General features: G+C 62.3%; 62 protein-coding genes and 3 pseudogenes (2 of these 65 cut by a window edge). 26 read left to right on the forward strand and 39 right to left on the reverse strand.

What is annotated here, in order from left to right; all coding sequences use genetic code 11:
• From ACRHIG_RS27365 to ACRHIG_RS27395, 7 genes and pseudogenes are all read left to right on the forward strand, one after another.
• Positions 1-86: the end of a hypothetical protein gene (locus tag ACRHIG_RS27365; protein WP_489628550.1), read on the forward strand. 316 nt of this gene lie to the left of the window's left edge; the window shows 86 of its 402 coding nt (coding positions 317-402); its start codon lies off the left edge, out of view; its stop codon occupies positions 84-86.
• Positions 87-187: 101 nt separating this feature from the next.
• On the forward strand, positions 188-541 hold the full coding sequence (locus ACRHIG_RS27370; RefSeq protein WP_035820917.1) for a hypothetical protein: 354 nt from the start codon (positions 188-190) through the stop codon (positions 539-541).
• Positions 531-2,424: pseudogene (locus ACRHIG_RS27375) on the forward strand (replication endonuclease); the annotation flags it as partial. The gene ACRHIG_RS27370 and the pseudogene ACRHIG_RS27375, both read left to right, overlap by 11 nt.
• Before the next feature lie 11 nt (positions 2,425-2,435).
• A complete protein-coding gene (locus ACRHIG_RS27380) occupies positions 2,436-2,588 on the forward strand; it encodes a hypothetical protein (protein ID WP_170932979.1) in 153 nt (50 codons plus the stop codon).
• Complete coding sequence (locus tag ACRHIG_RS27385) at positions 2,582-2,821, forward strand: hypothetical protein (protein WP_489628551.1); 240 nt, start codon at positions 2,582-2,584, stop codon at positions 2,819-2,821. The genes ACRHIG_RS27380 and ACRHIG_RS27385 overlap by 7 nt, the downstream gene beginning before the upstream one ends.
• Entirely contained in the window at positions 2,818-2,985 is a 168-nt protein-coding gene (locus ACRHIG_RS27390) for a hypothetical protein (protein WP_489628552.1), read from the forward strand. The genes ACRHIG_RS27385 and ACRHIG_RS27390 overlap by 4 nt, the downstream gene beginning before the upstream one ends.
• Before the next feature lie 142 nt (positions 2,986-3,127).
• A complete protein-coding gene (locus tag ACRHIG_RS27395) occupies positions 3,128-4,279 on the forward strand; it encodes an Arm DNA-binding domain-containing protein (RefSeq protein WP_489628553.1) in 1,152 nt (383 codons plus the stop codon).
• Positions 4,280-4,425: 146 nt separating this feature from the next.
• Here ACRHIG_RS27395 and ACRHIG_RS27400 read toward each other — a convergent pair whose 3' ends face one another.
• Positions 4,426-6,285, reverse strand: a complete 1,860-nt coding sequence (locus ACRHIG_RS27400) for an ATP-dependent nuclease (protein ID WP_489628554.1) — start codon at positions 6,283-6,285, stop codon at positions 4,426-4,428.
• Positions 6,286-6,847: 562 nt separating this feature from the next.
• Here ACRHIG_RS27400 and ACRHIG_RS27405 point away from each other — a divergent pair.
• Positions 6,848-7,150, forward strand: a complete 303-nt coding sequence (locus ACRHIG_RS27405; RefSeq protein ID WP_326458039.1) for an HNH endonuclease — start codon at positions 6,848-6,850, stop codon at positions 7,148-7,150.
• Positions 7,151-7,379: 229 nt separating this feature from the next.
• Here the strand turns inward: ACRHIG_RS27405 and ACRHIG_RS27410 are convergent, their stop codons facing one another.
• The 3 genes from ACRHIG_RS27410 to ACRHIG_RS27420 all read right to left on the reverse strand — a co-directional run bounded on the left by ACRHIG_RS27410 (position 7,380) and on the right by ACRHIG_RS27420 (position 8,711).
• Positions 7,380-7,892, reverse strand: coding sequence for a hypothetical protein (locus tag ACRHIG_RS27410; protein WP_489628555.1), 513 nt, complete (start codon positions 7,890-7,892; stop codon positions 7,380-7,382).
• 75 nt (positions 7,893-7,967) lie between these two features.
• A complete protein-coding gene (locus tag ACRHIG_RS27415; protein ID WP_475415719.1) occupies positions 7,968-8,267 on the reverse strand; it encodes a hypothetical protein in 300 nt (99 codons plus the stop codon).
• A 210-nt stretch (positions 8,268-8,477) separates the two neighbouring features.
• Positions 8,478-8,711: a hypothetical protein gene (locus tag ACRHIG_RS27420; RefSeq protein ID WP_489628556.1), complete on the reverse strand. Its 234-nt coding sequence runs from the start codon at positions 8,709-8,711 to the stop codon at positions 8,478-8,480.
• A 156-nt stretch (positions 8,712-8,867) separates the two neighbouring features.
• Here ACRHIG_RS27420 and ACRHIG_RS27425 point away from each other — a divergent pair.
• From ACRHIG_RS27425 to ACRHIG_RS27435, 3 genes and pseudogenes are all read left to right on the forward strand, one after another.
• Positions 8,868-9,407, forward strand: a pseudogene (locus ACRHIG_RS27425) (PAAR domain-containing protein); the annotation flags it as partial.
• Positions 9,404-9,859, forward strand: a complete 456-nt coding sequence (locus ACRHIG_RS27430; protein ID WP_489628557.1) for a hypothetical protein — start codon at positions 9,404-9,406, stop codon at positions 9,857-9,859. The pseudogene ACRHIG_RS27425 and the gene ACRHIG_RS27430, both read left to right, overlap by 4 nt.
• Positions 9,856-10,275, forward strand: coding sequence for a hypothetical protein (locus ACRHIG_RS27435; RefSeq protein WP_489628558.1), 420 nt, complete (start codon positions 9,856-9,858; stop codon positions 10,273-10,275). Before ACRHIG_RS27430 ends, ACRHIG_RS27435 begins: the two co-directional genes overlap by 4 nt.
• Before the next feature lie 51 nt (positions 10,276-10,326).
• Here the strand turns inward: ACRHIG_RS27435 and ACRHIG_RS27440 are convergent, their stop codons facing one another.
• The 4 genes from ACRHIG_RS27440 to ACRHIG_RS27455 all read right to left on the reverse strand — a co-directional run bounded on the left by ACRHIG_RS27440 (position 10,327) and on the right by ACRHIG_RS27455 (position 13,353).
• A complete protein-coding gene (locus ACRHIG_RS27440; RefSeq protein ID WP_489628559.1) occupies positions 10,327-10,515 on the reverse strand; it encodes a hypothetical protein in 189 nt (62 codons plus the stop codon).
• Entirely contained in the window at positions 10,512-10,769 is a 258-nt protein-coding gene (locus ACRHIG_RS27445) for a hypothetical protein (protein WP_489628560.1), read from the reverse strand. The genes ACRHIG_RS27440 and ACRHIG_RS27445 overlap by 4 nt, the downstream gene beginning before the upstream one ends.
• Before the next feature lie 13 nt (positions 10,770-10,782).
• A complete protein-coding gene (locus ACRHIG_RS27450; protein WP_489628561.1) occupies positions 10,783-11,622 on the reverse strand; it encodes a hypothetical protein in 840 nt (279 codons plus the stop codon).
• A 129-nt stretch (positions 11,623-11,751) separates the two neighbouring features.
• Positions 11,752-13,353 carry a diguanylate cyclase gene (locus ACRHIG_RS27455; protein WP_489628562.1) on the reverse strand — a complete coding sequence of 534 codons (1,602 nt, stop codon included), beginning with the start codon at positions 13,351-13,353 and terminating at the stop codon, positions 11,752-11,754.
• A gap of 77 nt (positions 13,354-13,430) precedes the next feature.
• Between ACRHIG_RS27455 and ACRHIG_RS27460 the strand changes: the two genes are divergently transcribed.
• Complete coding sequence (locus ACRHIG_RS27460; protein ID WP_475417480.1) at positions 13,431-13,670, forward strand: hypothetical protein; 240 nt, start codon at positions 13,431-13,433, stop codon at positions 13,668-13,670.
• 441 nt (positions 13,671-14,111) lie between these two features.
• On the opposite strand, the gene ACRHIG_RS27465 is transcribed toward ACRHIG_RS27460, so the two are convergent.
• Positions 14,112-14,354 carry a hypothetical protein gene (locus ACRHIG_RS27465; protein WP_034781982.1) on the reverse strand — a complete coding sequence of 81 codons (243 nt, stop codon included), beginning with the start codon at positions 14,352-14,354 and terminating at the stop codon, positions 14,112-14,114.
• Between the two features lie 247 nt (positions 14,355-14,601).
• Here ACRHIG_RS27465 and ACRHIG_RS27470 point away from each other — a divergent pair, with 247 nt between their 5' ends.
• From ACRHIG_RS27470 to ACRHIG_RS27480, 3 genes are all read left to right on the forward strand, one after another.
• On the forward strand, positions 14,602-15,360 hold the full coding sequence (locus tag ACRHIG_RS27470; RefSeq protein WP_489628563.1) for a hypothetical protein: 759 nt from the start codon (positions 14,602-14,604) through the stop codon (positions 15,358-15,360).
• Positions 15,357-15,599, forward strand: coding sequence for an Imm32 family immunity protein (locus tag ACRHIG_RS27475; protein WP_489628564.1), 243 nt, complete (start codon positions 15,357-15,359; stop codon positions 15,597-15,599). Before ACRHIG_RS27470 ends, ACRHIG_RS27475 begins: the two co-directional genes overlap by 4 nt.
• A 75-nt stretch (positions 15,600-15,674) precedes the next feature.
• Positions 15,675-16,619, forward strand: coding sequence for an SMP-30/gluconolactonase/LRE family protein (locus ACRHIG_RS27480; protein ID WP_489628565.1), 945 nt, complete (start codon positions 15,675-15,677; stop codon positions 16,617-16,619).
• Positions 16,620-16,841: 222 nt separating this feature from the next.
• On the opposite strand, the gene ACRHIG_RS27485 is transcribed toward ACRHIG_RS27480, so the two are convergent.
• The 13 genes from ACRHIG_RS27485 to ACRHIG_RS27545 all read right to left on the reverse strand — a co-directional run bounded on the left by ACRHIG_RS27485 (position 16,842) and on the right by ACRHIG_RS27545 (position 29,251).
• The gene (locus ACRHIG_RS27485; RefSeq protein ID WP_489628566.1) at positions 16,842-17,804 is read right to left on the reverse strand and encodes an ABC transporter substrate-binding protein; all 963 of its coding nucleotides are present in this window, start codon (positions 17,802-17,804) and stop codon (positions 16,842-16,844) included.
• A 60-nt stretch (positions 17,805-17,864) separates the two neighbouring features.
• Complete coding sequence (locus tag ACRHIG_RS27490; protein ID WP_034759656.1) at positions 17,865-18,839, reverse strand: ABC transporter permease; 975 nt, start codon at positions 18,837-18,839, stop codon at positions 17,865-17,867.
• A 4-nt stretch (positions 18,840-18,843) separates the two neighbouring features.
• Positions 18,844-20,391 carry a sugar ABC transporter ATP-binding protein gene (locus ACRHIG_RS27495; protein ID WP_489628567.1) on the reverse strand — a complete coding sequence of 516 codons (1,548 nt, stop codon included), beginning with the start codon at positions 20,389-20,391 and terminating at the stop codon, positions 18,844-18,846.
• 81 nt (positions 20,392-20,472) lie between these two features.
• Positions 20,473-21,339: a fumarylacetoacetate hydrolase family protein gene (locus ACRHIG_RS27500; RefSeq protein ID WP_489628568.1), complete on the reverse strand. Its 867-nt coding sequence runs from the start codon at positions 21,337-21,339 to the stop codon at positions 20,473-20,475.
• A 21-nt stretch (positions 21,340-21,360) separates the two neighbouring features.
• Positions 21,361-22,116, reverse strand: a complete 756-nt coding sequence (locus ACRHIG_RS27505) for an SDR family oxidoreductase (RefSeq protein WP_489628569.1) — start codon at positions 22,114-22,116, stop codon at positions 21,361-21,363.
• A 75-nt stretch (positions 22,117-22,191) separates the two neighbouring features.
• Complete coding sequence (locus tag ACRHIG_RS27510) at positions 22,192-22,521, reverse strand: L-rhamnose mutarotase (protein ID WP_475417473.1); 330 nt, start codon at positions 22,519-22,521, stop codon at positions 22,192-22,194.
• A gap of 114 nt (positions 22,522-22,635) precedes the next feature.
• The gene (locus ACRHIG_RS27515; protein WP_489628570.1) at positions 22,636-23,466 is read right to left on the reverse strand and encodes an amidohydrolase family protein; all 831 of its coding nucleotides are present in this window, start codon (positions 23,464-23,466) and stop codon (positions 22,636-22,638) included.
• A complete protein-coding gene (locus ACRHIG_RS27520) occupies positions 23,463-24,479 on the reverse strand; it encodes an aldo/keto reductase (protein WP_489628571.1) in 1,017 nt (338 codons plus the stop codon). Before ACRHIG_RS27520 ends, ACRHIG_RS27515 begins: the two co-directional genes overlap by 4 nt.
• Positions 24,480-24,490: 11 nt before the next feature.
• The gene (locus tag ACRHIG_RS27525) at positions 24,491-25,714 is read right to left on the reverse strand and encodes a UxaA family hydrolase (protein WP_489628572.1); all 1,224 of its coding nucleotides are present in this window, start codon (positions 25,712-25,714) and stop codon (positions 24,491-24,493) included.
• The gene (locus tag ACRHIG_RS27530) at positions 25,711-26,046 is read right to left on the reverse strand and encodes a UxaA family hydrolase (protein ID WP_489628573.1); all 336 of its coding nucleotides are present in this window, start codon (positions 26,044-26,046) and stop codon (positions 25,711-25,713) included. Before ACRHIG_RS27530 ends, ACRHIG_RS27525 begins: the two co-directional genes overlap by 4 nt.
• 25 nt (positions 26,047-26,071) lie before the next feature.
• Positions 26,072-26,989 carry a GntR family transcriptional regulator gene (locus tag ACRHIG_RS27535; protein ID WP_489628574.1) on the reverse strand — a complete coding sequence of 306 codons (918 nt, stop codon included), beginning with the start codon at positions 26,987-26,989 and terminating at the stop codon, positions 26,072-26,074.
• Positions 26,990-27,102: 113 nt separating this feature from the next.
• Positions 27,103-28,239: a mannitol dehydrogenase family protein gene (locus ACRHIG_RS27540; protein WP_489628575.1), complete on the reverse strand. Its 1,137-nt coding sequence runs from the start codon at positions 28,237-28,239 to the stop codon at positions 27,103-27,105.
• Between the two features lies 1 nt (position 28,240).
• Entirely contained in the window at positions 28,241-29,251 is a 1,011-nt protein-coding gene (locus ACRHIG_RS27545; RefSeq protein ID WP_489630881.1) for a zinc-binding alcohol dehydrogenase family protein, read from the reverse strand.
• A gap of 338 nt (positions 29,252-29,589) precedes the next feature.
• Between ACRHIG_RS27545 and ACRHIG_RS27550 the strand changes: the two genes are divergently transcribed.
• The gene (locus ACRHIG_RS27550; RefSeq protein WP_489630882.1) at positions 29,590-30,624 is read left to right on the forward strand and encodes a MerR family transcriptional regulator; all 1,035 of its coding nucleotides are present in this window, start codon (positions 29,590-29,592) and stop codon (positions 30,622-30,624) included.
• A 66-nt stretch (positions 30,625-30,690) separates the two neighbouring features.
• The gene (locus ACRHIG_RS27555) at positions 30,691-31,770 is read left to right on the forward strand and encodes a hypothetical protein (protein ID WP_489628576.1); all 1,080 of its coding nucleotides are present in this window, start codon (positions 30,691-30,693) and stop codon (positions 31,768-31,770) included.
• On the opposite strand, the gene ACRHIG_RS27560 is transcribed toward ACRHIG_RS27555, so the two are convergent.
• Both ACRHIG_RS27560 and ACRHIG_RS27565 read right to left on the reverse strand, forming a co-directional pair.
• Entirely contained in the window at positions 31,745-32,965 is a 1,221-nt protein-coding gene (locus ACRHIG_RS27560) for a D-amino acid dehydrogenase (RefSeq protein WP_489628577.1), read from the reverse strand. The genes ACRHIG_RS27555 and ACRHIG_RS27560 overlap by 26 nt on opposite strands.
• A complete protein-coding gene (locus ACRHIG_RS27565) occupies positions 32,962-33,414 on the reverse strand; it encodes a winged helix-turn-helix transcriptional regulator (RefSeq protein WP_436498863.1) in 453 nt (150 codons plus the stop codon). Before ACRHIG_RS27565 ends, ACRHIG_RS27560 begins: the two co-directional genes overlap by 4 nt.
• A 91-nt stretch (positions 33,415-33,505) precedes the next feature.
• On the opposite strand from ACRHIG_RS27565, the gene ACRHIG_RS27570 reads away from it, so the two are divergent.
• Positions 33,506-34,699 (forward strand): MFS transporter, encoded by a 1,194-nt coding sequence (locus ACRHIG_RS27570; RefSeq protein WP_489628578.1) that lies wholly within the window; start codon positions 33,506-33,508, stop codon positions 34,697-34,699.
• Here the strand turns inward: ACRHIG_RS27570 and ACRHIG_RS27575 are convergent.
• The 4 genes from ACRHIG_RS27575 to ACRHIG_RS27590 all read right to left on the reverse strand — a co-directional run bounded on the left by ACRHIG_RS27575 (position 34,692) and on the right by ACRHIG_RS27590 (position 38,113).
• Complete coding sequence (locus ACRHIG_RS27575; protein ID WP_070221800.1) at positions 34,692-35,387, reverse strand: Crp/Fnr family transcriptional regulator; 696 nt, start codon at positions 35,385-35,387, stop codon at positions 34,692-34,694. The two genes, ACRHIG_RS27570 and ACRHIG_RS27575, sit on opposite strands and share 8 nt — an antisense overlap.
• Before the next feature lie 166 nt (positions 35,388-35,553).
• Positions 35,554-36,231, reverse strand: coding sequence for a response regulator (locus ACRHIG_RS27580; RefSeq protein ID WP_475417462.1), 678 nt, complete (start codon positions 36,229-36,231; stop codon positions 35,554-35,556).
• Positions 36,232-36,234: 3 nt separating this feature from the next.
• On the reverse strand, positions 36,235-37,467 hold the full coding sequence (locus tag ACRHIG_RS27585) for a GAF domain-containing sensor histidine kinase (protein WP_489628580.1): 1,233 nt from the start codon (positions 37,465-37,467) through the stop codon (positions 36,235-36,237).
• A gap of 64 nt (positions 37,468-37,531) precedes the next feature.
• Positions 37,532-38,113, reverse strand: coding sequence for a DJ-1/PfpI family protein (locus ACRHIG_RS27590; protein WP_287777691.1), 582 nt, complete (start codon positions 38,111-38,113; stop codon positions 37,532-37,534).
• Between the two features lie 195 nt (positions 38,114-38,308).
• Between ACRHIG_RS27590 and ACRHIG_RS27595 the strand changes: the two genes are divergently transcribed.
• Together ACRHIG_RS27595 and ACRHIG_RS27600 are read left to right on the forward strand one after the other, a co-directional pair.
• Positions 38,309-38,656, forward strand: a complete 348-nt coding sequence (locus tag ACRHIG_RS27595; RefSeq protein ID WP_475417460.1) for a hypothetical protein — start codon at positions 38,309-38,311, stop codon at positions 38,654-38,656.
• 65 nt (positions 38,657-38,721) lie between these two features.
• A complete protein-coding gene (locus ACRHIG_RS27600) occupies positions 38,722-39,021 on the forward strand; it encodes an antibiotic biosynthesis monooxygenase family protein (protein WP_070221804.1) in 300 nt (99 codons plus the stop codon).
• A 179-nt stretch (positions 39,022-39,200) separates the two neighbouring features.
• Here the strand turns inward: ACRHIG_RS27600 and pncB are convergent, their stop codons facing one another.
• Positions 39,201-40,391 (reverse strand): nicotinate phosphoribosyltransferase, encoded by a 1,191-nt coding sequence (gene pncB, locus ACRHIG_RS27605; RefSeq protein ID WP_070221805.1) that lies wholly within the window; start codon positions 40,389-40,391, stop codon positions 39,201-39,203.
• 79 nt (positions 40,392-40,470) lie between these two features.
• Positions 40,471-41,334 carry a cysteine hydrolase family protein gene (locus ACRHIG_RS27610; RefSeq protein WP_489628581.1) on the reverse strand — a complete coding sequence of 288 codons (864 nt, stop codon included), beginning with the start codon at positions 41,332-41,334 and terminating at the stop codon, positions 40,471-40,473.
• Between the two features lie 72 nt (positions 41,335-41,406).
• On the opposite strand from ACRHIG_RS27610, the gene ACRHIG_RS27615 reads away from it, so the two are divergent.
• A complete protein-coding gene (locus ACRHIG_RS27615) occupies positions 41,407-41,646 on the forward strand; it encodes a TIGR02450 family Trp-rich protein (protein ID WP_489628582.1) in 240 nt (79 codons plus the stop codon).
• Here ACRHIG_RS27615 and ACRHIG_RS27620 read toward each other — a convergent pair.
• The 3 genes from ACRHIG_RS27620 to ACRHIG_RS27630 form a co-directional block, all read right to left on the reverse strand.
• Positions 41,628-41,882 carry a hypothetical protein gene (locus ACRHIG_RS27620; protein WP_489628583.1) on the reverse strand — a complete coding sequence of 85 codons (255 nt, stop codon included), beginning with the start codon at positions 41,880-41,882 and terminating at the stop codon, positions 41,628-41,630. The genes ACRHIG_RS27615 and ACRHIG_RS27620 overlap by 19 nt on opposite strands.
• A gap of 286 nt (positions 41,883-42,168) precedes the next feature.
• A complete protein-coding gene (locus ACRHIG_RS27625; protein ID WP_489628584.1) occupies positions 42,169-42,723 on the reverse strand; it encodes a nuclear transport factor 2 family protein in 555 nt (184 codons plus the stop codon).
• Between the two features lie 114 nt (positions 42,724-42,837).
• A complete protein-coding gene (locus ACRHIG_RS27630) occupies positions 42,838-43,443 on the reverse strand; it encodes an FMN-dependent NADH-azoreductase (RefSeq protein ID WP_475417455.1) in 606 nt (201 codons plus the stop codon).
• 134 nt (positions 43,444-43,577) lie between these two features.
• On the opposite strand from ACRHIG_RS27630, the gene ACRHIG_RS27635 reads away from it, so the two are divergent.
• The gene (locus ACRHIG_RS27635; protein WP_099410583.1) at positions 43,578-44,495 is read left to right on the forward strand and encodes a LysR family transcriptional regulator; all 918 of its coding nucleotides are present in this window, start codon (positions 43,578-43,580) and stop codon (positions 44,493-44,495) included.
• A 169-nt stretch (positions 44,496-44,664) separates the two neighbouring features.
• Positions 44,665-44,892, forward strand: a complete 228-nt coding sequence (locus ACRHIG_RS27640) for a hypothetical protein (RefSeq protein WP_475417454.1) — start codon at positions 44,665-44,667, stop codon at positions 44,890-44,892.
• A 3-nt stretch (positions 44,893-44,895) separates the two neighbouring features.
• Here ACRHIG_RS27640 and ACRHIG_RS27645 read toward each other — a convergent pair whose 3' ends face one another.
• From ACRHIG_RS27645 to ACRHIG_RS27670, 6 genes are all read right to left on the reverse strand, one after another.
• Positions 44,896-45,207 carry a chaperone modulator CbpM gene (locus tag ACRHIG_RS27645; RefSeq protein ID WP_034759737.1) on the reverse strand — a complete coding sequence of 104 codons (312 nt, stop codon included), beginning with the start codon at positions 45,205-45,207 and terminating at the stop codon, positions 44,896-44,898.
• Positions 45,208-45,210: 3 nt separating this feature from the next.
• Positions 45,211-46,131 carry a DnaJ C-terminal domain-containing protein gene (locus tag ACRHIG_RS27650; protein WP_489628585.1) on the reverse strand — a complete coding sequence of 307 codons (921 nt, stop codon included), beginning with the start codon at positions 46,129-46,131 and terminating at the stop codon, positions 45,211-45,213.
• A gap of 96 nt (positions 46,132-46,227) precedes the next feature.
• On the reverse strand, positions 46,228-46,878 hold the full coding sequence (locus ACRHIG_RS27655) for a beta/gamma crystallin family protein (protein ID WP_489628586.1): 651 nt from the start codon (positions 46,876-46,878) through the stop codon (positions 46,228-46,230).
• A 188-nt stretch (positions 46,879-47,066) separates the two neighbouring features.
• The gene (locus tag ACRHIG_RS27660) at positions 47,067-48,059 is read right to left on the reverse strand and encodes a beta/gamma crystallin family protein (protein ID WP_475417451.1); all 993 of its coding nucleotides are present in this window, start codon (positions 48,057-48,059) and stop codon (positions 47,067-47,069) included.
• A gap of 102 nt (positions 48,060-48,161) precedes the next feature.
• A complete protein-coding gene (locus ACRHIG_RS27665; RefSeq protein WP_475417450.1) occupies positions 48,162-49,037 on the reverse strand; it encodes a beta/gamma crystallin family protein in 876 nt (291 codons plus the stop codon).
• Between the two features lie 178 nt (positions 49,038-49,215).
• On the reverse strand, positions 49,216-49,893 hold the full coding sequence (locus tag ACRHIG_RS27670) for a beta/gamma-crystallin (protein WP_489628587.1): 678 nt from the start codon (positions 49,891-49,893) through the stop codon (positions 49,216-49,218).
• Positions 49,894-50,085: 192 nt separating this feature from the next.
• On the opposite strand from ACRHIG_RS27670, the gene ACRHIG_RS27675 reads away from it, so the two are divergent.
• The 3 genes and pseudogenes from ACRHIG_RS27675 to ACRHIG_RS27685 all read left to right on the forward strand — a co-directional run.
• The gene (locus tag ACRHIG_RS27675; RefSeq protein ID WP_489628588.1) at positions 50,086-51,477 is read left to right on the forward strand and encodes an MATE family efflux transporter; all 1,392 of its coding nucleotides are present in this window, start codon (positions 50,086-50,088) and stop codon (positions 51,475-51,477) included.
• A 15-nt stretch (positions 51,478-51,492) separates the two neighbouring features.
• Positions 51,493-52,331 (forward strand): annotated as a pseudogene (locus tag ACRHIG_RS27680) (PhzF family phenazine biosynthesis protein).
• Between the two features lie 190 nt (positions 52,332-52,521).
• Positions 52,522-53,429, forward strand: partial view of a S9 family peptidase gene (locus tag ACRHIG_RS27685; RefSeq protein ID WP_489628589.1) — the beginning only. The gene runs 1,303 nt beyond the window's last position; only the first 908 of its 2,211 coding nucleotides appear in the window; its start codon is at positions 52,522-52,524; the stop codon falls past the right edge of the window.

A 53,429-nucleotide genomic window follows, 5' to 3' on the forward strand; every position in this document is an offset into this window, starting at 1 on the left:
CCGCACAAGGCGTCCGGCACAGCAATGGCTCCTCGCGCACGCTGTCCTATTGGGCAGAGTACTTTTCAAAGCAAGAGGCACGCTGATGCAGCGCCTGGCCAAGACCTGCGGCATATGGCTGCTGTCGCTCCTGATCGTCATTACTCCCGGCGTGCTGCGGGCCATCGGCGCCATCAAGGACTGAACCATGCCGGCGTCCCTTATCGACAACCACCTGTCCTTCCAGCCTGCCGCCGAAATTCTGGCCGCGCGCGACAAGGACATGCCGACGCCACCAGGCGCCGGGCATGCGCTGGCCGCCATCGCCGAAGCCAAGGCCCAGCTACGCAGCATCAAGCCGCGCAACCTGGCGCCCTTCATGGCCCAAGCCTGGGGATTGTCGCCGCGCGGCGCGCGCCGTTCCGTGCTGATTGCCGCCGGCCTGGACGCCGACCGCTGGGAATCGCCCATCCACTCATTTACCGAGGAAGAGCGCATCGAGCTACGCGCCGCCACCTCTGCCGCTATCCGTGTGTACGAAAGACTGTTGAATGCAATCTAAACAAATCCTGCTGCCTGCCCCGCAACGCCATGAAGCCTTCTTGCGATCCGCGCAATTCGCGCCCGAGCTGGCCCGCATCCCGTTCAAGTGGCGCAACCGCGTCATCACGGCCGCCCTGGCCAAGATGGCCTGGTCGTCCTGGTACAAAGTCTATGAATCCGTCGCCACCAGCTTTGTGCGCGAGTTCGCCGAGCAGTACGTGCCGGCCGGCGTCGACCTGTCGCAAAGCGATGCGGACATCGTGGCCACCGCCGAGCGCGCGGCAGCCGGTGTGACCAAAATGCTGTGGATGGCCTTGTCCGACACGCACGCCCTGCAGATCATGGAAGGTGAATGCGCCTCGTATGGCATCGAGCTGCCCGAGTTCGACACGATGACCGATACCATCGCCCGCCTGGTGGACGCCCGCTGGTGGCGCCGCCAGTTGCGCAAGAAGGTCAAGCGCGCCTTTGAAGCGGGCAATATCCGCCTGGGCTACGTGAACTATCGCGGCGAACCCTACGCCAGCAATGACGCCGTGCTGTCGCGCCTGGCGCAGAACCGCCGCAACGCGGCAGCGCTGGCCGCTACCCTGGTGCAAAACGAGAACGGCCAGCAATTCAGCATCGCCGAGCTGGCCGAGAAAACCACCGCAAACAAGGCCATCCGGCGCGGTGAGTTGATGTTGCGTATCAACGGCTTTGAACAGATCGCCCGCGAGTGCGGCGACCAAGGCATTTTCATTACCTGGACGTGCCCATCGCGCTTTCACGCCATGCAGCACAGCGGCAAGCCAAACGACAAGTTCGACGGCTCCACGCCGCGCGAGGCAAACGCCTACCTGGGCAAGATGACATCGCTGTGCCGCTCTGCACTGGCGCGCCGTGGCATCGGTCTGTACGGCTTTCGCATCGCCGAGCCGCACCACGATGGCTGTCCGCACTGGCATTTGCTGCTGTTCGTGCGCCCGACAGCAAAATACAAGACGGCCCACCTGCAGGACGTGGCCGGCCGCGCCATCCGCATCATGAAGCGCTACGCCTGGCGCGTGGACCGTGGCGAGCCGGGCGCCTTCGCGCGCCGCCTGGACGTGAAACGCATCGACTGGGCCAAGGGCAGCGCCGCCGGCTACATCGCCAAGTACGTGGCCAAGAACATCGACGGCGTGGCCGACCACAAAACAAAGGAAGGCTATGTCGTCACGGCCGACACCGAAGGCGACGTCGAGCTGACGCCATCGGCGCGCGTCGAGTCCTGGGCCGCGTGCTGGGGCATCCGTCAATTCCAGCAATGGGGCGGCGCGCCCGTCACCGTCTGGCGCGAACTGCGCCGCATCGAGGAAAGTATGCTCAATGAAGCCCCGGCCGCCATGCGCCGCGCCTGGGACGCCGTGCAAAAGATCGACGGCGAAAAGCGCGCCTGCTGGGCCGAATACCTGCGCGCCCAGGGTGGCGCTCTGGTGCCGCGCAAGGAACTGGTCGTCACCCTGGCCAAGGACGAAAAAACCGTCATCGGCCGCTACGGCGAAACCCAGCGCATCACGCCCTACGGCGTGCGCTGCAGCGATCTGATCGGCGTGGTCTTCAAGTCCGTGCGCCATACATGGACGCCGGTACTGGCCACAGGCGCTCGCGGGGTAGCTGTTGGGGTTGCCGTTCCTCGGACTCGTGTAAATAACTGTACGCACCCCGACCGCCCTGCCCCCCGGATCGCAGCCCCGACATCGTGCGGGCGATCTGTGATGAAGAGCGAACTGCGATTTGGGCTTGTGCAGCACACAACAATCTATGCCCATTCCCCGGATCCCGGGCGACCAAGAAAAGATCGATTTGCTTTTCGAAGTGGCGAGGCTAAACGCCTGCCCCTACCCGCGCGTGATCGTCACCGATTCGTCTTCCACAAGAGGAAATGCCACATGAGTACCTTTTCCGTGACCGTTCGCACGCAAACCGAACGCTTTGAATACGCCGCGATTGCCGCTTCCAGCGGCGATGCGATCCAGGCCGCCCTCGACCACTTCGGCGTGTGCGGCGTTACCGCCAAACTGAAAGGAGCACCGCAATGCTGACCACCCTGAGCAATTCACCGCGGCAAATCGCCCTGGGCGACCGCGTGACATTCGATACCGATGAAGGCTACCAGGCCGGCACCGTCAACGACTTGCGCCGTGACGTAGGCAATGGCGAGCTGCACGCCTGGGTGGAGCTGGACCACCAGTGGCCCGGCATGTTCCGTGCGGTGCCCCTGGCGGCCATCGAGGCGACCAAGAAGGCAACCGCGCCCATCGGGTGCTCAGCATGACAACGGCATCCCCCGCCGAGGAAGCGGATTACAAGGAATTTTGTCGATTGCGCGATTACCGCAAGCCAGGCGCTGAGGTGCCGAAATACACGGAGGCCGAAGCTTTTGCTTTGGCGGTACAAAACGATTCCAAGAATAGGAAGAAGAAATGCTTCGCTACATGACCATACCGAAGTTTTCTACCGAGTCGGGTTACACGCCCGACGCGATCAGAACAAAGATCCGGGACGGGATCTGGCCGAAAGACGCCGTCTGGATCAAGGCGCCAGACAATCGAATTTTAATTGACGTGAAAGGGTATGAATCATGGGTAGAGACGGGCGAGGTGTTAAAGCTGCATCGGAAAGCAGCATCGAAATCACCTTCATGTATCGCGGCACCAGGTGCCGGGAAAGGATCGCGCTCAAGCCCACCTCCGCTAACCTGAAACGGGCCGAGAACCATCGAGCGGCGATCCTGCACGCGATCGCCACCAACAGCTTTGACTATACGGCCACATTCCCGCAATCGTCCAATGCGGTCAAGTTCGCCGACCAGGTCGGCGACGTGCAAACCGTCGAAGCGTTTCTGGATAAGTGGCTGGACAGGCAGAAAAAGCACCTCAAGGCCAGCACGTACAACGGCTATCGCAAGATCGTCGTCGGTCAGCTGATCCCCTGGTTCGGCACCATCATGCTGTCGGCGCTGCGCAAGAAGGACGTGCGGGCGAAGCTGGAGCCCATGAACGCGACCAACAAGACCATGGCCAACATCCAGAGCGTGCTGCGCAAGGCGCTGGACGACGCGATAGAGGACGAGCTGATCGAAGTCAATCCACTGGCGCGCTGGTGCTATTCCAAAGTCGAGGCACCGCAATCCAAGGACGATATCGACCCGTTTACGAAGGAGGAGCAGGCGGCGATTCTGGCGCAGGCTACCGGCCAGGGGCGCAACCTGTTGCAGTTTGCCTTCTGGACAGGCCTGCGCACGTCTGAGCTGGTGGCACTGGATTGGGCCGATGTGGACTTCGTGCGGGGCGTTGTGATGGTGACGCGTGCCCTCACTCAACACTCCAAGGCTGCAGAAAGCACCAAGACGAACGCCGGCCGCCGCGAAATCAAGGTGCTGGAGCGTGCGCTGCATGCGCTGCAGGAACAAAAGGCGTTCACCTGGGCGAAAGGCGAGGAAGTCTTTCAAAATCCACGCCTGGAACGGCGCTGGGAGGGAGACCAGCCGATCCGCAAGACTTTATGGACCGGCATCCTGCAAAGCGCGGGCGTCCGGTATCGCAATCCCTATCAGACACGACACACCTATGCCAGCATGATGCTCTCGGCCGGCGAACACCCTATGTGGGTGGCAAAGCAGATGGGGCATGCTGACTGGACAATGATTGCTAGGTATACGGACGGTGGATGCCGGATGCCGATCAGACTGCAGGGTCAAAAGCAGAAAGTGTTTTCGGCATTTAACAATTAGGTCGATTGTCCTGTTTCTATTCAAAATTACTTATCTCAACTAAGTGATTGAAAACTCCCAGCGCGGACTAACCTAAGCTAACAGAGTCTAGGAATCATAGACTCTTTTCAGCTTTACCACCAAGCATCCGCTTGACAGCAGGACTATTAAATGCGCGCAAACGCCTGACTAATAATTCTGCTAGGATCAGCATCTTTCGAAATAAAAAGCGGAAATCCATCTATTTCTAGAATTTTACTGGCAATAGAAATTACCAGAAAATCTTCCTTAACTTCAATATTAAATATTTTTGAACGATCTCCCAATATTGTTCTAGCTAGCACATTAAAATCTCCAACATACGTACCCGCTTTAAACCTTGCATGTGCTGGTGCAGCAACAGCAAGCAATAAATCTCTCAAGGCATCAGCTTCACATATAGGTTCAGAATTTGAAGAAAACTTTATGCACCGCAGTATATCTGCATATGGTTCTTGAAGCGATTCCTTATCGATTTGATTGATGTATTCCATTTCATCTGCTGCTGCACTTGGCTTCCCAATTGAAGTGAACTGATCTGATTTCTGGTAGTAGGACTCTATCGATCCTCTACGCAGAAAGAAAAGTCCTGATTTCTCCAGCATATCCAGAAGTGCACTCATTCTCATTTTCATAGACACCCACTCTTCATCTTTTGCTAATGAGACTAGGCTGCTATCAATAGTGGTGAAGAGTGTACAGAAAGCTGCTCGACGTTTAGCAAGCTCATCCTCCCCGGATTTTCTGTTTAACCAATACGGATGCAACTCAGCAAGTGCTGAAATTTCAGGCCAACGACTATAAACAAGTTTGCAGAAGTCGCCATAAATACCATTTGCCATTGCAGTTGCTGTGGCAAACCCAATACTTTTTGCAACCCTATTGGCCGAATCGCAATCAATTAAAAACTGATTAACTAACTCAAGACCGTCAGCAATTCCATCGGCATCAGCTAGCGACACTGGCGCTTTTCCAAGTAATCGAAGTAATTTCGCAACAACTGGCATTTGCCCCTTGCCAATTACGGGAAGCAGTTGCGACCCGGCAGCTTCCAAATGCATATCGGCTTTATTTGAGAGAGCACTACATATCATTGCATCTGATGGCCCCTCAACTAAAAGAGGCTGTTTGCAAAATAATGAAAGCTTATGCTCTTGACCAAGTCGAGCGATTAACCCCTGAACTTTCCTATTCTTTAACTCTCCAGCATCTGGATCAATTTGAATAGGGTTAGAATTTAGGTCATAGCAAAAGACCAGTGACAATAAGTCGTCGGGACGAGAAATCTGAACCATTTCAGTTGAGTGCGTTGCAATGATCACGATTTTCTTATTCCCGCCTTCAGACGGATGTCCGGCGACACCAATAATCTCTTTCAGAAGAAATGCTTGCAATTGTGGATGTAGTGAAACCTCTGGCTCATCTAGCAAAAGCACTCCCACTTCATCATCATATAGCGCAGATAAAACTCCTACGAGTTGCATTAATCCGGAGGCTTCACGCCCTGATGAGTAAGGTTCAGCTGCGATATCAAGACGAGAGAACAGGATCTTTAGATGTCCTGCATCCCATTCAATCAACAGATCTCGATTGAAGAGTTTTCGAAGGCGTTCCTGAATTTTCACTAGAATATCAGCACGTTGGGCCAAAGTCTGAAAATCGCCACTGATTGTCTCGGTTTGATGCCGTCTTGCTGAGTCGCTTTTGCTTCCATAGATTGCATGCTCGTACCGTGGAACGCCGCCACGGTGACCGTCGTAATCGGACCTATATTGCTCCAGCATTCCCATTCGCCCTGCCGATAAAAAACGAACTTTCTTGCCTACAGCCAGCTCTACAAAGCTATTCTTGAGACCGCGAAGAATATGCGTTTTACCTGAGCCGTTTGGCCCAAGAAGGACAGTGAGGCCCTTATGAAGAGTTAAATTTCTTGTCAACTTACCATTGTAGCTGCTTACGATTGATGTAATTTTTAACGGAAAGGTCACAGCTAGTGCTCCATATAAAAAATGAAGGGACGTTCGAATTTTTGCAGTACTCCAGTATAGTGTTGCGAGCAATAATTTCTCGATGCGATAAAATTCTGGCTTCGAACCAACGGCTACCCTGAATGCAAGATTGCTTACATTTTGACAGCAAAACCCTCAAAATACCTGAAAAATCTAAGTTTACGGTAGGTTCGATTCCCGCCGTCTCCACCACTGAATAAATAAAAGGGCTTCCCCGTTTTGGCGGGGAGGCCCTTTTTATTTATTCCATGCATGCAGAACGCGGGCGTCGAATCCGCGTCCGGTACGGGCGCGGGGGTTTTGCGGGGCCTTCGGCGAGCGCAGCTCGGCGCCGCAAAACCGGGTTGCGCCTGCAAACGCAACCCTCTCCGATTCTTCCGGCTAGCTCTTGCGCCGCAGGCGGTTTTTCCTAACAACAACCTTAGCGGCTCAGACTGTGTGCGAATGCCGGACCTGACCCTCGCTCCGTGACCCTCGCTCCGCTCGCTCCATCAGGGGCCAATGATATAGTGGCGGGAATGTACACACTGAAGGAAATCGCATGAAAAACGACGCAAGCGCTCGCCCGCAAACAAACCAGGCACCGGCCAGACTCAGCAAAGGGGACTTCGTCACCGCACTGCGCAAGCTGCTGAAAGAAGCAGGAAAGGCCGGCGAGACCAGCGTGGACGTCCGCGCTGCGAACCTGCACACCGACGTTGGCGTTTATCCCGCGCGCGGCCACTCGATGCCGACCTGTTGCACGGTAATGTATGAAGAGATGCAGCCGGGTGACGAGATACTGCTGACGCCACCCGGCGGCAAAGGACCTACGCTGCTGGTACGGTATAAATTCCCGCGCTGAGGATCGCGGCCTTAGGCTACTGATGGCGATTCGCAGCGCTAATCGGCTCCGTCCGCTTCCACCCCACACGTCCGGGCAGGCCGGACTTCATAACAGCGACCTCGGCAGCCCAGTCTCATTGTGTTTTCGGGTCATGACGATTGATGGCGCCTGGACTGCGACAGTTTCGGCGTCGTTACCGCCATCAGTATTGCTTGATACGGCCACTTGGACAGAAAAATCCCATGCATCAATGCAGCCGCGCCGAAGGCGTCGAATTGAATGGTTCAGATCTCTTATAGAACATAAAATACGCAAATGGCACAAAGTAGAACACTAGCCAGTGCCCGGAGAAACCACGCACTTGATTTACCTTGAAAGTGGAATACTCCACGGCGGTCAGTTCGCGAATGAAATTTCCACGGTTCAATAGCACAAATTTCCCGTCAACGATCGAAGGATTGCCGCCCGCCGCTTTCATCATGAAGAGTGCAAAATTCACCAATGCGTAAGCAGAAATACAGAGTCCCAGTCCGACCACCCACTTTGGAAAAGCTGCGCGTAGTTCAGCGAACGTTGGTTTGGGGCCGAGTGACTTTCGACTGGAGAAGACAAACGGAATGAACACAACGAAAATGCCGACGTGCAGCCACCAGATCGCAGGAAACTTATCAGGCACATTGACTCCCATCAATGCCGCAATGTGCACAATCAGTGCGCTTGCAAAGCCAATTAGTGAGGCAAAGCCAAGAGTTTGGTTCATAGAATCGGTTTGCATATAGCGTAAAGATGTCGGTCTGCAACTAAATTCATAAGTGATGCAACTTCATAAAGTATATTAACTGTCCGGCTTACGTCCTGTGAAAAAAGGCCAAGCAAACACCACAATGCCTGCAACGGCACATCCGGCCAGGCTAACGGCGACACCAAAAATGTACCACGCCACATCGACTCCGTGACTGTAGAGCGTTCCGACAAATAGTCCACTCACTAGCCAGACTAACGCCGCTAATTTAAGCAGAAAATATTTTACTTTACCGATGGGACGATTAAGCCGCATTTGTTGAATAGCGGCCATGCCCATGACTAAACAAGCCACACCAGCCGCAATTATCAAGCGTGAAAACGAATGCTCCATGTCGCAACCTGACTTGTAGCTGAGCCAGCGGGCCCAGAGATTAAAACAGCGAGGGGCTTAAATCCAGCAGCCAATTATCGCTTGCCACTACGTCGCCGGCTTGAGTCTGCACTACGGAACCTGTGCGACCAGACGAATTGGCGAGTGTCCGCCCCAACGCGGATCTTTCAGCGATGGTACGGTTGCCACAAAGACGCCTTAGAGACAGCCCTAAAGATAAATGGACTGTCCCGTGGTGGCGGCCTGCCGTGCGAGCGATTGAAAATCCTTCAAGAGCGGTCGCAAATCTGCTGCATTACAGTCGATCTCTTCAATTTTTGCCCATTGCTCTGATGCGCTCTCCAACCCATCCGCACTTGAGTTTGCGAGAAGGCTCGTCAGCTCGTCCGGAAAACGGTAAAGCCACGACTCACCGTCCTCCCCAACGTAGATGTCTTCAGGCATGTGTTTTTCTATATCCCACTCCCTGCGTTCCAAAATGGCCCAAATTAACCGAACACCAGCTTAAAGCTAATGTAATTAGTAAATATGCTATATTTAATGATACTAAAAATTGGGACACTCATGGCCGGTGAAATCATACGCTAGGGTGACCCGACAAGCCATGGCGGCGTTGTGCTGGAAGGCTCGACGACGGACATATGCCTGGGCCAGGCCATCGCTTATATCGGACACAAAGTTCAATGTCCCAAGTGCAAAGGCATCTTCCCCATTGCCGAGGGCGTCCTCACCACGATCCTGTACGGGAGGGGCGTCACCGTGGCAGGCATGAAGACCGCTTGCGGCGCGACTCTCAACCCTACACAGTTTACCGATACGGTGGAGTGGAGCAGCGGCGACGCGGGTGCGGGGTCCTCGAAAGCTGCCGCCACCCCGGCACTGGTGGCTGCTGCTGGTGCCGCAGCCTCGGCTTTGGCAAAATTCCCGGACGATAGCCCGGATGAACAGATACGGGTCGTTGATCACAAGACGGGCGAGCCGATCCCGGAACTTGCCTATTACATCGAAGCTCCCGATGGTTCAGTCTACACCAGCCTCACCGATGAAGATGGTTTATGCGAACGGGTGGCGACCTACCAGCCAGAGGAATTGTCCGTTTATTTTGGCGAAGACGCCGAAAAGAAAAAACAGGGGGCATGATGCTCGACAAGGTCAAGACTAACTATGAAAAGGAGTCCGTCGTTCCCGTCCCCTACAAACGTAAAGTTCGCTTACTTTTATGGGGTGGCGCAGCAACACCAGGCGACAATAGCGCCGGGCCACTCGCAATGTCATCAAAGCTTACAAAGCAAGCGACAAGTCCAGCACCATTGAGCAGCACCAGATCCGGGTGGCCCAAGACATTATCAAGCATCACGGCGGACTTCTCGACGCAACTTGCCAAAGCGGGCAAGTCTGCGTCCGTTGTTATCGGTCACGCCGACCAGGCCAACCCGAACATCAATGGCGGCGGCGAAAAAAATAGTGAGCAGGATTACAGGCATGGCCAGCGAGTTATCTTCAGCAAAGGCAAGATTATCCAAGTCACCAAGCAGAAGCGCCATCTGGCCGAACGCGATCTCGAAGCATTGGCAAAGAAATCCCAACCATGAAAATTGCTCGCCTGCTTTCCTCCAGTTTCCTCGTGCTGGCAGTGGCCCTCGTCGCTTATGGTCTTTTCGGCTTCTCCCGTTTTGCCTGGTACACCGGCGCATACTATGATGAGCGCATGATCTTGTTCGATCACGGCTTCTATCCTTTTGCGTGGGGTATCGCGCTGCTGCTGATGGGGCAGATCGCCCGCTTGCACCATCGTCGACCGGCGATGCTGCTCGCCGCTGGCGCCGCCCTGGCGCTGCTTCTCTGGAAGCGTGCAACAGTGCCCGCTCCTATCGCCAATCAGCAACTTTTCCCGGATCCAGCTTTACTCGAGGGACTGATTGTTACCGCTGTCGTGGTCATCGTCCTGGCACTGATAGACCGTCCCATCGAGCAAGCCATCCGCAAGGCTCTTGCCCGTACCCGGTGATCCCGGGGGCCAGATCCACTCGGATACGATCTCGGCATGAAAAAATCATTGCTACGATATGAGTTGCTTAATAGCCCTTCGATACTTTGCTACCCGCTCCATATCCTTCTGCGTCGGCTCCTCTATCCTCGACAAGTCACTATTCTCAGCCAGATCCGCCAGCTTGACGGCCTTGCCGACCGGGTTCAAGGCCGCGCGGGCGATGAAGTCCTCGTATGATTCGCCCTCGACCTTGGTCACGGCGCGCACGCCGTCGATGACTTCCGGGAAAATCCTTCGTGCGCCAGGTCGTCGAAGGTGACTTTGCCGTCGCTGTCTTCCACCACGTCATGCAGCACGGCGACGATCTGCTGGGCGCCGGGGGCGACGCGCAGCATCACGCGCAAGGGGTGCAAAATGTACGGCGCGCCGCCCTTGTCTGTCTGGCCGGCATGGGTGGCGGCGGCGATTTGAATGGCGCGCTCGAGGGTGCCGCGACTTGCGTGTTGACTCATGTTCACTCCTTGTTCACTCCAGGTTGATTGATGTGTCCGCTGCACGCCAGCCGCGGCGCTGCAAGTGGCACACGCTGCTGCACAGCAAGGCTGGCACCAATAAATTGAGGACCGGGACGAGCATCAGCAAGCACAGCAGCAGGCCCAGGGCAACAATCGCCGGACGCTGCTCGCGGCGCAGCGCCGCTTGCCGATCCGCGCCAAGCACACCTTCGGCCGCCGCGCCGTAGATCGCCTGGACGTTCCAGGCCAGCAAGTACGCAATCAGTACGCACATGGCCCACACGGGGATCAGCAGGGAAAGCAGCAGCAACAGGCGCCGCCGCCAGGCGGGGCGCGCGGCGGATAGTTGCACGCCGGCCGGCGCCTGCCACGCGGCATAGCGGCGCGCCGCCACGGCCTTGGCGCGTTCCAGCAACAGCCAGCGCAGCGGCAAGCGCGCCGTGCCGATGGCACCGACGATAAAGACCATCACGTAGAAAAATGCAGCCAGCGCCAGCAGCGCCAGGGCGATCTGGCCTATCGACAGCATGGCTTTGGCGGCGCTGCCCAGACCGCCGGCGATATTGCCCATCTGCGAGATGGTGGCCGGCCCGTTGGCCAGTGTCCCGACGCCATCCATCACGCCCAGGCCCAGCAAGCCGGTGACGGACACCAACGCCAGCATGGCGCCGAGTTCGACAAAAAAACGGCCGAAATAGCTATACAGTCCCAGCCACAGCGCCACGACCGCCATGCACCACAGCGCGGAGCGCCACCACAGTCCCCCATGACGAGTATCGCGCAGCCCCAGGCCGACGCACGTGAAGGCTTGCCGCCAGGCCAACAGCCAGGTTTGCAATGTTTTTGTCACCTTCGGGGCATGCTCCGCAATCAAGGGGCGGATACGTCGATCCGGATGTTGCCGATTGTACATGGACAAGGCTGGCGCACGCGCAGCGCAGGGCAAACCCGACGCAGCGCCATCAGCCTTCATCAAAGGCTATCGAAACGCCAAAGCCGTCGCAGCCTGCTCGGCACTGTCGCAAGCAGACGCATAGCAGACCCGGTTTCTCCCCGATGCCTTGGCCTTGTAGAGTGCCTTATCCGCGAGCTCAACCAACTCGACCGCCTGGTTTTCCAGGTACGTCGGCATCAACGCCGCCACGCCGACGCTGGCCGTCACCACGCCGAGAGGATTGCCCCGATGCTCGATTCCCAGCGATTGCATGGCCTGGCGGACGTCTTCCGCCACCCTCAATGCGCCCGGCAGATCCGTCCCCGGCAATAAAATGACCATTTCCTCGCCGCCATAGCGTGCCGCAAGGTCGCCCGGCCTGCGCATGCTGTAGGCCACCACTTTGCCGAGTTTTCTCAGGCATTCGTCACCGGCCACATGACCATAGATATCGTTGTATTGTTTAAAGAAGTCGACATCGATCAACACCAGTCCAAGTGAGCTATTTTCACGCTGCGCACGGCTGAACTCGGCAAGCAGCGACTGATCGAAGTGGCGCCGGTTCGCCAGCCCTGTCAATCCATCCTGGCTGGCAAGGCGGGCCAGGGTTTCATTGATCAATTCCAACTCGTTGCGCGCCTCGACCAGTCCTGCCTCGCTTTTTACCCGCAAATCGATCAGCCGCACCACGCGGTATCCGATAAACGCGATCAACAGTACCAGCATCCCGCCCACGGCGTTTTGCATCAACGTATCGAGGCGCCATGCAGCGAGGACTTCATCCTGTGACAATGCGGCAGAGACCACCAGCGGATATTCTTCGACTCTTCGATAGCTATTGATACGCGTCACGCCATCGACTCTCGACTTGATCACGGCCGTGCCGACGGGGCTTTTCGGTAAATAATCATGAAATAAGGGAAACTGAGAAAGATCGCGCCCCAGCAAACTCTCATCGAATGGCCTGCGCAATAAAAGAATACCCGCGCGATTCGCAATGAAAATGGCGCCCTTTTCGCCTATCGCAAAACGTTCATAAAACAGCCTGAAATAATGCATATCGATGGTCGCCAGCACCACGCCGCCGAAACTTCCGTCAGGCATATTGATCCGCCGCGACACGGTAACAATCCAGTGTCCCGTCGATTTGCTGCGCACGGGAGGACCGACATACGGCCCCCGGTCAGCATGCGTTCGATGGTAGTTGAAATAATCGCGATCGGAATTATTCAGATTGCTCAACAAGGTTTTCTGAGAGTTCACGAGCCAGCTGCCATCGCTGGCATAGACGAAGATGCCGTGCAGTTGCGGCAGCTCGGCTACGCGGGTGACCAGCAATTTATGGATGCGAGCCAGTTCAAGATCGGAGACACCATCTGTTTCCACCCGCTCCACCAGGCCGACCAGCACCGTATCGGCCTCCTTGATGGTGTCATAGGCATGCTGGGCAACGGATTGCGCCAGGTTGGCACTTTCACGGGCAGCTTCATGCAGTTGCACTTCCCGTGCACGCAAGGTCATCCATAACTGGGTCGCCAGGAGCGACAGGCACACCAGCACGACAAATGCGATCGCCAGCGGCAGCAAGGAAAATCCCCGGAAGCCCGCTCCCAACAATCGTGGCGGCAAGCTGCGTGACCTGGTCATGGATACACTCCCGGTTTGATATCCGGCAAAGTGTGCACCAAATAGGCAGCGACATACTCACACTTCGTCACAAAAGAATGGATATACGCCCATTACGTAAAGACAAACTGGCAGGCCAGTCCGCACGCGTGTCGCGCTTTGATGACGTGTATGACCGGAACGCCACCATCAAATTGATACGCCTGTTTCTGCAACATCCCATGGTCACCAAGGTCTTCTTTAACGATGGCGAGGTGCAAAAGACGATCGCCGGTGGGCGAGTCCGGTCTCTGCAAGGGCACGATAACCATCTGCACATTGAAATCAGAGAGCACTGATGAATACTCGGCTTGCATGCTGCACCATGGCGCTCGCGCTATTCTCACCGTCGCAAGCCGCTGACAAGCAGCCGGTCTGGAATGGCGAACCACGGCCCTTGCGGGGTGACTATCAGATCTATGGTGGAACCTTGTCCGAAATGCTGCCGCCCACGCGAAACGACCGAAAAGTGGCAATCATGGACAAAGGGGAATTGGCACGGGAACTATTTACCCAGATCGGGCCCGACGTGAAACAGGAGCAGGCATGCAGCTCCTCGGCAGACTACCGGGAGCTGCGCAGGGGGGACATTACCTGCGCTCATACAAAAGGAGCAGCATACGCATGCTATTTCGGACTCGATCTGCGTACGGGAAAAGGAATGCATGGAGCGATCTGCTAGCCTGAATTTTGCCTGACTTTGGTAGAACCAAGGCCAGGCACATGGCGCTGCAGCCCTCCTACCTTCGACTCAACGGCACATACTCGCCCGGCAAGCCCGCCGCCTCCAGCGCATCGGCGAACGCCAATAGAAACTTCGCCGGGCCATGTTCGGACACCAGCAGGGAGGCGCCCTTGTGGCGCAGCAGTTTCAATACCTCTTGCTGGTGCGCCTGGTATTCCTGCGAATGGCCGTAGAACGTTTGATACATCTCAAGGGTTTCCATGGCCTTGGCGGCCAGGATGAATTCGGGTTTGTCCATGATGTCTCCTCGTTGTTACTGCCAAAACCACGAAAAAAACCTGCAGGACGTGCTGTCGCGTGCCGGTCGCACTGCCTTGCGGCAACCACATCCGTATTTCCATCATACGCCTCAAGCCGGCCGTTGCGCCGTCCTGCCGTGCATCTTTTTCTCTCCCGCCCGTCCGGCACCATTCCTGCTGTGCGCACGCTAGCCGTGTGGTTCCGCGCATGGCATCATGCGCGTTGCCCATACACTCCAACGACACATGGACCAATATCACTTCCTCGTAGGCGAATTCAAGAAAAATTGCCCCTTTATTCCCTCCACGGCCAGCGCGCAGCTGTTCGCCTGGTTCGCGCACATCGGCGAACCCGTCGAGCGCTACGGTAACAAGCGCGGCAAGATCGTCAAGTTCTCACAGCGAAATTACGAGAAGATGCTGTTCGCGCCAGAGACCAACAGCATCGGACTGCTTTCGCCGCGTATCGTGCCGCCCGACGAAGCTGACGAGGCCGTCAACTGCGACGCGCAGGCCATGTATTCGTCAGACTCGGAGCTGGTTCTGTCCATACGCGCCAGCAAGCTTGCGCTGGCGCCGCTGTTCGACGGTGCGCGGGCCATACCCGGCCTGTTTGAGCATTGCGAGTACGTGTACTGCTACGCTGAAACGCAGGGCTATGGCACCGGCTACGCACTCGGCTACCGGCAGCTCGATGAGGCCCATCCGATGACCTTTGGCACGCCTTGCCCCGCAAATAACTGGGCCGCCATCAAGCGGCGCGGGTTGCAAGATGCGCACCTGCGCGATGTCTATCCCATCAATGGTTTCACGCAAGCCAGGCTGGATGCGCTGCCGCCCGGGCGCCGGCAAGCGCTGCGCGCTGCGATGCAAGCCCATGGCCGCTGTGAAGAACATGCCGGCTGGATCTTCTGGTACTTGCAGCCCGGGGAACTGGAAGCGGCCCGCGCCGCACTGAACGCACACGCCATGCTGGGCGCCTACATCAACCACCGAAGCTCATGAGCACACATTTCTCGCTGCACTGTTATCTGCAGGACGAGGCCGCAGAACGGCCCCTGCCCTGTTCCGACGTGACCATCCAGGCCGACCCGGCCACCTTGCGCGCCATTGCCCATTTTCTGCTGGCCAGCGCGGACGCGTTTGATCTGGCGCAAGACCGGGCCGGCATGCACGCCCATCTGCAAGACGAGTGGGAAGGCTGGCAGGACGACTTCCCCGACCTCGTCGTCGTGGCGGCCTGAGGTGAGGCTGAGAATGGCGCCCCGCTTGCTGCGCGTCGGGTAACATACGCCACCCTTGCCATACAGAGAACCTTGATGCCCGATTTCCGAACCGCCCTGCCGTCGCTGCGCGCCGCCGTGCTGGCCGCCGCGCTGGCCAGCCTGTCCGCCTGCGCCAGCCCGCCCGCGCACGAAACGCTGTTCCTCGCCACCACCTTGACCGCCCCGCATTCCTTTACCAAGGGCATCGAAGGCCCGGCCGTCGATGCGGACGGCAATATCTATGCCGTCAACTTTGCGCGCCAGCAAACCATCGGCAAGGTCAGCCCCGGCGGCGCTGGCGAGGTCTACCTGACCCTGCCCGGTACCAGCATCGCCAACGGCATCCGCTTCGGCAGCCGGGGGCAGATGTATTTGGCCGACTACATGGAACACACGATCTACCTGGTCGATCCGGCCACGCGCGCATTGTCCATCCACGCGCGCGAGCCGCGCATGACGCAGCCGAACGATATCGCCATCACGGCCGACGACGTGCTGTATGCGAGCGACCCGAACTGGAAGGAAAACACGGGCCGCGTGTGGCGCATCGCAGCCGACGGCACGGTGACCCTGGCGCTCGATACCATGGGTACGGCCAACGGCATCGAAGTGAGCCCCGATGGCAAGATTTTGTATGTAAATGAAAGCGTGCAGCGCAATATCTGGATGTATGACATCGCTGCGGACGGCAGTCTGAGCGGCAAGCAATTGCTGATCAAGTTCGACGATTTCGGCATGGACGGCATGCGCGTGGACGTCGACGGCAACCTGTACGTGACGCGCTACGGCAAGGGCAGCGTCGTCAAATTGTCGCCGCAGGGCCGCATCTTGCGCGAGATCAGCGTGCCCGGCGCCAAGCCCAGCAACATCACCTTCGGCGGCCCCGATGGCCGCACGGCCTACGTGACGGAAGTGGTGCAGGGACGGCTGCTGCAATTCCGCGTCGACCGCCCGGGCCTAGAATGGCAGCGGGCGCAGGAGCGCCGCAAGACCGAATAGCAAGCCACATGGTGCTGGCGGCGCATGGCGCGATGTCGGCTTACGCGCTTGCGCGCCAAGCCGACCTACTCTACACCACGATGCATGCGCAGGCTGGGTAGGTCGGGTAGGTCGGCTTAGCCGGAACGGCGTAAGCCGACGAACCAAATAGCAAGCCGACGTGGTCCCGCCATGCCACGATTGCTCAAGGAATTGAAGCAGCGCCTGAAGATGAGCTGAGGCTCAATATAAAACGTTCTTCGCTTCCGGCTGGTCGACATTGACCTTGGTGACGATCACCACGCCCGTGTTGACGAACGGTGCGACCTTCTTGCCTTCGATCAGGCTGACGAGGGTTTTCACGCCCAGCGCGCCCATCGAATACGAACCCTGCACGGCGGTCGCATACAGGGTGCCGTCCTTGACGAAGTTTTTCAGGTCCTCATTGCCGTCGAAGCCCACGGCGATCACCTTGCCGGCCTTGCCCGCCTGCGCGATGGCGCGGCCCATGCCCACGGCCGTCGGCTCGTTGGCGCCGAAGATACCCTTCAAGTCCGGATTCGAGGCCAGCACGTCGGTCGTCTGGTTCAGCGCCGTGGCCATCTGCGATTGCGAGTAATACGTGCCGACGATCTGCAGCTGCGAGTTCTTTTCGATGTAGCGCTTGAAGCCGCCCACCCTGCCCGTCTCGGAACCGGCGCCCGCCACGTACGACATCACGGCGATCTTGCCCGTCTTGCCGACCTGCGAAATGAGGGCCTTGGCGCTTTGCTCGCCGGCCGCTTCATTGTCGGTCGACAGGAAGGACTGGTAATAACGCTTGCCGCTGTCGGCCACCAGCGAATCGATCAGCACGACGGGAATCTTCGCTTCCCATGCCTTCTTCAGGGCCGGCACCAGCGCGTCCGGGTCCGACGCGGCCAGCACGATGCCGGCCACCTTGCGCGTGACGGCGTTTTCCACCATGCTGACCTGGTCGGCGATGGCCGATTCCGAGGCCGGCCCCTGGAAGGTCAGGCTGTAGCCCCTGGCGTCGGCGGCGCTGGCCGTGGCGCCCTTCCTGACGTTTTGCCAGTAGTTGGAATTGGTCGTCTTGACGATCACGGCGATCTCGCCCGGGGCGGCGAAGGCGGCGCTGGCGCTCAGGGCAAAGGCTGCGGTCAACAGACCGAGCAAGACGGTGTTGAAGGCTTTGAAGGTGTTCATTGTCGTCCTCATTTAATTATAGATTTGGTGGATTGACTTCATGGCGTACTGCTTGCTGCTTCAGGCGCGGTTGCGCTTCTGATCGATCCAGACGGTCAGCAGGATGACCAGTCCGATAATGATTTGCTGGATAAAGCTCGATACCCCGTTCATGTTCAAGCCGTTGCGCAGGATGCCGATGACGAAGGAACCGATGACGGTGCCGGAAATGGTGCCGATGCCGCCGATCAGCGAGGCGCCGCCGATGACGGCGCTGGCGATCGCATCGAGTTCGTACATCACGCCCTCGTTCGGCTGCGCCGTCACCAGGCGCGACATCAGCACGCAGCCCGTCAGGCCCGACAGGGCGCCGGACAGGGTGTACACCAGCAGGGTCACGCGACCCACCTTCACGCCCGACAGGCGCGCCGCTTCCGCATTCGAGCCGACGGCATAGATATGCCGGCCGAAGGTGGTGCGGCTGAGCATGATGGACACGGCCACGGCGATCACCACCATCAGCACCACCGGATACGGAATGCCGGGAAACACGACTTCGGGAAAGGTGCCGCCCGTGTCTCGCTCGATGCGCCACAGCACGCCGTTACCCAGTTCGCCGAACGACTCGCCCAGGCCGGAAATGGCGCGCGCGCCCGTCACCTGCAGCGCCAGGCCCCGCGCGATCAGCATCATGCCGAGGGTGGCGATGAAGGGCGGCAGTTTCAACTGCGTGATGCAAAAGCCGTTGACGGCGCCGCACATGGCGCCCACCACGACGCCGCCCAGCATGGCGACCGGCACGGGCACGCCGCTTTTCACCAGCAGCGCAGCGGCCACGCCGGCCAGCGCCAGCACGGAGCCGGAACTCAGATCAATGCCGCCCGTGATGATAACGCAGGTGGCGGCTATGCCCAGGTAGGCGATCGACGTCACTTGCAAGGCCACGCTCATGCCGTTGCTGACGGAGAAAAAGGCGTTGCTGGTCAGGGAAAACACCAGCAGCAACAGCGACAGGCTGCCCAGCGCGGCGAATTTTTGGATCAGTTCTTTATTCATTTTTTTAAGCTTTCTGTTTTTGGTGGACTGCCGTCTGGCCAGGAACGGGACTGGCTACGCGCCCCGACGCCAGCTGCATGATCTCTTCCTGCGACGACTCGCGCGTATTGACGATGCCGCTGATGCGCCCTTCATGAAACACGGCCACGCGGTCCGTCATGCCCATGATCTCGGGCAGCTCGGACGTGATCAGCACCACGCCGATGCCTTCCGATGCGAGCTTGTCGAGCAGCTGGTAGATGGCGAACTTGGCGCCCACGTCGATGCCGCGCGTGGGTTCGTCGAAGAAGATGATTTTCGATTCGCGGTACAGCCATTTGCTGATGACGATCTTTTGCTGGTTGCCGCCCGAGAGGTTGCGGGCGACCTGTTGCGAGGTCGGCGTCTTGATACCCAGCGCAGCGATGTACTGCTGCGCCACCGCCTCTTCCCTGGCGAAATCGATGAAGCCGAAACGGTTGGCCAGCGCCGAAACATTCGTCAGGGTCAGGTTGGCCGCCACCGACATGCGCACCGCCAGGCCGTGGCTCTTGCGGTCTTCCGACAGGTAGGCGATGCCGTGTCCGATGGCGTCGATGGGGCTGGTGATCGATACTTGCGTGTCGCCCAGGTGGATCGCGCCGCCGGTGAGCGGATCGGCGCCGAAGATGGCGCGCGCCACTTCCGTACGGCCAGCGCCCATCAGGCCGGAAAAGCCGAGGATCTCGCCGCGCCGCAAGTCAAAGCTCAGCGGGCCGAAGACATCCTTGCGGTGCAAATCGCTCACGCGCAGCAGCACTTCAGCCGTCGGCGTCGAGACGCGGTCGGGAAATTTTTCATCGAGGGTGCGGCCCACCATCCTGGCCACGATGGCGTCCAGCGTGGTGCTGGCAAAATCGTCGGTGCAGACGAATTTCCCGTCGCGCAGCACCGTCACCCTGTCGATGATGTGCTGCATTTCTTCGAGCCGGTGCGAGATGTAGACCACGCTCACGCCGTTGCGCTTGAGTTCATTGATGATGTCGAACAGCTGGCCCGTCTCGCTTTCCGTCAGCGACGACGTGGGCTCGTCCATGATCAGCACTTCCGTATTGAGCGACAGCGCCTTGGCGATTTCCACCATCTGCTGCTGCGCGCAGGACAGGTTTTTCACCAGCTGGCGCGGGTCGATGCGCAGTTTTAAACGGTCCAGCAGCGCCTGCGCATCAGCGCGCATCTTCTTGCGGTCGATGAAGATACCGCGCACCGGTTCGCGCGCCAGGAAAATATTCTCCGCCACGCTCAGGTGCGGGATCAGGTTCAGTTCCTGGTGGATGATGGCGATGCCGGCCGCCTCCGCATCCACGCTGCTGGCAAAACTGCACACCTTGCCCTTGTAGACCAGTTCCCCCTCGTCGGCCTGGTACACGCCGCTCATCACCTTCATCAGGGTGGACTTGCCGGCGCCGTTTTCGCCGCACAGCGCATGCGCCTCGCCCTTGCGCAGGCTGAAACTGACGTTGTCCAGCGCCAGCACGCCGGGAAAGCGCTTGCTGACCTTGTTCAGCGCCAGTATCTCTTCGGATTGATTCATGGTGTGTCTCCTCCACTCCACTGCCATAGGCCGGCGCGCCGATGTCTGAGCATCTTGGCGGCACGCCGGTCTGCTGCCGTATTAACTGTCGATCAGCTGCGGATTCCACGCATGCACGGTCTGCCGCTGTTCGCCGAGGCCTTCGATCCCCAGGCGCATGCTGTCGCCCGGTTTCAGGTACACAGCCGACGGCTTCTGCCCCATGCCCACGCCCGGTGGCGTGCCGGTGCTGATGATGTCGCCCGGGTACAAGGTCATGAAGCGGCTGATGTAGCTGACCAGGTTCGCCACGCCAAAGACCATCGTTTTGGTATTGCCGTCCTGGACGCGCTTGCCGTTCACTTCCAGCCACAGGCCCAGGTTTTGCGGGTCCGCCACTTCATCGCTTGTGACCAGCCAGGGGCCGATGGGGCCGAAGGTATCGCAGCCCTTGCCCTTGTCCCACTGGCCGCCGCGCTCGAGCTGGTATTCGCGTTCGGACAGGTCATTGACAACGCAGTAGCCGGCCACGTGCGACAGCGCCTCCGCTTCACTCACATAGCGCGCGGTGGTGCCGATCACCACGCCCAGCTCCACTTCCCAGTCACTTTTCTGCGAATCCTGCGGCAGCACGACGGCGTCGTTGGCGCCGATGATGGCGCTGGTGGCTTTCATGAACAGCACCGGCTCAAACGGCACGGCCATGCCCGATTCGGCCGCATGGTCGGCGTAGTTCAGGCCCACGCATAAAAACTTGCCCACGCCCTGCCAAGGCGGCGCGATGCGGCCGGGGTTGGCCACCACCGGCAGGCTGCCGATATCGACGGCGGCCAGGGCCGCCAGGCCATCCTTGCCCAGGGTCGCGGCCGTAATATCGGGCAGCACGCCGGACAGGTCGCGCACGGCGCCGTCAGCATCGATCAAGGCAGGTTTTTCAGCGCCCTTGGCGCCATAACGCATCAGTTTCATGTGGTTCTCTCGTTGTAGTGATTAATTTGACCAGCCGCCATCGATGACGTGAGTCATGCCGGTCGTAAAAGCGGATTCGTCGGAAGCCAGATACACGGCCAGGGCGGCGATTTCCTCTGCCCTGCCCACCCGGCCCATCGGCTGGCGGGCCACGAAAGCGGCTTGCACTTCATCGACACTCACGCCCGTCGCCGCCGCCTGGGCGGCAATGCGTTCCTTCAGCGAGGGCGACTCGATGGTACCGGGGCAGATCGCATTGCAGCGGATGCCGCGCGTGACGAAATCGGCGGCCACCGACTTGGTCATGCCCACCACGGCCGCCTTCGAGGTGCCGTAGATAAAGCGGTTCGGCGCGCCCTTCACGCTCGACGCCACCGACGACATATTGACGATGGCGCCGGCGCCCCTGGCCAGCATGCCGGGCAGCACGGCGCGCATCAGCCGGTACATGGAGCGGGCGTTGATGTCGAAGGAACGGTCCCAGGCCGCATCATCGCAATCGAGAATGGTGCCGCCATCGACGAAGCCGGCGCAGTTGAACAGGATATCGACGGGGCCGATCTCGCCGGCCAGCGCGGTGATCGCCGCGCCATCGGTCACGTCGAGCAGGCGGATGGCGCAGCCCGTCGCTTCCTTCAGCGCGTCGAGCTGGGCCTGGTTGATATCCGTGGCGATCACGGTGGCGCCTTCGCGCACGAACGCTTCGGCCGTGGCCCGGCCTATGCCCTGGCCGGCGGCGGTAAGCAAGGCGATTTTGCCTTGTAGTCTGGCGGTCATGTTGTCTCCTTTTATTTTTAACCCAACACCTTAACTGCTGGGGTCAGACCCGGCGGGTCTGACCCCGGATTCTTGCTAAGCAAGGTAGAAAACCTGCTCCATCATCGCCCAGTGCTCGCCCTCGGCGCGCGAGGCCAGCGGCTGCTGGCAGGGGGCGCAAAAGGTCCACCAGCGCTGCGTTTCCGGATCGGCGGCGATGGCCGCCATGTCGGCCTCAAAATCCTCGCCGTGGTATTCCCAGTAACCGAACAACAGGTTTTCCGGCTCGCGCAAAAAAATCGAATAATTGCCGACATGCGCGGCTGCCAGCTTGGCCAGCACCTGCGGCCAGACGGCGGCGTGCAGGGTCTTGTATTCCGCGATGCGGTCCGGCGCGATGCCGATGACCATGCCCATTCTTTGCATTTCAGCTCCTTTTTGTTGGCTTACGCCGTACCGGCTAAGCCAACCTACAGTTGGCATCGCGGTGTTTCGTAGGTCGGCTTAGCCGGCACGGCGTAAGCCGACAAGCCAGCCACCTCATTTAAGCCCATAAAACCGGCAAGCATTGAGGCCGAAAATATCGTCCCTGTCCTGCTGATCGATATGCGCCAGCAGCGCCTCGCTGGCGGCCAGCCAGGCCGCATAGCCGCCTGCCAGGTCGACTACCGGCCAGTCGCTGCCCCAGATCACGCGACGGGGGCCGAACACGTCCAGCACATGTGCGGCATAGGGGCGCAGCTCGTCCACGTTCCAGCCGGGCCGCGCTTCCGTCACCAGCCCGGACAGCTTGCAATGCACGTTCGGCAGCGCGGCCAGCTGCGCCATGTCTTCGCGCCAGCAGCCGAAGACGGCATCGGCGATCGGCGGTTTGGCCGCATGGTCGATCACGATGGGAAGCAGCGGATAATCGCGTGCGCAACGCAGCAGCGCGGGCAGGTGGCGCGGCAGCACCAGCGCGTCCAGCCGCAAGCCGTGTGCCGCCATGGCCGTCAACGCCGGCGCGAGTGCGGGATCGGCGATCCATGCATCGTCGTCGAGATCCTGCAGCATCGGGCGCAGGCCTTTGAGCTTGCCGTGCGATGCCAGGCGGGCAATCGCCGCCGGCGCATCCATCGCCAGCAGATCGGTCCAACCCACGACGGCGCGGATAAAGCTGGTCTTGTCCGCCAGCGCCAGCAGGTAATCGGTATCGGCGCACGACGGCAGCGACTGCACCAGCACCGTTCCAGCGATGCTATGTTCGGCCAGCAGGGGCGCCAGGTCGGCGGGAGCAAAATCGCGGTGGATGGCGGCCAAGGATGGCGGCGGCCAGCTGCCGCCGCGCGCGGCCAGTTGCCAGAAGTGCTGGTGGGCGTCGATGCGCATCATGCGGCTCCCTTGGGCACGGGTGCGCGCGCGTCGATCAGGCCAGCTTCCTGCAAGGCCGTCCACAAGGCGTCCGGCAAGGGCGTGGCGAACCAGTCGAGGTTTTGCCGCAGCTGCGCCAGGTCCTGGCCGCCCGGGATGCAGGAAACGACGGCCGGATGCGCGAGGGGAAACTGCAGGGCGGCGGCCTGCAGCGGCACGTTGAATGCGCGGCAGACGGCGTCCAGGCGCGCCACGCGCTGGAGTATCGCGGCCGGCGCATCGGCATAATTGAATTTGCCGTTCCCGGCCAGCACGCCCGAGTTGAACGGGCCGCCGATCACGATGGCGTTGCCGCGTTCCACGCACAGGTCCAGCAATGGCGACAACGAAGACTGCTCCAGCAAGGTGTAGCGGCCGGCCAGCAGGGTGCAATCGAGGTCGAATTCCGCCATCGCCCGCAGCACGATCTCGCATTCGTTGACGCCGAGGCCCACGGCCTTCACCTGGCCGCCGGCGCGCAGTTCATCGAGGGCGCGAAAGCCGCCGCCGGTCGTCAGCTGGCGCCAGTATTGCTGCTCGCGTTCGCCATGCGTGGCCTTGCCGATATCGTGCACGAACAGGATATCGATGCGCTCGAGCCCCAATCGCTGCAGGCTGTCGTCGTGCGAACGCAGCACGCCGTCATACGTGTAGTCGTAATGGGGGCGGAACGGCAGCGGCGCGGCAAAGCCGTCGTCGCCGGGGCGCACGCAGGCGTCGGGCCGCATCAGCCGTCCCACCTTGGTGCTGACGACAAAGCGGTCGCGGGGCCGCTCGCGCAGCGCCGCGCCGAGACGGTGCTCGGACTGGGTATAGCCGTAGAACGGCGCCGTGTCAAAGAAGCGCACGCCGGCGTCCCAGGCGCCATCGAGGGTGGCGCGTGCCTGCGCGTCGCTGACCGGCTGGTACAAACCGCCGAGCGGCGCGCAGCCCATGCCGATGCAGGGCAGCGACAGGCCGCCACGCGGCACGCTGCGCAATTGTGTGACATCCATGAATCCGGCCCTCAAGCAGCGCGCAAGGGGAAGCATCCTGGCCCCACCGCGTCGAATTGTTTATAGGTCAGCACGAACTCCTGGTGGCCCAGGTCTTCCGAGCGGCTCAGTTCTCCGTTGGCCACGTTCAGCACGGCGGCGACGATCTCCGCGCCCACCTCTTCCAAGGTGGCTGCGCCCGTGAGGATCTTGCCGGCGTTGATATCCATGTCGTCGGCCAGGCGCTCGAAGGTTTGCGGATTGGCGCACACCTTGATGACGGGCGAAATCGCCGAGCCCACCACGGAGCCGCGTCCGGTCGTGAACAAGGTGATGTGGGCGCCGCAGGAAATGAGTTCGACGATTTCCGCGTTGTCCGACACGTTCGGGAAACCGAAGCGCGGCTCGCCGTCCGGCACCACGTCGAGCAGGTACAGGCCGCCGCCGGCCGGCTGGTCTCCCGGCTTCAGAATGCCGACGATGGGCGAGGAACCGCTCTTGGCGTAGGCGCCCAGCGACTTTTCTTCCTGCGTGGTGAGGCCGCCATCGGCGTTCCCCGGCGAGAAGCTGCCATGGCCCATGATGGTGTAGTAGCGCGCGGCCTTGGCCACGGTGTCGACGATGGCATTGCCCAGCTCCGGGCTGACGGCGCGCCGCTGCATGTGGTATTCGCAGCCCACCAGTTCGCCCGTCTCCTCGAAGATGCAGGGGCTGCCGGCCGCGATCAGCGTGTCGAAGGCGACACCGACGGCCGGGTTGGCACTGATGCCGCTGGTGCTGTCGGAGCCGCCGCAGATGGTGGCGACGACCAGTTCATCGATCCCCATCGGCACGCGCTCCTGCCGCGCCAGGTGATCGAGAGCCCAGCCTATCCATTCGACGCCGCTGCTCACGCTGGGGCGCGTGCCGCTGTTTTCCTGGATGGTGATCGTGTGTACGGGGCGGTCGCTGTCGGCCACGGCGCTGGAGAGGCCATATTTGTTGAAGCCTTCGCAGCCCAGCGACACCAGCAGCACGGCGCCCACGTTCGGGTGCGTCAGCAGGCGGCGCATCACCTGGTCCGCGTATTCGTTGGGGAAGCAGCCCGTAAAGCCGATCAGGTGCACGGGCTGGCCGGGAAACGCGTTGACCATCAGGCGCGCCACGTGGTGCGCGCATTCGACCATATAAGCCACCACCACGATATTGCGGATGCCCTTGCGGCCATCGGCGCGCAGGTAGCCCGACAGGGCGGGTGTCGTTACGGGAGCGTTCATGCTTGGTCGTCCTTGTGCAGGAAATGGTGGCCGTCCTGGCCCAGGGTAAACGTGGGGATGTAGTCGCTTGCCAGGTTGTGCGTGTGGATATGCTCGCCGATGGCGACGGGAGCCGTGATGCTGCCGATGAGGGCGCCGTAGCGCAGTACCTTGTCGCCCACGGCCAGCGCGCGGCGCGCCACCTTGTGGCCGATCTGGATGTCTTGCGCCAGGGTGACGGGCAAGCCGTCGATGGCAACGACGTCGCCGCAGGCCAATGCTGTCCTCGCGATCAGGCAGTTATCCTCGGGCGACATCAGGAGCAGGCTGGCAGGCCGGGAAGCGAGGCTCATGGCGCACCCTCCCCGGCAAAGACGGCTAGGCGTCCGGCTGGCTCAGTTTTTCCCGCGTGCCTATCGATGACAGCATGGTGCGGCGCGAGGAATCGAGGTGCGAACGCATGGCCTCGAGCGCCTTCGGTATGTCGTGCTCCGCCAGCGCGCGCAGGATCGCCAGGTGCTCCTGCACCGCGTACTGGTTGCGGCCCTTTTCCTCGCCCTTGTCCCACTGGTAGTGATAGTGGAAGACAAACGAGACGATATCGTAGAAGCCCTGCGCGAAGCGGTTGTTCAAGAGGCCGATCAAAAAGGTGTGGAACTCGCGGTCCAGCGCCGGAAAGGCGTTGTGGCGCGTGTCTATCCTGGCCGCCAGCTTCTCGTGCTGTTTGATCAGCCGCGCCAGTTCCGCATACGCGGGATCGCCATGCGGCAGGTGCGCAAACTGCTCCACGGCCGCCATCTCGAACATGCGCCGCATGTCCGCCAGTTCGGTGGCAAAAGACCTGTCGAACGCGCACAGGCGCCAGCCGCCGCGCGGCTTCTTCTCGATCAGGCCGAAGCGCGAAAATCCGATCAGAAATTCGCGCACGCTGACGGTACTGGCACCCGCCTCGCGCGCCAGCTCCGCTTCCGAAAATTCCGCGCCGGGCGGCATGTCGCGCTGGTACACGCGCTCCATCAGCACTTGCTGGATGCGCTCTGCCCCCGACTGCAATTCGGAGATGTCGAAGTAGTCGCCCGGTATGGGTTTGCGCAGCAGGCGCCGGTCCGCCGGGCTGGCGATCAGCCGCCGCGTCGACAGGTAGGCGATCGCGCTGCGGACCGCCGTGCGGCTGCCCTGGCAGATGGTGGTCAGGAACTGCTCCGTCGGCAGCATCTCGCCCACTGCGACATTCTCGGCGAGAAATTGCAACAGCAGATTGGTGCTGCGCTTGAAGACGGTGGCGGGTTTGGACATGGATGAATGAACGCGCTATGCCAGCGAAAGGTAAAGTGGATGAGTGGGCCATTTTAGTCGATATCGGATTGGATCGGCATGCAAAAAAGAAACAACTGCGGTGACGGCGGCGTTCATGGCTGCGCTCCCGGCGCCAGCATGGCGCGCAGGCGCGGCTGCGCCAGGGCGGGACAGAACTGCCGCGCCAGCGCCGCCACGGGCGCCATGCGGCGCGCAATCTTGCCGGCGTGGTGCTGGGCGATGTCGGCCAGGCGGTGCGCAAGGAAGGGATTGCAGAAGCGCTCCCTGACCTGCGCCACGTAGGCCAGCGCGGCGTCGCCATGCTGTTCTCCCATGGCGGCAAACACGGGCAGCACTTCCTCGTGCCACATGGCTTCCAGCGCGGCGCGCATGGCGCCATCATCCATCGCCTCGCGCACCGTCATGCCGGCCGGGCTGCCCCGCTCCATCCACAGCTGCGCCAGATAGGTGTGACCCAGGTTCAGCAAGAGCAGCTTGCGCCGTTCATAGTCGCGCAGGCTGTTTGTGACCACCAGTTGCGGGTGGCGGCACGGCAGCAGCATGCCTTCCTGCGCTTCGATGGCCCACAGCGCATAGGGTTCCGCCACGGCGCCTACCGGTTCGATCGGTTCCGAAACGATGCGGTCGACGAGGGAATTGATCCACAGGCAGCCCGTTTCCAGGTAGCCGATGAACGCGGCATCGCAGCGCCACTGCCGCGCCAATCTGACGATCACCTGGCGCAGTACATGACCGTTGTCGGCCACCAGTTCGCACGGAAAAATCGAGAGGGGCGCGGCGCCTGCCAGGAAGCGCCCGTGCAGCAGCACCAGCAGCTTGGCGGGAAAGCTGGCGGGGACGGCCGCGCCGTCGAGCATGCCGGCGTGATCGGATTCGTCCAGCTGGTAGCCCGTGTCGCCCGTATTCGACAAGATCACGCGCGCGGCCACGGCCGCATCGCGCACCTGCCGCCAGTCGCTGCCCGCTTGCCACGCCTGTGTGACGGCGTGGGCGCGGCGCTCTTCATCGACTTGGGCGCCGTCCTGCCAGCCGCGGATGCGCACGGGATAGCCGCCGGGCCGGCGAAACGCCGCCACCCTCGCCGCGCCCTGCGCGCTGCCGGTCGTTTGCACGATGGTGATCTGGCCGAGCGCCTCGCCGAGGCTGGCCGCTTCGCTGACGAACAGGTCGGCGTGCGCCTGCAGGAAGCGGCTGGTGCCGAATTGAAGTATGGGGTTGAGATCGCTCATCTCAGACCTCGACGATGGCCTTGATGACGCCCGCCTCGGGCTGCATCCAGCGATCGAGCACGCCCGTAAATTCGTCGAGCGTGGTGCGGTGGGTATTGAGCAGCGCCGTGGGTACTTTCCCCGCCTGCATGGCCGCCACCACGTCCTCGAAATCATCGGCGGTGGCATTGCGGCTGCCCAGCAAGGTGGTTTCGCGCTTGTGGAATTCAGGGTCGGAGAACGACAGGCGGTCGCGCACGATCGATACCAGCACATAGGAGCCGCCGTGGGCGACGAAATCCAGGCCACGCTCCATGGCGGCGATATTGCCGGTGGCGTCAAACACCACGTCGAAGAATTCGCCGCCCGTGGCGTCCGACAGCAGCTCCTTGTCGCCCTCGCCCAGCTGCACCGTGCGGACGATGCCCAGCGCGTCGCGGCAGAACCGCAGGCGGTCGGCGCGGCCGTCGAGCACCGTCACGTCGGCGCCTTTCAACGATGCGAACAGCATCACGGCCATGCCGATCGGGCCGGCGCCCACCACCAGCACGCGCTTGGCCGCATCGACCGCGCCGCGCTTGACGGCATGCGCGCCGATGGCGAGAAATTCGATCATGGCCGCGTCGTCGAGCGAGATGCCTTCCGTCTTGAAGACGAAGCGCTCGGGCAGCGCCAGGTATTCGGTCATGCCGCCGTCGCGGTGCACGCCCAGCACTTCGATGCGGGTGCAGCAGTTGGTCTTGCCCTGGCGGCAGGCCACGCAAGTACCGCAAGACAGGTAGGGCATCACGTAGACCTGGTCGCCTACGGCCAGGCGCGAGCCGGCCGGCGCGCTGTGGATATGGCCGGACAATTCATGGCCCATCACGCGCGGATAGCTGAGGAAAGGCTGGGTGCCGCGGAAGATATGCATGTCGGTGCCGCAGATGCCGACGCGGCGTATGCGCAGCAGCACTTCGCCCTCGGCGGGCACGGGCACGGGACGCTGCTCCATGCGCAAACTGCCGGGCGTATCGCAAACGATACTTTTCATCATGGTCGTCTCTCTCGCCGTCCGGATCTTGCCGGCGGCATATTATATTTAACGTACAAACCAACTGTGAAAAAATCCGTCTGCGCGGATTGTCTTTCCAGCCCTGCCAATGGCGCTCCTTGCTGCGCCGCACAACGATCATGCCGTCATGCCGCCTGGCCCGAACCTGTCTGTTTTGCTGAAACCGTCATTCGGTTTTATAAATATACCGTACAAAAAAATAGAGGTCAACGGATTCTTTTTCCGATTTTTTCGGCTCCTCTGCTACATTCCTGCTTGACCCTGACGTGACGTCAGGCGCCATCGTGGCAGCACGCACTGAAGACAAGGAAAAGACGATGCTGTTGAAAATCGGTGAACTGTCCAGGCTCACGGGCCTGACCATCCGCACCCTGCACCACTACGACAGCATCGGCCTGCTCTCGCCTTCGGCGCGCACGCAAGCTGGCTACCGCCTGTACCAGCACGGCGACATGGACCGGCTGCACCGGATCATGGCGCTGCGCAAGTTCGGGCTGTCGCTGGCCGATATCGCCAATGCCCTCGCCGGCCCGGACCTGCCTTTGCATTCCATCGTGGCGCAGCAGATCGCCATGCTGGAGCGCCAGATCGCGCAGGCGTCCACCCTGCGCGAGCGCCTGCTCACCCTGCAGGCGCAACTGGCGCAGGGACAGGCACCGGAACTGGCCGAGTGGCTTACCACTATGGAGTTGATGACCATGTACGACAAATATTTTAGTCCTGAAGAACTGCAGCAATTGCCGCTGCTGTCCGATGCGGCCGTGGAACAGGAATGGAAGGCGCTGGTTGCAAGAGTGCGCGCACTGCAGGCCACGGGCGCCGGCCCCGGCGACGCGCCAGCGCAGGCGCTGGCCACGGAATGGATGGTCAAGCTGGTGCGCGACACGGGCGCCCACCCTGGCCTGTTCGCGCGCCTGAACGATATGCATGCGCAGGAACCGGCCATGCAGGCCACCACCAGCATCGATGCGGAGCTGATGCAGTTCATTCTCGCCGCCTTCAACGCCTCGCGCATGGCGCTGTACAAGCCTTTCCTCGATGAGCAGGAATATGCGTATTTGCTCGCCAACTACGGCAGGCGCTCGGGCGAGTGGCCGGCCCTGATCGCCGCCGTGCGCGCCGCCATCGATGCGCGCACGCCGCCCACCGCCCCGGCCGTGCTGCAATTGGCGCGGCAATGGCTGGATCTGTTCCGTTCGTATGCGGGCACGGACCCGGCCACGCAGCTGAAATTCCGCCAGGCGCACCAGCAGGAACCGCGCTTGATGGAAGGCAGCTTCGTTGACGCCGCCATGGTGCAATACCTGGGCGCGGCAATGGCTATCGTGGCGCAGGAGCGACCACGTACATAGTTGACGTGTGGCATCTCGTGGGCGGGGCCATGTAGAATCGGCCATCGCCCACGAGAGGAACCACCGATGCGCCGCTTTCTGTTTGCCTGCCTGACCCTGCCCGCCTTCCATATCGCCATGGCTGGCGATACGCCCGTGCAAGGGGTGTGGCAAGGCACCCTGGGCAAGGCAAATATCGTCGCCTGCTTCAACCAGCCCAGCCCCACGCAAGGATCTGACCGCAGCGGTAATTACTACTACACGCGCTACAAGACACCCATCATGCTGTCCATGGCGAACGGCAAGAGCGACTGGAGCGAATCCGACGCCAAGGGTGACACGACGGGCACGTGGCGCCTCAACGCGCCGCAGGGCGGCAAGCTCACCGGCACGTGGACCGAGCCGAAAAGCGGCAAGACCCTGCCGCTGGCCTTGACCTTGCTGGAAGCGGCGGGCGACCGCGAACACCCGTCCTGCGCCAGCGACGCCTACAACCTGGCGCTGGAAGACTTTCCCAACACCAAGGTCAGCAAACCCCTTACCTTCGAAGGCAAGCAATACCGCAACCTGCAAGTGGGCGACACCATCACCGTGGAACTGATGGCGCCCGGCGACGGCATCGCGAAAATCAACGCGCAGCTGCGCGCCGTGCTGGCGAAGAACAAGAAGGACCTGGCCGATTTCTATGCCACGCGCCGCGAATACCTGGGCCGCAACGGTTTCACGACGGAAGACGAAGTGTATGCGGAGCCCACCTACTGGTCGCCGCGCTGGGTGACGGTCAAATTCTACCGCTGGGCGGCCGGCTATGGCGCCAATGGCATTTCCATCCGCTTCCGTACCTGGGACGTCAAAACGGGCCAGGAAACGGACGTGTGGAACTGGTTTGGCGCCAGCGCCAGCGATGGCGACGACAAGGCCGAACTGCCGGACCGCCTGCGCCAGGCCCTCTTCAAGGACGTGAAAATCGACGCCGAATGCAAGGGCACGGATTACGACGGCCGCGGCCGCTTCCACCTGTCCTTGAAACCCGAAGGCGTGTCGTTCTGGGAAGACTCGAACGGCAGCGGCTGCGAAAACGATTTTTTACTGCCCTACAGCAAGGTCGGCCCCTTCCTCACCGTCAAGGGCCGCGCCGCGCTCAGCGATCTATTGCCGAAGAACTAAGCACTGCCTCTGCCACCATCTCCGCCGTCGCGGCCGCCAGGGTCCAGCCCAGGTGGCCGTGGCCCGTGTTGTAGTACACGCCCGGCGCCTTGCCCGGCCCCACTTTCGGCAGCATGGCCGGCAACATAGGGCGCAGGCCCGCCCACGGCACCACCTTGCGGGTATTCACACCAGGAAAGCACTGCTGCACCCACTGCAATAGTGGGCGGATGCGGTCGGCGCGGATGTCGTCATTGAAGCCATTGAATTCCGCCGTACCCGCCACCCTGAGCCGGTCCTCGCCCAGGCGGCTGCTGACCAGCTTGGTCGCATCGTCGAGCAGGCTGACGCACGGTGCCGCCGCGCGGCTGGCGGCGTCATCGAGCTGCACGGTAATCGAATAGCCTTTCACGGGATACACGTTTACGTGATCGCCCAGCATGGCCGCCATGGCCCGGCTGGCCGTGCCCGCGCAGATGACGACGGCGTCGAACACGGCGCTGTCCTCGCCCGTCATGACCCGCACCTGGCCGTGCTCACGCGCCAGCGCCGTCACCTGCGTGCCGTAGCGGCAAGCCACGCCCAGGCGGGCGCAGGCGTCGGCCAGGCCGCTGGTGAATTTGTGGATGTCGCCCGTGGAATCGCTGTCCGTGTAATAGCCGCCGTAAAAGTCGCCGTGCAGGGCCGGTTCGATGGCGCGCATTTCTTGCGGCGTGACGGCGCGGCGCTCCAGCCCTGCCTGCGCCAGCAGGCGCGACACGCCGGCCGCCCGCTCGAAGCCGCGCTGGTCGCGGTACACGTGCAGGATGCCGGCGCGGCGATGGTCGAAAGCTATGTTTTCTTGCTCGGCCCACGCAAACAGGTGTGCGCGCGCGGCAATCGCCATGCGCGCCGTGGCGATGGTGTTGCGCTCGTAGTGCGGCATGGCGGCGAGAAACTCCGCAAGCCAGCTCAGCTTGTGCCAGCCGGGAGTCGGATTGAGCAGCAGCGGCGCATCGCGCCGCGTCATCCATTTCAGCGCGTTCCATATCGTCGCCTTGTGGTTCCAGACTTCCGCGTGCGAGGCCGACAATTGCCCGCCATTCGCGTACGACGTTTCCATGGCGGCATAGCGGTGGCGCTCGATCAGGGTGACAGCGACGCCCCGTTTCGCCAGCGCGTACGCCGTGGTGACGCCCGTGATGCCGCCGCCGATGACGGCCACCGTGCGGCTCATGGCGCCCCTACCTTCTGCACGACGGTATCGCCCGCCTGCAGGACGCGGCCATCCTCGGCCAGCACGTCCATGCGGCGCACGGGCAAGCCTGAACCCCGCTGCAGCAAGGTGGAATGCGCCTCGCCAGGGTCGAACAATTGCGCCTCGCTCCACTGGCGCAAGCCGACGACGACGGGAAACAGGGCCAGCCCCTTGGGCGTGAGCACGTATTCCTGGTAGGCCGTGCCGTCCGAGGCGGGCGCGACCGTAAAAATGCCCTCTTCCACCAGCGTGTGCAGGCGGTCGGCCAGGATGTTCTTCGCCACGCCCAGGCTTTTCTGGAATTCGCCGAAACGCCGCATGCCGTCGAAGGCATCGCGCACGATCAAGAGCGACCAGCGCTCGCCGATCGCGTCGAGCGCGCGCGCCACGGGACAGGGGTCGGTTTTCAGGCTCTTGCGCTTGGCCATCGGCATGCTCCAGGATTGAGTGGTTGCATTTTAAAACTAATCACCGTAGACTCCAACTGGTTTTAATTTGCAACCACTTATAGGCAAGCCCATGCGCGACACGACCACCCCCATCACAACAGCACTTCCTTCCCCTCTCGTCTGGCTGTTTGCCTGTGCGGCCGGCCTCAGCGTGGCCAATGTGTATTACGCCCAGCCTTTGCTCGCCACCCTGGCGCAGGAATTCGACATGACGGAGGCCGCCAGCGGCATGGTCATCACGGCCACGCAGATCGGCTGCGCGCTGGCCCTGCTGCTGCTGGTTCCCCTGGGCGACATGCTGAACCGGCGCCGCCTGACCCTGTTCCAGCTGGGCTTGCTTGCCATCTCGCTGGCGGCGCTGGGCTGCGCCCGTTCCACGGCAGCCTTGCTGGGCGGCATGCTGCTGGTGGGCTTGCTGGGCACGGCCATGACGCAAGGCTTGATCGCCTATGCGGCCAGCGCGGCGGCCAGCCATGAGCGGGGCAGGGTCGTCGGCATGGCGCAGGGCGGCGTGGTGATCGGCTTGCTGCTGGCGCGCACCCTGTCCGGCGTGGTGGCGGACCTGGCCGACTGGCGCGCCGTGTATTTTGTCTCGGCCGCCATCGCCTGTGCCCTGTTGCTGCTGCTGTGGCGCAAGCTGCCGCCGGCGCAGCCATCCGATCAAAAGCTGGCCTACGGCGCCCTGCTCGCTTCGATGGCGGACATGCTGCTGCACAACAAGGTGCTGCGCGTGCGCGGCATGCTGGCCCTGCTGATGTTTGCCGTCTTCAATATCTTCTGGAGCGCCCTGGTGCTGCCCCTGACGGCGCAAGGCTATACGCATGCGGCCATCGGCGCGTTCGGCTTAGTGGGCGTGATCGGCGCGCTGGGCGCGGCGCGTGCGGGCGCCATGGCGGACAAGGGCCGCGCCCAGTGGACAACGGGCGCGGCCCTGCTGTTGCTGCTGGCCGCGTGGCTGCCGCTCAGCTTTGCCGGTGCTGCCCTGTGGCCCCTGATCGTCGGCATCATCGCGCTGGACCTGGCGGGACAGGCCATCCACGTGACGAACCAGAGCCTGATTTTCAAGCAGGACAGCGACGCGCACAGCCGCCTGGTGGCGTGCTACATGCTGTTTTATGCGGTGGGAAGCGGACTCGGGGCGATTGCCGCCACCAGCGTGTATGCGCTGGCGGGCTGGCATGGGGTATGCGCGCTGGGCGCGGCGGTCAGCTTGCTCGCCCTGCTGTTCTGGCGGCTGACCTTGCCTGCTGAAAAACTTAATTGAGCATCGCCGCGGCGGAACCGTGGCGGTACGTCTTCAGTGCATCCGGCTGGATCTGGATCAGCGAACCGCTGACTTTAATCAGGTGCAAATCCGTCAGCTGGTGCAGCACGCGCGACAGGGTGGCGGGCGCCAGGTTCAGGAACGATGCCAGCAGGCTTTTCTTCAGGTCCAGCTTGACCTCGTTGGAACGCTGCTGGTCCGATGCCTGCAGCAGATACTCGACCACGCGCTGGGTGGCGTTCTGCACGGAGCAGCGCTCCACGTTGCGAATGAAGCCCATCAGGTGGTGCGACAGGCTGTTCATCATCTGGCGCGCGATGCGGGGCGACTGGTCCAGCAGACGCAGCAGCGCGTGCGGCGGGATGCGCAGCAGCAGGCAGTGCTCGAGCGCTTCGGCGCAGAACGGATACGGTTCATCGAGGAAAATCATGGCTTCGCCGAAGCTCTGGCCCGGGCGGATCAATTCCAGGACCTTGTCCGTCCCTTCCATGGAAAACACGCTGAGCTTGACGAGGCCGAAGACCACCACGTAGGCGCCTTCCGCCACTTCGCCCTTGCGGAACAACACTTTGCCTTTTTCCACTTCGACACGCACGACATCCTGGCGCAATTGCTCTAATTGCGAAGGGGAAATATGGCGGAACAGAGCCTGGCTCGATAGCAAGCCATCGACGTTGACCTTATGCATGACACTCTCTTATTAGATTAGCGAATGACTAAGAGTGTAATGCGCAGGCACGGTCAAGGCCATACGTCAAAGGAACTAGGGTTGTCTAGGCCGGAACGCCATGCAGATCAAACAATCGCGCATTCCTTGTGGCTTTTTGGCACGGTATTTGCGCTTTGCTTGATCTTTATTTACCGAGTTCGCGCTCGACCGCATACACGGCGATCTGCACGCGGCTGCTGAGCTTAAGCTTTTTGAGGATGTTTTGCACGTGGATTTTCACCGTGCTTTCGGCCACGTCCAGCTGGCGCGCGATTTCCTTGTTGCTCAGCCCTTGCGCCAGGCACGCCATGGCTTCGCGTTCGCGCGGCGTCAATTTGTCATAGTCTTCCTGCGGTGCGTTCTGCCCCGCGCGGAACTGCGACACGAGCTTGGCCGTCATGGCGTCGGCAATCACGGATTCGCCGGCGGCGGCGCGGCAAATGGCCTGGCCCAGCTGCTCGGCTTCTATATTTTTCAGCAAGTAGCCGCGCGCGCCTGCACGCAGGGCCGCGCCCAGGTCGGCCGCGTTTTCCGACACGGTCAGCATCAGCACCACCATCTGCGGCATATCCTGCAAGATCATCTGCAGCGCCTCGACGCCGGACACGCCCGGCATGTTCAAGTCCATCAGCACCACGTCGGGCCGCAGTTCGGCCGTCAGGCGCACGCCGTCGAGCCCGTTCGATGCCTCGCCCACCACCTGGAATTGAGGATTGCGCTGCAGCAGCAGCTTGACGCCGCTGCGCAGCAAGGTGTGGTCGTCGACCAGCAGGATTTTGATTGGTGCGTTCACTATGTTTGTTGCCTGATAAGGATGATTCATCTGTTACGCGGCCTGGCGCCGCGCCGCCGGCAAGGCCAGCGAAATCGTCGTGCCGCCGCCGGGCGTGCTGTCGATGGCAAATTGCGCACCGAGCCGCTCGGCCCGTTCCTGCATGATACGCAAGCCGATCTGCAATTCCGTTTTCTTGTCGCGCAGGTTGGCGGCAAAGCCTTCGCCATCGTCGCGTACCTGCAGCGCAAAGTCGCGCCCATTTTCCACGCGCAACGCCACGTTGCTCGCCTGCGCGTGCTTGCGGATATTCGACAGCGCTTCCTGCACGATGAACAGGATCTGCAACTGCTGCTCGGGCGCCAGCGGCGCGCCGTTGCCGCTCATCTCCAGCGTGCCGGCGACGCCCGTCTGCAGCTCGAACTTGGCCAGCACTTCGCTGAGTTTGCTTTCCAGGTCGCTGCCATGCCAGCGCGTGCGGAAATTGACGAGCAATTCGCGCACGTCCTGGTAGCTTTGCTCGACGCCCATGCGCATCAGCGGCAGCACTTCTGCCGCTTCGTCGAGCTGGCCCCGGCGCACGGAATCGTCGAGCATCTGCACTTGCAGGCTGATGAAGTTCAGGCTTTGCGCGATGCTGTCGTGCAAGCCCTCGGCCAGCAGGCTGCGTTCGCGCGCCACGGCGAATTCCTTTTCGCGCGCGATCAGGCGCTGGTTTTCGATGGCGATGCCCAGGCTCTGGCCCAGCGTCTCCAGCCAGCCCTGCTGCTGCGCATGCACGGCTTGCGGGCGCGCAAAGTGCAGCGAAAAACTGCCCACCACCTGCTCGCGCGCGAGGATGGGGAAGACGGCGATGGCAATGAAACCTTCGTCCTGGCAACGGTAGCGCTGCAGCGCATCGACCTGGCGGAAATCGCGGATCTGGATCACGCCCTGCGCCACGGCCGCGCCGCACAGGCAATCGTTGTTGCGGATACAGTGTTCCTCTTCCACCATGGCGTCGGAAATACCCTCGTGCACGATGATGTGCACGGTGTCCTGCTGCGGATCGAGGATGCGCACGGTGCCGCCTTCGGCCTGCGCGAACTGCATCACGTGGCGCAGGAAGCCACGGCACAGGGCATCGATGGCGTGCTGTCCCGCCAGCAAGGTGGAAATGTCATGCAGGGTGGCCAGCTGGCGTTCCTGCGCGGCGCTCAGGCCCGATGCGGCTTGCGCCAGGCGGCGCTGGCGCCAGCGCGAGGCTGGAAGTTGTTTGCGGGAAGGTTGACTGCGCGGCGCATGCATGAAGAACTCGAATCTGAAAAGTGATACGCCCGGCAAGCGCTGCGGCCTGCCGGACTGGTGAAGGTTACAAATGGATCTCGGTACCGAGCAGCTTGACGAACTGCGCCAGCCAGGCCGGATGGGCGGGCCAGGCCGGGGCCGTGACGAACTGGCCATCCGTGACGGCGTCCGTGACGGCGATATCGGCATACGTGCCGCCCGCCAGTTTCACTTCCGGCGCGCAGGCGGGATAGGCGGAAATGCGCTTGCCGCGGATGACATCGGCGGCGGCCAGCAATTGCGCGCCGTGGCAGACGGCCGCGACGGGCTTGCCCGCTTCGGCGAAATGGCGCACGGCGGCGATGACTTTCTCGTTCAGGCGCAGGTATTCGGGCGCGCGGCCGCCGGCGATCATCACGGCGTCGTAGTGGGCCGGGTCGATCTCGTCGAAGCTGGCGTTCAGGGTGAACAAATGGCCCGGCTTTTCCGTGTAGGTCTGGTCGCCCTCGAAATCGTGGATGGCCGTCTTGATCGTCTCGCCGCTTTTCTTGCCGGGGCAGACGGCATGCACGGTATGGCCCAGCATCAGCAGGGCCTGGAACGGCACCATCGTTTCATAATCTTCTGCAAAATCGCCGGTCAAAAACAGAATTTTCTTCGCTGCCATTTAGTTCTCCTATGAAAGATTGATCCCGCATCCCTGCCTGCAGGATGCACCGCAAGGCGTATCTTAGCGCGACTTGGCAGCCATACTGGATATTTATCAAACTTTTGCCACTGAATGCAAACATTTGGAGGCTGAGGCAGAATTATTTAAAGGCTCGCAGGTCAAATACAGACGACCCTCTTTGAAAGCCTGGCCATGAGTACCTCCACCAGCCCCCTTGCCAACCCTGCGCCTGCCCTGATCCGTATCTTCGACCATCTTGCCGATGCGCAGCAGGCCCGCAGCACCCTGCTGGGCGATGGCTTTTCCGCGCACGCCGTGCAGCTCGACACGGTCGACGACGAGGCCGTTCCCGTGCAGGGCAAGGCGGCGTGGCGCGGCATGTTCCGCCTCGTCGTCGCCATCGGCACTCCCCAGGAACGGGAACGGGCGCACGCCATCGTGCAGGCCTGCAATGGCTGCGATATCGAACAGCGCACGGCCAGCCACGCGGGCAGCCAGCGCGCGGGCGCAGGTGCAGGCAAACAGGTGCTGGCAGGCTGACGCCCTCCCCGCGCGGCGAAATTATGGCAAGATCACCGTTCCTTCATTCCACAGCGGAACTTGCCATGATTTTTGAAATTGCCCACATCCAGATCAAATCGGCCACGCATGAAGCCTTCGAGGCGGCCGTAGCGAAAGCCGTGCCCCTGTTTCAGCGCGCGCGCGGCTGCGAATCGATGCGCCTGGAGCGTTCTATCGAAAACGGCGACGCCTACCGCCTGGTGGTCGGCTGGACGACCCTGGAAGACCATACCGTGCATTTCCGCGGCAGCGACGACTTCCAGGCCTGGCGCGGCCTGGTGGGCGAATTCTTTGCCGCCCCGCCCCAGGTGGAACACATGAATACGGTGGTCACGGGGTTTTAAGTCGGGGCTCACACTGCACGCCGTCTGCCCGCCGAGCTTGTCGGCGAGTTTGTCGGCGGACGTGGCCGCGAAGTTGTCCGCGCAGTTGTCCGCGAAGTTGTCCGATTACGCGCGGCTTTGCCGCGCCTCGGCGGCCCCGCTAATCGGACCTACGCCACGCATAGACGCCTGGGCGCAGCTTAGACGGCAGGGTGATGGAACACTTGCCGCAGATACGCGAGGAAGGTTTCATCCTTGCACAGGGTCTTGCCCGGCGAATCCGACAATTTCGCCACGGACTGGCCATTGCAGCGCACCAGTTTCATGACGATATTGAGCGGCGTCAAACCGACGTCGTTGGTGAGATTGGTGCCGATGCCAAAACCCGTCATGATGCGGTCGGCAAAGTGCTGATACAGGGCGAAGGCCTTGTCCAGGTCCAGGCCGTCGGAAAACACGAGGCGCTTGGTGTTGGCGTCGATGCGCAGGGCCGCGTAGTGGGCCAGCGCCTTCTCGCCCCACTCGACGGGGTCGCCCGAATCGTGGCGCAAGCCGTCGAACAGCTTGGCGAAATACAGGTCGAAGTCGGCCAGGAAGGCATCCATGCCGACCACGTCCGTCAGGGCGATGCCCAGGTCGCCCCTGTACTCCTGCACCCAGTCTTCCAGTGCCGCCTTTTGAAAGTCGCGCAGGCGCACGCCGAAGGACTGGAACGACTGCATGTATTCATGCGCCATGGTGCCGATCGGCACGATGCCGAGCTTTTTCGCCAGATACACATTCGACGTGCCCTTGAAATACTCGGGCACTTCGCGCGCCAGCCGTTGCACCACCTCGTCATGCCAGGCGCCGGAAAAACGCCGGCGCACGCCGAAATCGGAAAATTCAAATGGATGCTTGCGCCGTGGCAGCTTGCCGAATTCCTTGACGGCCGCCACTTTCAAGCCCAGGCGGTGACGTCCTTCACGCATGGCCGCATCGAGGTCGAAGCGGCGGAAGTACAGTTCGTTGATGATGTACAGCACGAAAATCTCGAAGCCCATCACGTGCACCTGCGGCCCGGCCGCATGCACGATCAGGGTGTCGCCGTCCGTGCTGACGTCGATGAATTTTCTCTGAAAACGGAACACCGTCAAAAAGTCGACGAAATCGCTCTTCATGAAGCGCAAGGTGCGCAAATAGGCCAGCTCGTCGTCGGCAAACGACATCGAACACAGGTGGTCGAGCTGTTCTTCCAGCTCGCCCTTCAGTTCGGCCAGGGGAAAGGCGGTGGCGTTGCGGCAGACAAATTCGTACTCGGTATGGGTATTCGGATGACCGTGCAGCAAGGCTTGCCACATTGTAAATTTATACAGATCGGTTTCCAGCAAACTGCGCACTATCGGGGTCATGTGTGTTTTCTCCAACTTCCTGAAGCCAGAATAGTACGCCACCGCAAGCATTTCAGCAGGGTTCGCTTGCAGGAAAGCATCAATCGCCTGCGTTGGCCAACAACTCGGGCAAAACATCGGCGGACGTGGCCAGCCGCGCGCCGCGCTCGCGCATGGCAGAAAGGAAATCGCGCTGCTGCGCTGCGAAGCCCGTGACGGGGCTCATGCAGTCCGTCAGCAAGACCAGGCGCGACAGGGCCACCTTGCCTTGCTGCGCTTCCAGGTAGTCGGCGATGTGCTCGGTGCTGGCTTTGACGCAATGGCTGCCCGCTTCGCCGCAGATGTAGAGTTGCTGCGCCGGCAGCAAGGTGTCGAGGAAAGCGCGGTTGAGCTGGGTGGCCGCATCCTGCGCATCGGGCACTTCCGCCATGACGGCCGAGTAGTGCTCGGTCCACGGATTGGAACCCTTGCTCAGCTTGGCCACCACTTGCAAGTTGGCCACTTCCCAGGCGTTGTAGGCGGCGCGCACGGCCGCGTGGATATTCTGGCCCCAGCTGCCGATCTCGCAGTGTACGGGCCACACCATCAGCTGGTAGCGCCCCGCCTGCTGCAAGGCGTCGAGGTAGGCCAGCGCGCGCGGCAAGGCGCCGCTGGCGGCGGGCAGGAACAGGCGGTCGCGCACTTGCTGGGCGCTGATCTGCGTAAACGGCGGCACGGCGGCTCCATCGCCCGTGCGCCAAAAGGCGGGGTGGGCGATGTCGTAGCGGTGGTGGGCGTCGAGCGTCACGCTGATCTGCGTCAAGCCGCCGCCCCCTTCGCGGATCAGCTGCGCCACGCGCAGCATGTCGGCGTGGGCGCCGGGCACGGCCAAGGCCGGCGCCGCATCGGGCGGCAGCCAGGTGGCAGGCAAGTCGCAAAAATCGTTTTGCGGGTCGATGACGAGCAAGTGCAGCTGGCGTTTCATGGCGGTCCTCGTGCGTGGCAGGAAGTTGCATGATAATGGCAACATCGCCATCACGCCAATCCGGAGCCCGCCATGCACCTTGCCAATCGCAGTAACTTGCGCCCGAACAAGTTACTCAACAGCAAATGGACGGCCGTCACGCCCGTCAACAAGGAAAAACATTTTCTCGTCATCAAGCTGTGCGCCCCTGTCACGCCGGATGAAGCGGCCACGCATGTGGAACTGGAAGCCGTGCATTCGGGCCGCGTGCACATCCTGCCCTGGCGCGCGCTGCGGGATACCGCGCAGTGGCATCAGGGGTGGAAGACATAGCGGCGCTGGCGCCGCTCGACCAGCTTGACGGCCGCCTCGTCCGCTTCCGCCATGGCGTCCGCTTCCGTCGTGAACTGGTGGTCGGCCGACACCCGGCGCTTTTTCACCAGGTTCACCCGGTGCATGGGGTTGGGCGAAGGGGCATAGATGGCGACGTACGCGCCCCATAGCTTGCAGCCCCGCAAGCGCTCTGCCGTGTAATTCACCTCATAAAAATCAACATACTTTATCGGCACGATGTGCGCTCCAAAAATGACATGGCCGGACAGCTTGTCTCTACGGACTGACGCGGTGAGGGTAAAACCATGCGCTCGCGATTGCTCAGGATACTCAATTCAGCTCTCTTTTTATCACGCGGCACAGGGAAAACTTGAACGCTTGCCTGATCGCCAGGCATGGCGGCACGTCCACTGAAAGTATAGACGATGCAAAAAAATTGTTGATAGGAAACCCCGTACTGAACGCGGGGGGCACGGTGGAAATCCGCGCGCTGCCGCGCGACTGACGCGGCATGGCGGGCGGCTATTTTCCTGCCTCGGCGGCGGGATGCATGGACCAGACGACGCTGAGGATCTTCCATTCGCCGTCGCGCTTGACCATCTGCCACGCTTCCACGCCATAGTTCGACAATTTGCCGCCGACGAGGAATTCGTAGTCGAAGTTGACCCACGCCACATGGCGGTCCTGGGTGATCTTGACGTTGTAGAATTTTTCTTCCGTGCGCTGCGGTTCGCGCTTGATGAAGCTGGCGAAAGCGGCGTAGCCGCCCGCCCCGACACCGTCGAAGTGGACGTCCGTCGTGTCGCGCATGTTCTTGATGAAAGCATCGTCGGCCGGCGAGGCGAACAGGATGTTGGTGTGCAGCATCAGCGACGACAGCAGTTTGACATCCTTGGCGATCAGGGCCGCCTGGAAGTCGGCGACGACCTGCTCGATGGCGCGGATATCCTCGGGCGTGGAGGCGTGGCGGCCCACGTGGGGCGGCGCAGGCGGTGCAGCGGGCGCGGTCTGCGCCAGCGCCATGCCTGCCGAAAACAGGGAACAGCCGAACAGTACTGCGCTTGCCAACTTGTGCATGGGGGACTTTCATGGCGAACGGCTCGCCGGCCTGGCACGGGGCGTGCCGCCGGCAAGCTTATGTCAACCATGGCAGATTGGCAATCCCTCTTTGGAACTACGGCGGAGTAGACCTCAGGCAGCCAGGGCCTCGATCGAGGCGCGGCCCTTGGCGATCGCGCTGGCGACGGCATCCTCGCCCATGGCCACGCCTTCCGCTTGCACGAACTCGATGTCGGTGATGCCGATGAAGCCCAGCGCCGTGCGCAGATAGGTGCTCAGGTAATCATACGCGGCGCCCGGGCCTTCGCTGTAGACGCCGCCGCTGGCCGTGAAGATCACCGCTTTCTTGCCCGTGGCCAGGCCGACGGGGCCCGTCGCCGTGTACTGGAAAGTGCGGCCCGCGCGCGCCACGTGATCGATCCACGCCTTCAGGGTCGACGGCACGGAAAAGTTGTACATGGGCGCGGCCAGCACCAGCACGTCGGCCGCCAGCAATTCGTCGACCAGGGTATCGGACAACTGCACCGCCGCTGCCGCCTGCGCGCTGCGCTGCTCGGCCGGCGTGAAGAAGGCGCCCATCACTTCTTCCGTCAGGTGCGGCACCGGTTGCGCGGACAGGTCGCGCTCGACGACGCTGGCGCCTTGCGCGGCCAGTTTCGCGACGAATTCGCCCGACAATTGACGCGACAGGGAACCGCTGTTGCGCACGCTGCTATTGATGTACAAGACCTTGCTCATGAAGTACTCCTGGGAAAACGGGTGACGGGATGGGCCGCATCGCAGCCCTTGCATACAGGATAGTTCAGGTCTACCATCGAGAAAACCATGTAAATATAAATGATTAGCATCGAATTTTTAGATAAGGAATCATCATGAGAGAACCGGGCCAGCCTTCGCTCGACCAGTTGCGCGTGTTCGTCGCCGTCATCGACGCGGGCGGTTTCGCCCACGCGGCGCGCCAGCTGCACCGCACGCAATCGGTGATCAGCTACACCATCGCCAACCTGGAAGAACAACTGAATGTGGTGCTGCTCGACCGCGGCAAGCGCAAGCCCACGCTGACGGACGCGGGCAAGGCCCTGCTGGCCGACGCGCGCGCCGTGGCCCTGAAGGTCGATGGCATGCGCGCGCGCGCCAAGGCGCTGGCCGGCGGGCTGGAGGCGGAAGTGTCGGTGGTGGTCGACGTGATGTTCCCCACCTGCGTGCTGGTGCGCGTGCTCGAGGCGTTCCAGGCGCAGTTCCCCACCGTCGCCCTGCGCCTGCGCATCGAAGCCATGGGCGCCGTGGCGCAACTGGTGATGGATGGCAGCTGCCACATCGGCCTTGGCGGCTGGATGACGGCCACGGCCAGCGTCTTCGAGCGCCTGGCCGTCGGCCACGTGCGCCTGATTCCCGTGGCCGCGCCCAGCCACGCGCTGGCGCAGCTGGCCGGCCCGATTCCTTCCAGCGTGGCGCGCGAACACGTGCAGCTGGTACTCAGCGACCGCAGCGTGCTGACGGAAGGCCAGGATTTCGGCGTGCTGGGATTGCGCAACTGGCGCCTGGGCGACCTGGGGTCAAAACACGCGCTGCTGCGCGCGGGCCTGGGCTGGGGCAACATGCCCGAAGCGATGGTGCGCGAGGATTTGACGGAGGGACGGCTGGTGCACCTGCCGCTGGCCGTCGACAATGGCGAGAATTACCCGATTTACCTGATCCAGCGCGCCGACACGCCGCCGGGCCAGGCGGGCAAGTGGCTGACGGAGCGGTTTGCGGAGCAGCTGCCGCTGCTACCAGAAGCGGGGTTCTAGATAAGTGAGCGCGAAGGTATGATAGTGGCCCGCAGCGGGAATCTGGGGTCAGACCCTCAACACCGCCAACGCAAAGCTCAGTGCCAACGTGTCCGGGGGTCTGACCCCGGCCGTTAACGGGGTCAACCCGGGGTCAACCCGGAGTTAACTTTTAATTACAAGGATTCACATGGCCGGCATCGACGACTTCGTCAACAAGCAAAAACCAGGCGCGCGCTTCGTCATCACGGCGCAGATGCTGCGCATGACGCCGCAGCAGTTCGACGCGCTGGCGCAGGAGTGGATGGAAGACGGCGGCCCCGGCTTCGACGTGGCCGGCATCCCGCACCGGGTCGTCGTCGATGGGCAGTTTTATATTGCCAGGCTCACCGTGGCACGCCACGGCGAGCCCGAATAAAAGCTACTCGACGCCCAGCACGTGCAGGCGGCGGCGCAGGCGCGCCACTTCTTCCGATAGATCGACCACCAGCGCGGCCAGTTCCGCGTTCGCGTCGAACACGGATTCGATTTCGTGCAGGCGGCGCGCGCGCACCAGGTCCAGGCTGGTGAAGCGCCATGCCGTCAGCTGGCCCGCCGGCGGGCCGTCCTGCAGCAGCACGCCCGTCTGCACGTGCTGCACCACCCAGTCCGGCTCCACCGCACAGGCGCGCGCCAGTTCCTCCAGGCTCAGGGCACGGTCTTCGAGCAGCTCGCCAATTACCTTGTTTGTCATGATTTACCCTCCCAGCTTCTGGCGCGGATTGAAAGCCATCTCGCGCGCCATGGTTGCATACAGTTCGCGCGCCTTGTCGTCGTTCGCCGGCGGCAGCACCACTTCCAGCAGCAGATACAGGTCGCCCGGCTGGGCGGCGGGAATGCCGCGCCCCTTCAGACGCAGCTTGCGCCCCGTCTGCGAATTGGGCGGCACCGTGACGGACACGGTGCCCGACGGCGTCGGCACGTCGATCTCGCCGCCCAGCGCCGCCTCCCACGGCGTGACGGGCACGGTCTCGAACACGTCGCGCCCTTCCACCTTGTAGCGCGCGTCGGGCCGGAAGCGGATTTCCAGGTACAAATCGCCGGCGGGCGCGCCACCGCTGCCGGGATTGCCCTGCCCCTTCATGCGCAGCTGCTGCCCTTCCGTGACGCCTTTCGGTATCGTCACTTCCAGCGTGCGCTCGCGCGTCACCACATGGCCCTGCGCATCCGCTTCGGGCACGCGCATGACGATGTGGCGCCTGGCGCCCTGGTAGCTGTCCTGCAAATCGATGGTGATGGCGGCGTGGCTGTCCTCGCCCTGCATCTGGAAACTGCCGCCAGCGCGGCGCCGCCCGCCCACGTGGGCGAACAGGTCGGCAAAGAAGTCGCTGTCGTCGGCGCCCGACGATTCGTAGCCCGAGCCCCAGTCCGGCGGCGGCCGGAAGGGCTGGCCCTGCGCGCCCTGGTTACGGCCAAGTTCATCGTAGGCGGCGCGCTTTTCCGCGTCGCCCAGCACGCCGTAGGCCTCATTGAGGGCCTTGGTGCGCTTGTCGGCGTCCGGTTCCTTGCTTACGTCGGGATGGTATTTGCGCACCAGCTTGCGGTACGCCTTCTTGATGTCGGCCTCGGTCGCCGTCTTCTCGACGCCAAGCTCCTTGTAGTAGTCCTTGTATTCCACCGTGCTTGCTCCCCATGGTTGAACTGCCTATGGGAAGAGTACACGAATTGGGCCGTGGACAGCGTGCGCACAATACGCCGCCGCCCGGCAGCGGAATCAGCGCACGCGGCGCAGCGAGGAAATGCGGCGGTCGAGACCACCGTGCAGGCGGCCGTAGCTGCCTGGCCCCATCACCACGCAGCGGCCACGGAAGTTGGCATCGACGCAGAATTCCCAGCGGCCGTAATTGACGACGATCGATTCGGCGCGGTCGTTGAAGCCATAGCGGCTCAAGTCGTGCACCTCGCGGTCCAGGCGCACGGGCCGGCCGCGCATGCCGGCGTCGGGGAACAGCAGCACGGCGCCATTCATGTCGGGACGGTGTCCGCCGCCGTGGCCGGGATAGCCGGGATGAGGACGCTCCGGCTCGGGACGCGGCGGGCGCGGTGGATACGGGCGGTGATCGCCGCCGCCATGGCCCGGGCGGCCCACTTCGCGCACGGAGGAAACGGCATCGTTCATGCCCGGCATGCTGTCGTAGCGGCCAGGCTGCAGCACGCGGCAATTGCCACGGTAATTGGCGTCCTTGCACACTTCCCAGGTGCCCGAGCGCACGATGATGCTCGAGGTCTTGTCGTTAAAGCCCATGCGCGACAGGTCGCCCGTGTCGGAGCGCAGGGTGACGGGACGGCCGCGGAAACCGGCGTCCTGGAACAGCGTGATTTCGCCCGCCGATGCGGCGAGGGGGCGAGGAAGGTGGCGGCGCACAACAGCGCGGGCCGGAAAGATCGAACCATGACAACTCCAATACTGAGACATTTTCGCCAGTGTAGACCAGGCGGCAGGCGGCGAGTGTAACAAAGGGCAAGCAAATGTCAGCGCACGGCAGCGAATGTAAAAACCGCCTGGCGGGATCAACCCGGCAGGCGGCCTGTCTGCACGACGTCAGGACGGGATCAGCGCACGCGGCGCAGCGAGGAAATCTGGTTTTCCATGCTGTTCAGGCGGCCATATTCGCCCGGCCCGATCACTTCGCAGCGACCATGGAAGTTCGAATCGCTGCACACTTCCCACTGGCCCTCGTTGACGACGATGGACGAGGCGCGGTCATTGAAGTTGTAGCGCACCAGGTCTTCCGCATTGCGGTCCAGCGCCAGCGGTTCGCCGCGCATGCCCGCTTCGGGGAACAGCAGGACGGCGCCGCGCTGCTGGTATTGCGGCTGCTGGTATTGAGGATATTGCGGCTGGTCGTACTGCGGCCGCTGGTACTGATTATCGTACTGCTGCTGGCGGCGCGCTTCGCGCTCGTCGACCATGCGCGCCGACGAGACGCGCCCGTCGAGGCCGCGTCCCAGGTCGTCGTGGCGGCCAGGGCCGAAGATGCGGCACACGCCGTTGTAGTTCGAGTCGCTGCACAGCTGCCAGTAGCCGTTATAGACGACGATGCTGGTGGTGCGGTCGTTGAAACCGATACTGACGAAATCGTCCGTATCGCGGTTCAGGCGCGCCGAGCCGCCATTCTGGCCCGCACCCGAATACACTTCCAGGGTGCCGCCACGGCCATAGCCGCCATGGCCCCGGTCCGGATCGCGTCCCGGGCGTCCCGGATTGTTGCCATCGCCTCGCCCCGACTCGCGCACCGAACTGATGGCGTCGTTCATGCCCGGCATCGAACGGTATTCGCCCGGCCCCAGGGTGCGGCAATTGCCGCGAAAACCAGCATCGGTACACACATCCCAGGTACCCGAACGCACCAGGATGCTCGATACCTTGTCGTTAAAGCCCATGCGCGACAAATCGTCCGTCGTCTCGCGCAGGTTCACCGCGCGGCCACGCAGATCGACGTCCTCGAACAAGGTGATATCGCCCGCATGGGCGGCCGCATGGGCCCCCAGCGATAGCAGCAAGGTGGCCGCGCATGCCAGCGTGTGTTTGAAAGGGCCCGTCATGATTAACTCCATTCTTCATTCTTTGGTGATGATTTGCCTGGCGGTTGCGCCAGGATGCTAGTGTAACAAATACAAGGCCACGCGGAAGGCCCGATCACGCGCTCAGTACAGGCGGCGCAGCGAGGAAATACGCTTGTCAAACGTCGTGTTCAGCACTTCATACTTGCCCGGCCCCATGCGCTCGCAGCTGCCGTTGAACTGCGAGTCCGTGCAGACTTCCCAGGTGCCTTCGTTGATGGCGAGGGATGCGGCCTGGTCGTTGAAGTTCAGGCGCACCAGGTCGCTGACGTCGCGATTCACCTGCAGCCCGGGCCCCTTCAGGAACGCGCGGCCATACAGCACCACCAGGCCCTCGTCATTTTGCGGACGGTTCTCCTCGCGCGGATCGACCAGGCGCGCCGACGACACGCGTCCGTTCAGGCTGCCCAGGTCATCGTGGCTGCCAGGCCCGAACACGCGGCAGCTGCCACGGTAGTTGGAATCGCTGCACAGCTGCCAGTAGCCGTACTCGACGCGCGCGCTGCTGGCGCGGTCGTTGAAGCTGATGTCGACCAGGTCGTCGCGGTCCGAGTTCACGCCGGCCGACGCACCGCGCTGGCCGCCATCGGCGAACAGCTCCAGTGCCGCGCGGCGGCCACCGCCGCTACCGCCGCTCCCCTGCCCCGTGCCGACTTCGCGCACGGAGGAAATCTTATCGTTCATGCCGGGCATCGAGCGGTAGTCGCCCCGTTCCAGGGTCTTGCAATCGCCCTTGAAATCGGCATGCGTGCACACTTCCCAGCTGCCCGAATCGACCTGGATGCTCGAGACGGTGTCATTGAAATTGACGCGCGACAAGTCGTCCGTCGTGTCACGCAAGACGACTACGCGCCCCTTGAAATTATCATCGGTATACAGGCGGATCTCGCCGGCCTGCGCCGCGAGGTGGACAAACAGCGAACTGGCACACAGCAGAGCAAAGGCGAGCGGGCGATTCATGGGGCGGTCTCCGGTGGTGGCAAAGGTAAGTGATCGACATGACAACTGATGTCAGTGTAGCCATCCGCAGAAAAAACGGTGTAACAAAGTATGGGAAAAGCACAATAAATTGTTACCAAAAGCAATAACAAGCCCCTGCGGGCCTGTTATTGCCACTTCGCGTACCGCCTGCCCGGCGTCAGCGCACTTCGCGCACCGACGAGATGCGGTTGCTCATGCGTTCCAGGCTCGCGTACTCGCCCGGCGCCAAGGTGCGGCAGCGGCCACGGAAGCCCACGTCCTCGCACACTTCCCAATAGCCGGAGCGCACGCGCACGCTTTGCACCGTGTCATTGAAGTCGCGCTCGCGCAAATCGGCCGAAGCGTTGCTCACGCTCAAGCTGCGGCCGGCGAAATCGTCGCGCGTATAGAAGGTCAGCTCGCCGCCCAGCGAGCGCCCGGGCAAATGGCCGCGCTCGCGGTCACGGTCACGGCGGTCGTCCCAGTCGCGCCCCCGGTCGCGGTCACCGTCACGGTCGCGGCCCCGATGGCCGTCCCAGCCGCCGCGCACTTCGCGCAGCGACGTGATCTTGTTGGCGCGGCCATCGAGCGACGGGTACTCGCCCGTCTCGAGCAGGAAGCAGGCGCCGCGGAAATCGGCTTCCTCGCACGCCTCCCAGCGGCCCGAGCGCACGCGGATGCTTTGCGTCGTGTCGTTGAAACGCAGATCTTCGAGGTCGGCGACGGCATCGCGCACGGTCTGCGAGCGGCCGTGATAATCGTCGCGCGAATACAGGGTCAGTTCGCCGGCGCCGGCCAGTTCGGCCGTCATGGCGGCGCCCAGCAACAGGGCGCAGTTCAAGGCTTTCTTCAACATGGTCTTGCTCCATAGTCAGGATATTGCGGTTGACTATTTGGTCATTTTGCCAAATAGAGCGCGCAGTCTATCCGCGACTGGCCCACTTAGCTGTAACAAATGATTACCGTGCCGGTCCGGCCGCCGGGGCGCCCCGGCGGACAAGCAGGGCGAATGCCGGTAGAATCTTGTGTTTAGTCAAGCTTGCAGACCATGCCACACACTACCTCGTTCACCTTGCCCGCCATCCGCACCGAAGTCTCGTCGCTGTGGAAGCTGGCCTGGCCCATCCTGATCGGCCAGCTGGCCACCGTCGGCATGGGCGCGGCCGACGTGGCGATGACGGGGCACACGAATCCCGAGGAACTGGCGGCCGTGTCGCTGGGCGCGGCCATCTGGTCCATCGTGCTCGTCACCGTGAGCGGCATCATGATGGCGATCAATACCCTCGTGGCGCATGAAATCGGCGCCGCGCGCCACGACCGGGTGCCGCACATCGTGCGCCAGTCGCTGTGGAAGGCGCTGCTGGTCGGCCTGGTCGCCTGCCTGCTGACGAACATGGCGGCGCTGGTATTCGACCACCTGATGCTGGAACCGGCCGTGGCGTCCAAGGCCAAGCTGTTCGTGCACATCATCAGCTGCGCGCTGCCGCCGTTCGCCGCCTACCGCGCGCTGTACGGCTACAGCACCAGCATCAACCAGACCAAGCCCGTGATGGTCATCGCGCTGGCGGCGCTGGCGCTGAACATTCTCGTCAACTACCTGCTGATCTACGGCCACTGGGGCATGCCGAAGCTGGGCGGCGTGGGCTGCGCCGTGGCCACCACCTGCTGCGTGTGGATGATGCTGCTGGCCATGCTGGCGTGGATCCGGATCGCGCCCGCCTACCGCGCCACGTATCCATTCACGCACTGGGAATGGCCGCAGTTGTCGTCCATCGGCCCCATGCTGCGCCTGGGCCTGCCCATCGGCGTCACGTATTTTGCCGAAGTGAGCGCGTTTGGCGTCATCAGCCTGCTGGTGGCGCGCTTCGGCGTGATCCAGGTGTCGGCGCACCAGATCGCCCTCAATTTCTCGTCCGTCGTCTTCATGGTGCCGCTCACCTTCGGCATCGCGCTCGTCACGCGCGTGGGCCATGCCGTGGGCGAAGCCAATCTGCGCCGCGCGCGCTTCATTTCCTGGGTGGGCGTGGCCATGTCGCTGACGGCGGCCATCGTCTCGGCCACCGTCATCACCATCTTCCGCCACCAGATCGCGCAAGCCTACACGTCCGACCCGCAGGTGCAGGAACTGTGCGCGCAGCTGCTGCTGTTCGCCGCCCTGTTCCAGCTGTCCGACGCGACGCAGGTGGCCACTTCCTGCGCCATCCGCGGCTACAAGGTGACGCGCCAGCCGATGCTGATCCAGCTGCTGGCCTTCTGGGGCTTCTCGCTGCCGATCGGCTATGTGCTGGGCCTGGCGCCGCAAGGCTTCATCTGGTCGCCGGCCGAACCGATGGCCGCCGCCGGCTTCTGGATCGGCCTGGTCACGGGCCTGACGGTGGCCGCCGTGCTGCTGACCTGGTATCTGAACCGTTTGTCGCTGCAGCGCCTGCGCGCAGCCTGAGACAAGGAGCACCCCATGCCGCAACAACGCCCCTTCAAGCAAGTCGATGTCTTCAGCAGCGTGCCGTTCCTCGGCAATCCGCTGGCCGTGGTGCTCGACGCGAATGGCCTCGACGACGCGCAGATGCAGGCCATCGCGCGCTGGACGGGCCTGTCGGAAACCACCTTCGTGCTGGCGCCGCGCGACCCGGCGGCCGATTACCGCGTGCGGATTTTTCGCCCGAGATGGAATTCCCGTTCGCCGGCCACCCGACCCTGGGCACCGCGTACGCCCTGCTCGATGCGGGCATGCGGCCCAAGGGCACGCGCATCGTGCAGGAATGCGGCGTCGGCCTAGTACAGATAGAACGAGGCGCCGGCGGCGTGCTGGCGTTCCAGGCGCCGCCCTGCGCCACGCGCGCGCTCGCCCCGGAGCTGCTGCCGCTGCTGCAAACAGCGCTGGGCGGAGAACCGGCCGCGGGCGCCACTATTGTGGACATGGGCATCCGCTGGCTGTGCGTGCCGCTGGCCAGCGCCGCCGCCTGCCTGGCCGTGCGCGCCGACATCGCCGCGCTGACGCCATTGCTGGCCGCCGCCGGCGCCGACGGCCTGGCGCTGTATGGCCCGCACGCCGCCGGCGGGCCGGCCGACTACGAAGTGCGCGCGCTGCTCAGCGAACACGGCGCCCTGGTGGAAGATCCCGTCACGGGCAGCGCCAACGCCTGTATCGCGCAGCTGCTGGCGGGCAGCGACTACACGGTCCGCCAGGGCACCTGCCTGCAGCGCGACGGCCGCGTGTCCGTCAGTTTCCGCGCTGGTCACGCCTGGATAGGCGGCGCATGCCTGACCGTAATCGAAGGCACGATATTGGCTTGAACGGGGCAAAGCGCCATGGAATGGGCGGCTGCTGGATATTTTTGACGAAGGAAATACGGCCAGCAACGGTTTATTCCGTGGCTGGCGCTATCGCATAAACACGCATGCTCTGGTATCGTCTTACGCTTAGGCAACGCTCAAGCTCGCCTGTACATGCAGTGCCCTTCTTCTTCCAACTACCGAGACATCCATGCGTTTTATTCTTTGTTTTCTGGCCGCGATGGCCAGCGTTCCCGCATCGGCTGAAAAGCTGACCCTGGAACGCATCCACGCCGATCCGGCGCTGGCCGGCCCCGGCGTGCGCAACCTGAAAGTCTCGCCCGACGGCGAACGCGTCACGTTCCTGCGCGGCCGCGCCGACAACCAGTTCCAGCTCGACCTGTGGGAATTCAAGCTGAAGGACAAGAGCACGCACCGCCTGGTCGACTCGAAGGCGCTGGTGCCGAATGAAACGATTTCGCCCGAAGAGCAGGCGCGCCGCGAACGCGAGCGCACGGCCAGCCTGAACGGCATTCTCAGCTACAGCTGGTCGCCGGACGGCAAGCAGCTGCTGGTGCCGCTGGGCGGCAATCTGTATCTGGTCGACGCGGCCCATCCGGACAAGGCGCGCCTGGTCGCCAAGGGCAATGTGCTCGATCCGAAAATCTCGCCGAAAGGCCGCTACGTGTCGTTCGTGCGCGACCAGAACATCCATGTGATCGACCTGAAGTCGGGCCAGGAACGCCAGCTGACCACGGACGGCAAGGGCACGATCCGCAACGGCGAAGCCGAATTCGTGGCGCAGGAAGAAATGGGCCAGCGCACCGGCTACTACTGGGCGCCCGACGATTCCGCCATCGCGTATAAACGCTACGACGAAGCGCCCGTGCCCGTAGTGCGCCGCTTTGAAATCTTCGCCGACCGCACCGACGTCGTCGAGCAGCGCTACCCGGCCGCGGGCGACCCGAACGTGCTGGTGCAGCTGCTGATCGTCTCGCCGGAAACGGGCGCGCAGCGCCGGGTCGACCTGGGCACGAACCCGGACATCTATCTGGTGCGCGCCGACTGGAGCGCGGATAGCAAGTCGCTCGTCTACCAGCGCCAGTCGCGCGACCAGAA

The sequence above is a fragment of the Janthinobacterium sp. C22 genome, from assembly GCF_057919405.1.

Excerpts from the sequence above, each read along its gene's own strand:
- ACRHIG_RS27500 (WP_489628568.1), bottom strand. The coding sequence starts at position 21,339 with ATGAAACTGATGCGTTATGGCGCCAAGGGCGCTGAAAAACCTGCCTTG.
- ACRHIG_RS27390 (WP_489628552.1), top strand. The coding sequence starts at position 2,818 with ATGACAACGGCATCCCCCGCCGAGGAAGCGGATTACAAGGAATTTTGT.
- ACRHIG_RS27455 (WP_489628562.1), bottom strand. The coding sequence starts at position 13,353 with ATGACCAGGTCACGCAGCTTGCCGCCACGATTGTTGGGAGCGGGCTTC.
- ACRHIG_RS27580 (WP_475417462.1), bottom strand. The coding sequence starts at position 36,231 with ATGAATCATCCTTATCAGGCAACAAACATAGTGAACGCACCAATCAAA.
- ACRHIG_RS27560 (WP_489628577.1), bottom strand. The coding sequence starts at position 32,965 with ATGAGCCGCACGGTGGCCGTCATCGGCGGCGGCATCACGGGCGTCACC.
- ACRHIG_RS27510 (WP_475417473.1), bottom strand. The coding sequence starts at position 22,521 with ATGCAAAGAATGGGCATGGTCATCGGCATCGCGCCGGACCGCATCGCG.
- ACRHIG_RS27490 (WP_034759656.1), bottom strand. The coding sequence starts at position 18,839 with ATGAATAAAGAACTGATCCAAAAATTCGCCGCGCTGGGCAGCCTGTCG.
- ACRHIG_RS27555 (WP_489628576.1), top strand. The coding sequence starts at position 30,691 with ATGCGCCGCTTTCTGTTTGCCTGCCTGACCCTGCCCGCCTTCCATATC.
- ACRHIG_RS27595 (WP_475417460.1), top strand. The coding sequence starts at position 38,309 with ATGAGTACCTCCACCAGCCCCCTTGCCAACCCTGCGCCTGCCCTGATC.
- ACRHIG_RS27370 (WP_035820917.1), top strand. The coding sequence starts at position 188 with ATGCCGGCGTCCCTTATCGACAACCACCTGTCCTTCCAGCCTGCCGCC.
- ACRHIG_RS27405 (WP_326458039.1), top strand. The coding sequence starts at position 6,848 with ATGAAAAACGACGCAAGCGCTCGCCCGCAAACAAACCAGGCACCGGCC.
- ACRHIG_RS27585 (WP_489628580.1), bottom strand. The coding sequence starts at position 37,467 with ATGCATGCGCCGCGCAGTCAACCTTCCCGCAAACAACTTCCAGCCTCG.
- ACRHIG_RS27575 (WP_070221800.1), bottom strand. The coding sequence starts at position 35,387 with ATGCATAAGGTCAACGTCGATGGCTTGCTATCGAGCCAGGCTCTGTTC.
- ACRHIG_RS27630 (WP_475417455.1), bottom strand. The coding sequence starts at position 43,443 with ATGAGCAAGGTCTTGTACATCAATAGCAGCGTGCGCAACAGCGGTTCC.
- ACRHIG_RS27445 (WP_489628560.1), bottom strand. The coding sequence starts at position 10,769 with ATGAGTCAACACGCAAGTCGCGGCACCCTCGAGCGCGCCATTCAAATC.
- ACRHIG_RS27470 (WP_489628563.1), top strand. The coding sequence starts at position 14,602 with ATGGACCAATATCACTTCCTCGTAGGCGAATTCAAGAAAAATTGCCCC.
- ACRHIG_RS27385 (WP_489628551.1), top strand. The coding sequence starts at position 2,582 with ATGCTGACCACCCTGAGCAATTCACCGCGGCAAATCGCCCTGGGCGAC.
- pncB (WP_070221805.1), bottom strand. The coding sequence starts at position 40,391 with ATGACCCCGATAGTGCGCAGTTTGCTGGAAACCGATCTGTATAAATTT.
- ACRHIG_RS27675 (WP_489628588.1), top strand. The coding sequence starts at position 50,086 with ATGCCACACACTACCTCGTTCACCTTGCCCGCCATCCGCACCGAAGTC.
- ACRHIG_RS27420 (WP_489628556.1), bottom strand. The coding sequence starts at position 8,711 with ATGCCTGAAGACATCTACGTTGGGGAGGACGGTGAGTCGTGGCTTTAC.
- ACRHIG_RS27475 (WP_489628564.1), top strand. The coding sequence starts at position 15,357 with ATGAGCACACATTTCTCGCTGCACTGTTATCTGCAGGACGAGGCCGCA.
- ACRHIG_RS27525 (WP_489628572.1), bottom strand. The coding sequence starts at position 25,714 with ATGAACGCTCCCGTAACGACACCCGCCCTGTCGGGCTACCTGCGCGCC.
- ACRHIG_RS27670 (WP_489628587.1), bottom strand. The coding sequence starts at position 49,893 with ATGTTGAAGAAAGCCTTGAACTGCGCCCTGTTGCTGGGCGCCGCCATG.
- ACRHIG_RS27395 (WP_489628553.1), top strand. The coding sequence starts at position 3,128 with ATGGGTAGAGACGGGCGAGGTGTTAAAGCTGCATCGGAAAGCAGCATC.
- ACRHIG_RS27430 (WP_489628557.1), top strand. The coding sequence starts at position 9,404 with ATGATGCTCGACAAGGTCAAGACTAACTATGAAAAGGAGTCCGTCGTT.
- ACRHIG_RS27515 (WP_489628570.1), bottom strand. The coding sequence starts at position 23,466 with ATGATGCGCATCGACGCCCACCAGCACTTCTGGCAACTGGCCGCGCGC.
- ACRHIG_RS27415 (WP_475415719.1), bottom strand. The coding sequence starts at position 8,267 with ATGGAGCATTCGTTTTCACGCTTGATAATTGCGGCTGGTGTGGCTTGT.
- ACRHIG_RS27465 (WP_034781982.1), bottom strand. The coding sequence starts at position 14,354 with ATGGACAAACCCGAATTCATCCTGGCCGCCAAGGCCATGGAAACCCTT.
- ACRHIG_RS27535 (WP_489628574.1), bottom strand. The coding sequence starts at position 26,989 with ATGTCCAAACCCGCCACCGTCTTCAAGCGCAGCACCAATCTGCTGTTG.
- ACRHIG_RS27570 (WP_489628578.1), top strand. The coding sequence starts at position 33,506 with ATGCGCGACACGACCACCCCCATCACAACAGCACTTCCTTCCCCTCTC.
- ACRHIG_RS27635 (WP_099410583.1), top strand. The coding sequence starts at position 43,578 with ATGAGAGAACCGGGCCAGCCTTCGCTCGACCAGTTGCGCGTGTTCGTC.
- ACRHIG_RS27615 (WP_489628582.1), top strand. The coding sequence starts at position 41,407 with ATGCACCTTGCCAATCGCAGTAACTTGCGCCCGAACAAGTTACTCAAC.
- ACRHIG_RS27665 (WP_475417450.1), bottom strand. The coding sequence starts at position 49,037 with ATGAATCGCCCGCTCGCCTTTGCTCTGCTGTGTGCCAGTTCGCTGTTT.
- ACRHIG_RS27480 (WP_489628565.1), top strand. The coding sequence starts at position 15,675 with ATGCCCGATTTCCGAACCGCCCTGCCGTCGCTGCGCGCCGCCGTGCTG.
- ACRHIG_RS27530 (WP_489628573.1), bottom strand. The coding sequence starts at position 26,046 with ATGAGCCTCGCTTCCCGGCCTGCCAGCCTGCTCCTGATGTCGCCCGAG.
- ACRHIG_RS27600 (WP_070221804.1), top strand. The coding sequence starts at position 38,722 with ATGATTTTTGAAATTGCCCACATCCAGATCAAATCGGCCACGCATGAA.
- ACRHIG_RS27590 (WP_287777691.1), bottom strand. The coding sequence starts at position 38,113 with ATGGCAGCGAAGAAAATTCTGTTTTTGACCGGCGATTTTGCAGAAGAT.
- ACRHIG_RS27545 (WP_489630881.1), bottom strand. The coding sequence starts at position 29,251 with ATGAAAAGTATCGTTTGCGATACGCCCGGCAGTTTGCGCATGGAGCAG.
- ACRHIG_RS27410 (WP_489628555.1), bottom strand. The coding sequence starts at position 7,892 with ATGAACCAAACTCTTGGCTTTGCCTCACTAATTGGCTTTGCAAGCGCA.
- ACRHIG_RS27540 (WP_489628575.1), bottom strand. The coding sequence starts at position 28,239 with ATGAGCGATCTCAACCCCATACTTCAATTCGGCACCAGCCGCTTCCTG.
- ACRHIG_RS27660 (WP_475417451.1), bottom strand. The coding sequence starts at position 48,059 with ATGACGGGCCCTTTCAAACACACGCTGGCATGCGCGGCCACCTTGCTG.
- ACRHIG_RS27495 (WP_489628567.1), bottom strand. The coding sequence starts at position 20,391 with ATGAATCAATCCGAAGAGATACTGGCGCTGAACAAGGTCAGCAAGCGC.
- ACRHIG_RS27520 (WP_489628571.1), bottom strand. The coding sequence starts at position 24,479 with ATGGATGTCACACAATTGCGCAGCGTGCCGCGTGGCGGCCTGTCGCTG.
- ACRHIG_RS27485 (WP_489628566.1), bottom strand. The coding sequence starts at position 17,804 with ATGAACACCTTCAAAGCCTTCAACACCGTCTTGCTCGGTCTGTTGACC.
- ACRHIG_RS27550 (WP_489630882.1), top strand. The coding sequence starts at position 29,590 with ATGCTGTTGAAAATCGGTGAACTGTCCAGGCTCACGGGCCTGACCATC.
- ACRHIG_RS27435 (WP_489628558.1), top strand. The coding sequence starts at position 9,856 with ATGAAAATTGCTCGCCTGCTTTCCTCCAGTTTCCTCGTGCTGGCAGTG.
- ACRHIG_RS27460 (WP_475417480.1), top strand. The coding sequence starts at position 13,431 with ATGGATATACGCCCATTACGTAAAGACAAACTGGCAGGCCAGTCCGCA.
- ACRHIG_RS27640 (WP_475417454.1), top strand. The coding sequence starts at position 44,665 with ATGGCCGGCATCGACGACTTCGTCAACAAGCAAAAACCAGGCGCGCGC.
- ACRHIG_RS27610 (WP_489628581.1), bottom strand. The coding sequence starts at position 41,334 with ATGAAACGCCAGCTGCACTTGCTCGTCATCGACCCGCAAAACGATTTT.
- ACRHIG_RS27505 (WP_489628569.1), bottom strand. The coding sequence starts at position 22,116 with ATGACCGCCAGACTACAAGGCAAAATCGCCTTGCTTACCGCCGCCGGC.
- ACRHIG_RS27380 (WP_170932979.1), top strand. The coding sequence starts at position 2,436 with ATGAGTACCTTTTCCGTGACCGTTCGCACGCAAACCGAACGCTTTGAA.
- ACRHIG_RS27565 (WP_436498863.1), bottom strand. The coding sequence starts at position 33,414 with ATGGCCAAGCGCAAGAGCCTGAAAACCGACCCCTGTCCCGTGGCGCGC.
- ACRHIG_RS27645 (WP_034759737.1), bottom strand. The coding sequence starts at position 45,207 with ATGACAAACAAGGTAATTGGCGAGCTGCTCGAAGACCGTGCCCTGAGC.
- ACRHIG_RS27625 (WP_489628584.1), bottom strand. The coding sequence starts at position 42,723 with ATGCACAAGTTGGCAAGCGCAGTACTGTTCGGCTGTTCCCTGTTTTCG.